Annotated in this window: 42 protein-coding genes (1 of these 42 running past the window's edge); 16 read left to right on the forward strand and 26 right to left on the reverse strand. The window is 62.0% G+C overall.

Annotated features, from left to right (window positions below; translation table 11 throughout):
• Positions 1-161: 161 nt before the first annotated feature.
• The 3 genes from ACJ8HA_RS22435 to ACJ8HA_RS22445 form a co-directional block, all read right to left on the reverse strand.
• On the reverse strand, positions 162-17,966 hold the full coding sequence (locus ACJ8HA_RS22435) for an amino acid adenylation domain-containing protein (protein WP_442515524.1): 17,805 nt from the start codon (positions 17,964-17,966) through the stop codon (positions 162-164).
• A 609-nt stretch (positions 17,967-18,575) separates the two neighbouring features.
• Positions 18,576-19,265, reverse strand: a complete 690-nt coding sequence (locus ACJ8HA_RS22440) for an LrgB family protein (protein WP_004936833.1) — start codon at positions 19,263-19,265, stop codon at positions 18,576-18,578.
• Positions 19,258-19,680, reverse strand: a complete 423-nt coding sequence (locus ACJ8HA_RS22445; protein WP_004936830.1) for a CidA/LrgA family protein — start codon at positions 19,678-19,680, stop codon at positions 19,258-19,260. The genes ACJ8HA_RS22440 and ACJ8HA_RS22445 overlap by 8 nt, the downstream gene beginning before the upstream one ends.
• A 140-nt stretch (positions 19,681-19,820) precedes the next feature.
• Here ACJ8HA_RS22445 and ACJ8HA_RS22450 point away from each other — a divergent pair, with 140 nt between their 5' ends.
• Complete coding sequence (locus tag ACJ8HA_RS22450) at positions 19,821-20,708, forward strand: LysR family transcriptional regulator (protein WP_197836083.1); 888 nt, start codon at positions 19,821-19,823, stop codon at positions 20,706-20,708.
• 76 nt (positions 20,709-20,784) lie between these two features.
• On the opposite strand, the gene ACJ8HA_RS22455 is transcribed toward ACJ8HA_RS22450, so the two are convergent.
• The 5 genes from ACJ8HA_RS22455 to ACJ8HA_RS22475 form a co-directional block, all read right to left on the reverse strand.
• Entirely contained in the window at positions 20,785-22,434 is a 1,650-nt protein-coding gene (locus tag ACJ8HA_RS22455) for a Na+/H+ antiporter (RefSeq protein WP_025304430.1), read from the reverse strand.
• 197 nt (positions 22,435-22,631) lie between these two features.
• Positions 22,632-23,993, reverse strand: a complete 1,362-nt coding sequence (locus ACJ8HA_RS22460; RefSeq protein WP_025304431.1) for an NCS2 family permease — start codon at positions 23,991-23,993, stop codon at positions 22,632-22,634.
• 317 nt (positions 23,994-24,310) lie between these two features.
• Positions 24,311-24,718 carry a VOC family protein gene (locus ACJ8HA_RS22465; RefSeq protein WP_025304432.1) on the reverse strand — a complete coding sequence of 136 codons (408 nt, stop codon included), beginning with the start codon at positions 24,716-24,718 and terminating at the stop codon, positions 24,311-24,313.
• A 47-nt stretch (positions 24,719-24,765) separates the two neighbouring features.
• Positions 24,766-25,434, reverse strand: coding sequence for a glutathione S-transferase family protein (locus ACJ8HA_RS22470; RefSeq protein ID WP_025304433.1), 669 nt, complete (start codon positions 25,432-25,434; stop codon positions 24,766-24,768).
• Positions 25,431-25,874: a lipocalin-like domain-containing protein gene (locus ACJ8HA_RS22475; protein WP_025304434.1), complete on the reverse strand. Its 444-nt coding sequence runs from the start codon at positions 25,872-25,874 to the stop codon at positions 25,431-25,433. The genes ACJ8HA_RS22470 and ACJ8HA_RS22475 overlap by 4 nt, the downstream gene beginning before the upstream one ends.
• Positions 25,875-26,069: 195 nt before the next feature.
• Between ACJ8HA_RS22475 and bhsA the strand changes: the two genes are divergently transcribed.
• The 4 genes from bhsA to ACJ8HA_RS22495 all read left to right on the forward strand — a co-directional run bounded on the left by bhsA (position 26,070) and on the right by ACJ8HA_RS22495 (position 28,890).
• Positions 26,070-26,330 carry a multiple stress resistance protein BhsA gene (gene bhsA / locus ACJ8HA_RS22480; protein WP_025304435.1) on the forward strand — a complete coding sequence of 87 codons (261 nt, stop codon included), beginning with the start codon at positions 26,070-26,072 and terminating at the stop codon, positions 26,328-26,330.
• Between the two features lie 149 nt (positions 26,331-26,479).
• Positions 26,480-27,229, forward strand: a complete 750-nt coding sequence (locus tag ACJ8HA_RS22485; RefSeq protein ID WP_273830760.1) for a 3-oxoacyl-ACP reductase family protein — start codon at positions 26,480-26,482, stop codon at positions 27,227-27,229.
• 270 nt (positions 27,230-27,499) lie between these two features.
• The gene (locus ACJ8HA_RS22490) at positions 27,500-27,712 is read left to right on the forward strand and encodes a DUF1471 domain-containing protein (RefSeq protein ID WP_004936800.1); all 213 of its coding nucleotides are present in this window, start codon (positions 27,500-27,502) and stop codon (positions 27,710-27,712) included.
• 113 nt (positions 27,713-27,825) lie between these two features.
• Positions 27,826-28,890, forward strand: a complete 1,065-nt coding sequence (locus ACJ8HA_RS22495; protein ID WP_237651423.1) for a cyclase family protein — start codon at positions 27,826-27,828, stop codon at positions 28,888-28,890.
• Positions 28,891-28,975: 85 nt separating this feature from the next.
• On the opposite strand, the gene ssb1 is transcribed toward ACJ8HA_RS22495, so the two are convergent.
• Positions 28,976-29,509, reverse strand: a complete 534-nt coding sequence (gene ssb1, locus ACJ8HA_RS22500) for a single-stranded DNA-binding protein SSB1 (RefSeq protein ID WP_063988542.1) — start codon at positions 29,507-29,509, stop codon at positions 28,976-28,978.
• 277 nt (positions 29,510-29,786) lie between these two features.
• Here ssb1 and uvrA point away from each other — a divergent pair, with 277 nt between their 5' ends.
• Together uvrA and ACJ8HA_RS22510 are read left to right on the forward strand one after the other, a co-directional pair.
• Positions 29,787-32,615, forward strand: a complete 2,829-nt coding sequence (uvrA, locus tag ACJ8HA_RS22505) for an excinuclease ABC subunit UvrA (RefSeq protein WP_240275320.1) — start codon at positions 29,787-29,789, stop codon at positions 32,613-32,615.
• Between the two features lie 228 nt (positions 32,616-32,843).
• Entirely contained in the window at positions 32,844-33,896 is a 1,053-nt protein-coding gene (locus ACJ8HA_RS22510) for an NAD(P)-dependent alcohol dehydrogenase (protein WP_043139692.1), read from the forward strand.
• A 31-nt stretch (positions 33,897-33,927) separates the two neighbouring features.
• On the opposite strand, the gene maa is transcribed toward ACJ8HA_RS22510, so the two are convergent.
• The 5 genes from maa to ACJ8HA_RS22535 form a co-directional block, all read right to left on the reverse strand.
• Complete coding sequence (maa, locus tag ACJ8HA_RS22515; RefSeq protein ID WP_049204328.1) at positions 33,928-34,485, reverse strand: maltose O-acetyltransferase; 558 nt, start codon at positions 34,483-34,485, stop codon at positions 33,928-33,930.
• A 152-nt stretch (positions 34,486-34,637) separates the two neighbouring features.
• Complete coding sequence (locus tag ACJ8HA_RS22520) at positions 34,638-34,991, reverse strand: MmcQ/YjbR family DNA-binding protein (protein WP_025304442.1); 354 nt, start codon at positions 34,989-34,991, stop codon at positions 34,638-34,640.
• Between the two features lie 4 nt (positions 34,992-34,995).
• On the reverse strand, positions 34,996-35,412 hold the full coding sequence (locus ACJ8HA_RS22525) for a secondary thiamine-phosphate synthase enzyme YjbQ (protein WP_004936779.1): 417 nt from the start codon (positions 35,410-35,412) through the stop codon (positions 34,996-34,998).
• 126 nt (positions 35,413-35,538) lie between these two features.
• Positions 35,539-36,732: an amino acid aminotransferase gene (locus ACJ8HA_RS22530; RefSeq protein WP_025304443.1), complete on the reverse strand. Its 1,194-nt coding sequence runs from the start codon at positions 36,730-36,732 to the stop codon at positions 35,539-35,541.
• A gap of 80 nt (positions 36,733-36,812) precedes the next feature.
• The gene (locus ACJ8HA_RS22535; RefSeq protein WP_025304444.1) at positions 36,813-37,286 is read right to left on the reverse strand and encodes an Lrp/AsnC family transcriptional regulator; all 474 of its coding nucleotides are present in this window, start codon (positions 37,284-37,286) and stop codon (positions 36,813-36,815) included.
• A 215-nt stretch (positions 37,287-37,501) separates the two neighbouring features.
• Between ACJ8HA_RS22535 and ACJ8HA_RS22540 the strand changes: the two genes are divergently transcribed.
• Positions 37,502-38,269, forward strand: coding sequence for a transporter substrate-binding domain-containing protein (locus ACJ8HA_RS22540; RefSeq protein ID WP_442515525.1), 768 nt, complete (start codon positions 37,502-37,504; stop codon positions 38,267-38,269).
• Between the two features lie 44 nt (positions 38,270-38,313).
• Here the strand turns inward: ACJ8HA_RS22540 and alr are convergent, their stop codons facing one another.
• Positions 38,314-39,393: an alanine racemase gene (gene alr, locus ACJ8HA_RS22545; RefSeq protein WP_049204323.1), complete on the reverse strand. Its 1,080-nt coding sequence runs from the start codon at positions 39,391-39,393 to the stop codon at positions 38,314-38,316.
• A 17-nt stretch (positions 39,394-39,410) separates the two neighbouring features.
• Complete coding sequence (gene dnaB / locus ACJ8HA_RS22550) at positions 39,411-40,835, reverse strand: replicative DNA helicase (protein ID WP_025160134.1); 1,425 nt, start codon at positions 40,833-40,835, stop codon at positions 39,411-39,413.
• A 173-nt stretch (positions 40,836-41,008) separates the two neighbouring features.
• Here dnaB and ACJ8HA_RS22555 point away from each other — a divergent pair, with 173 nt between their 5' ends.
• A complete protein-coding gene (locus ACJ8HA_RS22555) occupies positions 41,009-41,992 on the forward strand; it encodes a quinone oxidoreductase (protein ID WP_060448014.1) in 984 nt (327 codons plus the stop codon).
• A 300-nt stretch (positions 41,993-42,292) separates the two neighbouring features.
• On the opposite strand, the gene pspG is transcribed toward ACJ8HA_RS22555, so the two are convergent.
• Both pspG and dusA read right to left on the reverse strand, forming a co-directional pair.
• Entirely contained in the window at positions 42,293-42,511 is a 219-nt protein-coding gene (gene pspG / locus ACJ8HA_RS22560; RefSeq protein ID WP_025304448.1) for an envelope stress response protein PspG, read from the reverse strand.
• A gap of 157 nt (positions 42,512-42,668) precedes the next feature.
• Positions 42,669-43,679, reverse strand: a complete 1,011-nt coding sequence (dusA, locus tag ACJ8HA_RS22565) for a tRNA dihydrouridine(20/20a) synthase DusA (protein ID WP_042785464.1) — start codon at positions 43,677-43,679, stop codon at positions 42,669-42,671.
• Between the two features lie 202 nt (positions 43,680-43,881).
• On the opposite strand from dusA, the gene ACJ8HA_RS22570 reads away from it, so the two are divergent.
• Both ACJ8HA_RS22570 and ACJ8HA_RS22575 read left to right on the forward strand, forming a co-directional pair.
• Entirely contained in the window at positions 43,882-44,415 is a 534-nt protein-coding gene (locus ACJ8HA_RS22570) for a tetratricopeptide repeat protein (protein ID WP_197813174.1), read from the forward strand.
• Between the two features lie 18 nt (positions 44,416-44,433).
• Positions 44,434-44,979, forward strand: coding sequence for an RNA polymerase sigma factor (locus ACJ8HA_RS22575; protein ID WP_197813173.1), 546 nt, complete (start codon positions 44,434-44,436; stop codon positions 44,977-44,979).
• A 4-nt stretch (positions 44,980-44,983) separates the two neighbouring features.
• Here the strand turns inward: ACJ8HA_RS22575 and ACJ8HA_RS22580 are convergent, their stop codons facing one another.
• Positions 44,984-45,556 (reverse strand): sugar O-acetyltransferase, encoded by a 573-nt coding sequence (locus tag ACJ8HA_RS22580; protein WP_197813451.1) that lies wholly within the window; start codon positions 45,554-45,556, stop codon positions 44,984-44,986.
• Positions 45,557-45,801: 245 nt separating this feature from the next.
• On the opposite strand from ACJ8HA_RS22580, the gene zur reads away from it, so the two are divergent.
• Complete coding sequence (gene zur, locus ACJ8HA_RS22585) at positions 45,802-46,314, forward strand: zinc uptake transcriptional repressor Zur (RefSeq protein WP_015379223.1); 513 nt, start codon at positions 45,802-45,804, stop codon at positions 46,312-46,314.
• A gap of 102 nt (positions 46,315-46,416) precedes the next feature.
• On the opposite strand, the gene ACJ8HA_RS22590 is transcribed toward zur, so the two are convergent.
• The 4 genes from ACJ8HA_RS22590 to ACJ8HA_RS22605 form a co-directional block, all read right to left on the reverse strand.
• A complete protein-coding gene (locus ACJ8HA_RS22590) occupies positions 46,417-46,626 on the reverse strand; it encodes a CsbD family protein (protein WP_004936743.1) in 210 nt (69 codons plus the stop codon).
• A 315-nt stretch (positions 46,627-46,941) separates the two neighbouring features.
• On the reverse strand, positions 46,942-48,279 hold the full coding sequence (gene dinF / locus ACJ8HA_RS22595; RefSeq protein ID WP_049296289.1) for an MATE family efflux transporter DinF: 1,338 nt from the start codon (positions 48,277-48,279) through the stop codon (positions 46,942-46,944).
• A 103-nt stretch (positions 48,280-48,382) separates the two neighbouring features.
• Positions 48,383-48,991 (reverse strand): transcriptional repressor LexA, encoded by a 609-nt coding sequence (gene lexA / locus ACJ8HA_RS22600; RefSeq protein ID WP_025160136.1) that lies wholly within the window; start codon positions 48,989-48,991, stop codon positions 48,383-48,385.
• Between the two features lie 102 nt (positions 48,992-49,093).
• Positions 49,094-49,462: a diacylglycerol kinase gene (locus ACJ8HA_RS22605; RefSeq protein ID WP_197813171.1), complete on the reverse strand. Its 369-nt coding sequence runs from the start codon at positions 49,460-49,462 to the stop codon at positions 49,094-49,096.
• Between the two features lie 148 nt (positions 49,463-49,610).
• Here ACJ8HA_RS22605 and plsB point away from each other — a divergent pair, with 148 nt between their 5' ends.
• Positions 49,611-52,076, forward strand: coding sequence for a glycerol-3-phosphate 1-O-acyltransferase PlsB (plsB, locus tag ACJ8HA_RS22610; RefSeq protein ID WP_164099888.1), 2,466 nt, complete (start codon positions 49,611-49,613; stop codon positions 52,074-52,076).
• A 66-nt stretch (positions 52,077-52,142) separates the two neighbouring features.
• On the opposite strand, the gene ubiA is transcribed toward plsB, so the two are convergent.
• Entirely contained in the window at positions 52,143-53,015 is an 873-nt protein-coding gene (gene ubiA, locus ACJ8HA_RS22615; RefSeq protein ID WP_025304455.1) for a 4-hydroxybenzoate octaprenyltransferase, read from the reverse strand.
• A 17-nt stretch (positions 53,016-53,032) separates the two neighbouring features.
• On the reverse strand, positions 53,033-53,548 hold the full coding sequence (gene ubiC, locus ACJ8HA_RS22620) for a chorismate lyase (RefSeq protein WP_084827467.1): 516 nt from the start codon (positions 53,546-53,548) through the stop codon (positions 53,033-53,035).
• A 392-nt stretch (positions 53,549-53,940) separates the two neighbouring features.
• On the opposite strand from ubiC, the gene ACJ8HA_RS22625 reads away from it, so the two are divergent.
• From ACJ8HA_RS22625 to ACJ8HA_RS22635, 3 genes are read left to right on the forward strand one after another with little or no spacing between them, the layout of a single operon-like run.
• A complete protein-coding gene (locus ACJ8HA_RS22625; RefSeq protein ID WP_043139666.1) occupies positions 53,941-55,323 on the forward strand; it encodes an MFS transporter in 1,383 nt (460 codons plus the stop codon).
• Between the two features lie 24 nt (positions 55,324-55,347).
• Positions 55,348-56,349 carry a LacI family DNA-binding transcriptional regulator gene (locus ACJ8HA_RS22630; RefSeq protein ID WP_025304458.1) on the forward strand — a complete coding sequence of 334 codons (1,002 nt, stop codon included), beginning with the start codon at positions 55,348-55,350 and terminating at the stop codon, positions 56,347-56,349.
• Between the two features lie 21 nt (positions 56,350-56,370).
• Complete coding sequence (locus ACJ8HA_RS22635; RefSeq protein ID WP_442515526.1) at positions 56,371-57,354, forward strand: nucleoside hydrolase; 984 nt, start codon at positions 56,371-56,373, stop codon at positions 57,352-57,354.
• Between the two features lie 55 nt (positions 57,355-57,409).
• Here ACJ8HA_RS22635 and malM read toward each other — a convergent pair whose 3' ends face one another.
• On the reverse strand, positions 57,410-57,671 hold the 3' end of the coding sequence (malM, locus tag ACJ8HA_RS22640) for a maltose operon protein MalM (RefSeq protein ID WP_025304460.1). Its footprint extends 644 nt past the window's final position; the window shows 262 of its 906 coding nt (coding positions 645-906); its start codon lies beyond the right edge, outside the window; its stop codon occupies positions 57,410-57,412.

Consider the following 57,671-nt stretch of genomic DNA (forward strand, 5'->3'; position numbering starts at 1 on the left):
GAACGTTCGCAGTTGCCAGACCGCAAACTGTTTTAACAAATCAAAAGGGGTCTTTATAACTGGCTCAAAGCTGAAAGCTTTACGGAACCCCCAGCCTAGCTGGGGGTTTTTGCATACAAAAAAAAGCCCTCCTGCGAGGGCTTCATTGACAAGCAACGCGGTCAGCGTCGGACGAGCGAATTCAGCACGGCGCTGATGCGCTCCCCTAAGCCGCGCCGGTTCACGGCTTCCGACATCATGGTGACATGATCGCCATCAACCAGGTTGACCGTCACCGCCGACGCCGGCAAATGCCCCTCCCAGCCGAGTGCCGAGCCGTCGCGGCGGTTGTAACCCGCCGGCTTGATGCGCTGCCAGTAGGCTTCCAGATCGTCGTTCAGCAAGCCGGGCATCTCCTCCACCGCTTTAAACAGGTGCAGATTAAGGCCGAGCGGCCGGATGACGCTGGCGCCGACCAGGGTCGCATAGTGATAACGCTTGCGCCATAACGCGGCTTCCTTCAGCGGATCGTCGAGGAAAGTGCTGATGCCCTGGCCGTGCAGCACCGCCAACGCCTCCTCCACCGACAGCGGCTGCAGGCGGGAGAACAGCGGCGCCTCCAGCGTCGGATGTTCCACCTCCAGCCAACTGAGGAATAGCTGTGTCGCATCGCGCATCGCCTGCTGCGGCCGCAGGGTGTCGAGCAGGCCCACCAGCGCCACCTCTTCCCCCTCCGCCTGCAGCCGTTCCGCCACCATGTAGGTCAAGATCCCGCCCGAAGAATAACCGAACAGGTGATACGGCCCGCTGGCTTGCGCCTGCCGGATGACGCCGGCAACGATCTCCGCCATCGCCTCCATCGTTGCCGGCGGCGCGTCGGTCATCTCTGGCCACGGCACGGCATAAATCGGGAAGTCCGCATCGATCTCTTTGGCTATCTCATAAACATAGGAGTGATCGCCATAACCGGTCGGCATGAAGAAGACCGGCGGGCGCTGGCCGCTGCGGCGCGCCGGCAATGCCCTGAGCGGCTGTCCGCCCGTGCGCTGCTCGACATGCGCCGCCAGATCCGCCAGCACCGGGTGGTCAAAGATCGCCTGTACCTGCAGTGCGATCCCCCACTGCTGCGCCAGGCTGGCCTGACGGACCGCCAGCAGCGAATGGCCGCCCAGTTCGAAGAAGTTGTCGTGTCTGCCGATCTGCGGCAGCCCCAGCAACTCCGCCCACGCCTGCGCCAACAGCGTCTCGGTATCGCCGCGCGGCGCTTCGTAGGCTTCGCCTGCGGCGGCGGCCATCTCCGGCGCCGGCAGAGCCCGCCGATCAATCTTGCCGTTTGGCGTCAGCGGCATCGCCGCCAGCCAGACAAAGGCCGCAGGCAGCATATAGTCCGGCAGCTGCGCCGCCAGGTGCTGACGCAGCTCACCGGCCAACCCGTCGCTCGCCACGTTCTCACGCACGCTGATCCAGGCGATCAACCGCGTATCCGCACCGACGCAGCAGGCATCGACCACCGCTTCGTTCACCGCCGGGTGCGCCGCCAGGCGCGCCTCTATCTCTCCCATCTCGATACGGAAGCCGCGAATTTTCACCTGACGATCGTTGCGTCGCTGATACTCGAGGTTGCCGTCCGCCCGGTAACGCACCAGATCGCCGGTACGATACATGCGCCCGCCCGGGTTAAACGGATCGTTCAGGAAACGTTCCGCGGTCAGTTCCGGCCGGTTGAGGTACCCCAGCGCCACGCCGACGCCGCCGATATACAGCTCGCCAATCACGCCCAGCGGCGCCGGTCGGCCGCGCGCATCCAGCACATAGGCGCGGGTGTTGCCGATCGGTTTACCGATCGGCAAACGCATGGCGCCTTGCACCTCGGCAATCGCCGCCGTCGTGGCGAAGGTCGTCGCTTCCGTCGGCCCATAGGCATGGATCAGCTGTACCGGTCCCGCTTCCTGCAGCAGGTGTTCGAAGGCGCTCGGCTCCTCCTTTTCCCCACCGCAGATCAGATAGCGCAGCTGGGCGAGCGTCGCGCCCATGCTGTACACATACTGATTGAACAACGCGGTCGTCAGGAACAGCGTCGTCACGCGATGCTGCGTCAATGCGGCGCTCAAGCGCGCCGCATCCATCACGGTTTCCGCCGGGATCACCACCAGTTCGCCGCCGTTCAACAACGCCGCCCACACCTCCATCGTCGCGGCGTCGAAGGCCGGGTTAGCGGCATAAGCCACCCGTTCGGTCGCATCGAACGCCGCATAACGGTTGTTGATCACCAACCGAGTGATGCCCTGGTGCGGCGTCATCACGCCTTTAGGCAGCCCTGTGGAGCCGGACGTGTACATGATGTATGCCACCTCAGCGCTCGACAGCGACAGCGCCGGGTCGTTCTCGTCACCGCCGGAGATTGCCGGCCGCAGCAGCGGCAAGGTATCCCCGTCCGTCGCTTCACCGACGATAAGGCGCGCGCCGCTGTCCTCCAGGATCCACTGCTGACGCGCCGCTGGCAGCTGCGGGTCGATAGGTACATACACCGCGCCGGCCTTGAAGATCGCCAGCTGCGTCGCCACCAGATCGATGCTGCGCGTCAGACGCGTCGCCACGCGCTCGCCCGGTTGAATGCCGTGGGCGATCAGAGCATGCGCCAGCCGGTTAGCCTGGGCATTCAACGCCGCATAGCCGATCCGACGGTCGCCTTGCACGATCGCGACAGCCTGCGGCGCACGCTGCGCCTGGCGTTCAAACAGCTGATGCACGCAAAGCTCTGCCGGATAAGGCGCCGTCGTCTGATTCCATTCCTCCAGCAGCAGCCGACGCTCAGACGGCGGCAGGATCTCCAGCTCGCTCGCCGGCAGGGTCGGCTGGCTTTCCAACGCCTGCGCCAATGAGGCCAGCGCCTGTTGCATATAGCCGCAGATCCTCGCCGCCGGCACCGGTTCGCTGACCTGCGCCGTCAGCCCCAGAGAGTCGCCGCCGTCTTCCACCGACAGGACGAACGGATAGTTGGTGCGCTCCTGCGCGCTCAACAGCGTCATGCCTTCCGGCAACACCAGCTCGCTGCCGTTGTTGTGGCGATAGTTGAGCAACGCGCTGAACAGCGGCATCCCCGCCGCCACGCCGCTGCAGCGCTGCGCCAGCGCCAGCGGCGCGTGCTCATGCTGCAGCAACCCGCTCAGCCGCGCGTGGGCCTGGCGCGCCGCCGTCGCCACATCGTCATCGCCGATGTCGAGGCGCAGCGGCAAGGTATTGATAAACAGCCCCATCGCTCGCTCGGCGCCTTCCCCCGCCTGCATGCGTCCCAGCAGCACGGTACCGAACACCACGCGGTCGTGGCCGCTGGTGCGGGCCAAGACCTGCGCCCAGGCCAAATGGCACAGGCTGGCCAGGCTCACGCCCAACCGTTTGGCCTGATGCCGCAGACGTTCGTTCAGCGCCTTGTCGATAGGCTGGTGCGCCGTGGTGACGCCCTTGCCATCGCCGCGCACGTTGCCGAGCCCGAACGGCAGCACCGGCTCTTCGATGTCCGCCAGCATGGCGCGGAAGAAGGTTTCATGTTCTTGCGCGCTGACGCTCAAACGCGCCTGCGCCACCGCATTGCGGAACGGCGGCGCGGCGCCCAGCTCGGCGCCTTTGCCGGCGAGGATCGCGGCGATCTCTTCTTCGATCAATGCCGCCGTGGAATGATCCCCCACCAAATGATGCCATTGCTGCAGCATCCACCAGCCGCCATCGCTATCTTGCGCCACCACGACGTTCAGCAGCGGCGCACGGCTGAGATCCAGACGCGCATGCTGCGGATCGAAGCGCGCCAGCAGTTGATCGCCAATCGCCCCCTGCGCCGGATCGAGCGTCAGCTCAGTCCACGGCAGCGCGGCGGCGCGCCAAACGACCTGTACCGGCTCGCGGATCGCCTCACTGATGAACGCCGTGCGCAGAATATCGTGGCGATCGATCACCTGTTGCATCGCGGCCCGCCAACGATCCAGACGCTCGCGGTTCTCAAAGCGCAACAGCGTAGACAGCAGGTACGGATCGCCCCGTTCCGCCAACAGGTGGTGGAACAGAATCCCCTCCTGCAACGGTGACAACGCATAGATATCCTGCACGTTGGCCACCCCGCCCGGCACGCGCGCCACGATGCTGTCGATCTCAACCTGGTTCAGCGAGGCCAGCGGCAGCAACTCAGGCGTGATGCGCGCGCTATCCGGCCGCAGCAGGTTCTCGGGGATCTCGATTTCGCAGCGCGCCTCCAGCGCCTCCGCCAGCGAGGCCAGCGTCGGGGCGGTAAACAGCGTTTGCACGTTCGCCGTCAGGCCGCAGCGACGCAGCTCCGCGATCAGTTTCACCGCCAGCAGCGAATGCCCGCCCAACTCGAAGAAATTGTCATGTCGGGCGACATTCGGCAGACCGAGCAATTCGCCCCAGATCGCCGCCAACAGGGTTTCCGTGTCGCCCTGAGGCGCTTCATGGCCCACGCGCGCAAAATCGCCGGCCTGTGGCGTCGGCAACGCGCGGCGATCCACTTTACCATTCGGGGTCAACGGCAAGTCGGCAAGCATCAGACAGGCCGCCGGCACCATGTAGTCCGGCAGCTGCGCCGCCAAATGCCGCCGCAGCTCGTCGGTCAGATCGCGGCCCTCGGCCTCGGCTTGCGGCACGATCCAGGCGATCAACGCAGGATGCGCACCGCGCACGTCAACCACCGCTTCGCGCACCGCCGGGTGCGTTTCCAGCAGGACTTCAATCTCGCTGCACTCGATGCGGAAGCCGCGGATCTTCACCTGCTGATCGTTGCGTCCGCAGTAATCGAGGTTGCCGTCCGGCAGATAGCGCGCTAAATCGCCGGTGCGATACATGCGGCCTCCCTCGTTAAACGGATCCGCCAGGAAACGCTCGGCCGTGAGGTCTTCGCGATTCAGGTAACCCAGCGCCACGCCCACGCCGCCGATATACAGCTCGCCGATCGCGCCCAGCGGCACCGGCTGGCGATGTTCGTCCAGCAGATACACCCGCGTATTACCGATCGGCCGGCCAATCGGCAAACGGTGCCGCCCCGCCGCCACGGTGATGTGCGCCGAGGTAGCGGCAGTGGTGGCTTCCGTCGGGCCGTATCCGTTGATCAGCTGCACCCGGCCCCCCTCCTTCAGCACCCGGGTATAGGCATGAGGATCCGCCGCTTCGCCGCCGCTGATCAGGTATTTCAGCCCCGCTAACGTCGCGGGAATGCTATGCGCATGCTGATTGAACAGCGAGGTTGGCAGCACCAGCACCGTAATCGCCTGGCGCGTCAGCAAATCGGCGAACGCCGAGGCGTCCAGCAAGACCGCCGGCGGTACTACCACCAGCGCGGCGCCGTTCAGCAAGGCTCCCCAAACTTCCAGCGTCGCCGGATCGAACGCCGGGTTGATGGCGAAAGCGATACGATCCGAGTCGCTGAACTCCGCATAACCGTTATTGATCACCAGTCGGTTGATCCCCTGATGCGGCACCATCACGCCTTTCGGCTTACCGGTTGAGCCGGAGGTGTACATGATGTAGGCCAGATCCAGACTGTTGCTCGCCAATATCGGCGCATCGGACGGCAGGTCCGCGTCATCGCTTTGAGGCAGACGAGCGACGCCGACGCCGATCTGCGTGTCGTCCTCGCCGCCGTTCAGCAACAGTACTGCACCGCTGTCGGCGATGATCCAGTTCTGGCGGCCGGCCGGCAGCTGCGGATCAACCGGCACATAGGCAGCACCGGCCTTAAGGATCGCCAATTGGGCGATCACCAGGGCGGCGCTGCGCTCAAACCGGACCACCACGCGCTGGCCGGGCTCCACGCCCGCCTTAATCAGGCGCCAGGCCAGCCGATTGGCGTGCTCCGCCAACTGCGCGTAGCAGATAAGCTGCTCGCCATCGACCAACGCCGTCGCCTGTGGCGTGCGCCGCGCCTGCTCGTCGAACAGTTGATGCACGCACGCCTGCGCCGGATACGCCCGCTCGGTGCGGTTCCACTCGTGCAGCAGCAGCTGGCGTTCGGCCGCAGGCAGCAGATCGACGCACGCCGCCGGCTGGTCAAGATCCGCCGCCATCGCTCGCAGCGCCTGCTGCAGATACGCGCCGTAGCGCACCGCCGTGTCGCGATCGAACAAGGCGCTGGCGTAGTTCAACGAGCCGACAATGCCGCTGCCGCTTTCCGCCAACTCGAGCGTCATGTCGAATTTCGCGACGTCATAGCTCAGCCCGGCATCCGTCGTTTGCAGGCCCGGCAATGCGATATCGCGCACCGAGCCGTCCTGCCAGGCCAGCATCACCTGGAACAGCGGCGTCGCGTCCAGCTGGCGCGGCGGATTGACCACCTCCACCACCTGTTCAAACGGCAGATCGCCGTTTTCCCGCGCCGCCAATACCGTCTCGCGCACGCGTTCGAGCAAGATTTTCAGCGTCGGCTCACCGCGCAGATCGACATGCATCGCCAGCGTGCTAACGAAGAAGCCGGCCAGCGGTTCGATTTCCAGCCTGCTGCGGTTGGCCTCCGGGGTACCAATCACCACCTGCGGTTGGCCGGCCATGCGGGACAACACCAAACTCCAGGCGGCCAGCACCGTCATGAACAGCGTGCCGCCGTATTGGCGGCTCAACCACCGCAGCGCGTCGGTGAGCGCCGCGTCGATAACCAGAGGCACCTCGCCGCCGGCGAACGACTGCATCGCCGGACGCGGCCGATCGGTCGGCAGCGTCAGCAGCGCCGGCGCATCGCCCAGCGTCTGGCGCCAGAACGCCGCCTGCTCGGCCAACCGTTCCTGCGTCAGCCACTGGCGCTGCCAAACGGCATAATCGACATAGTGCACCGCCAGCGGCGGCAGCGGAGACGGTTCACCGCGTTGGAAGGCGCCATACAATGCGCTCAACTCCCGCATCAGGATCCCGGTAGACCAGCCGTCGGAAACGATATGGTGGCAGGTCAGCAGGAACAGATGCCGCCGCTCGCTCACTTGCAGCAAGCAAGCCCGCACCAGCGGCCCCCTTTCCAGATCGAACGGCGCTTTCATCGCCGTTTCGGCTAGCGCGTGCAAACGTTGCTCCGCATGACGCTCGCCGCGCAAGTCGTGATGCGCCAGCGGCATGGCCGCCTCCGGCAAGATCCGCACCTGAGGTTGCCCATCCTGGCAAACAAACACGCTGCGCAATGCTTCGTGGCGGGCATACAGCGCGTCGAGGCTGCGTTGGAACGCCGGCGCATCCAGGTCACCGTCAAGGCGCAACGCCAGCGGGATATGGTAAGTCTCGCCGATCCCGCCCATTTGGCTCAGGAACCACAGCCGCTGCTGGGCAAACGACAACGGCAATGCGTCGTGACGTGGGGTCGGCACGATGGCCGTCGGCTGCGCCGCCCCCTCCCGTTCCAGCCACTGCGCCAGCGCCTGCAACACCGGCGCAGCGAACAGCGCCGACAGCGGCAGCCGCCAGCCGGCCTGCTGTACCCGATTGGCCAACTGTACCGCCAGCAGCGAATGTCCGCCCAGAGCAAAGAAATCATCATGACGACCGACGCGTTCAACATTCAGCAACTGACGCCAGATGGACGCCAGCAGGCGTTCTCGTTCATTGGCCGGCGCTTCATAAACGGCGCGCGCGGCGGCCCCCAGCTCAGGCGCCGGCAGCGCGCGTTTGTCCAGTTTGCCGTTGGTGGTCAGCGGCAACGCGTCCAGCCACACAAAGGCCGTCGGCACCATATAGTCCGGCAGACGGCCGGCCAGATGCTGGCGCAGCCGCAGCGCCAGCGTTTCCCGATCTCCCCCTTCGCCCGGCACCGCCCAGGCCACCAAACGTTTGTCGCCGCCGTTGTCCTGCCAGGCGTCAACCGCCACGCTGCGGACCTCAGGATGGTCCAGCAGCGCCGCCTCCACCTCACCGCACTCAATGCGGAAACCACGAATTTTCACCTGCTGATCGTTGCGCCCCAGGTACTCCAGCTCACCGTTCGGCAGATAGCGCGCCAGATCGCCGGCGCGATACATCCGTTCTCCCGCCACGAAAGGATCGTCGAGGAAACGTTGCGCATTCAGCTCCGGCCGATTCAGGTAGCCGCGCGCCACGCCCAGCCCGCCGACATACAGCTCACCCACTGCGCCCTGCGCCACCGGCTGACCGTGTTCGTCAAGCAGATACAGGCGCAGATCCGGGATGCGCCGGCCGATCGGGCTGCCGCTGCCGGTGATGTCCGCCGGAGACATTTCCCGGTAGGTGACGTGCACCGTCGTTTCCGTTATGCCGTACATATTGATTAACCGCGGCGCGTCCGGCCGATTACGGGCATACCACGGCGCCAGATCGGCCGGATTCAGCATTTCGCCGCCGAAGACGATGTAGCGCAGCCGATGCGGCGTGTCGTCCTGAGCCTGAATGAACGCTTTAAAGGCGCTTGGCGTCTGATTCAGCACCGTCACGCCCTGGTGACAAACTAGCTGATAGAACGCGGGGGCGGAACGCGCCGTTTCCTGCGGCACGATCACCAACCGGCCGCCGTGGCGCCACGCGCCCCAGATTTCCCATACCGAGAAATCGAAGGCGAACGAGTGGAACAGACACCAGACATCCCCGGCGTCAAAGCCGAAACCGGCGTCGGTCGCGGTAAACAGGCGCTCAACCTGACGGTGTTCCACCATCACGCCTTTCGGCTTACCGGTCGATCCGGAGGTATAGATCACATAGGCCAGATTGGCCGCCGTCAGCCCCGCAACCTGCGGATTGGCGGCCTCGGTGCCCCAGTCTTCCTCCAGCGCCATCGTCGGCACATCAGCCCCGCTCAGCGCCGAACGCCCTGCGGCGTCGGCCAGCAGCAACACCGGCCGGGCATCGTGTAAAATGTACTCCAGACGTTCGCCGGTATAAGCCGGATCGAGCGGCACATAGGCGCCGCCCGCTTTCAGGATCGCCAGCAACCCGACCAGCATCGGCGTGCTGCGCTCCGCACACAGCGCCACCAGACGATCGGGCCCGACGCCGCGCGCGATCAACACCTGCGCCAACGCGTTGGCTCGTTCATTGAGCGCCCGATAGCTGAGGCGTTCTTCTCCGCACACCGCGGCGATCGCCTCTGGCGTGCGCAGCGCCAGCCGCTCCAGGTGATGGTGCGGGCAGAGATCCGCCTGCGGTTCGTCCGGCGTCCGGTTCCAGCCATGCAACAACCGCTGCCGTTCGTTCTGCGGCAACAGCGCAAGCTGCGAAACCGGCTGCGGCGCCGCCAACGCGATGCTCTGCAACACCTGGCGCAGATAGATCCCGTAGCGCTCGGCGGTTTCACGATCGAACAGCGCCGTGGCGTAATACAGCGAACCGGCGATCTCTTCGCCGATCTCGGTCAGATCCAGCGTCATGTCATATTTCGCCGCGGCATAGCCGGCATCGATCGCTTCCGCCTGCAGCCCCGGCAGGCCGATGTCGTGCACCGAACCGTCCTGCCAGCTCAGCATCACCTGGAACAACGGAGTATGGCCACGATGACGCGGCGGGTTCACCTGTTCAACCACCTGCTCGAAAGGCAGATCGCCATGATCGCGCGCCGCCAGCAGCGTATCGCGCACGCGCAGCGCCAACGTCGACAAATCCGGATCGTCGGACAGATCGATGCGCAGCGCCAAGGTGCTGACGAAGAAGCCGATCATCGGTTCCGTTTCCAGCCGGCGACGGTTGGCCTCCGGCGTGCCGATCACCAGATCGCGCTGCCCCGACAAACGGGACAGCACGACGCTCCACGCCGTCAACAGCGTGATGAACAGCGTGCATCCCTGACGCAGGCTGAATTGCCTCAGCGCTGCAGTCAGTTCGGCATCGAGCGAGACGGCCACCCGATCCCCGGCGAATGACTGCACCGCCGGGCGCGGACGGTCGGTCGGCAGCGTCAACAGCGCTGGCGCATCGCCCAACGCCTGGCGCCAATAATCGGCCTGCTTCGACAACCGCGCCGGCTGCAGCCATTGCCGCTGCCAGTGGGCGTAATCCGCGTATTGCAACGCCAGCGGCGGCAGCGGCGATGGTTCGCCGCGACACAACGCGCCATACAACGCACCCAGCTCCCGCAGCAATATGCCGTTCGACCAACCATCGGAAATGATGTGGTGGCAGGTCAACGCGAACAGCTGTTCCTCGTCGCTCAGCCGGATGAGGCTGGCGCGCAACAGCGGGCCCCCGGCCAGATCAAAGGGCGCCGCAGCCTCTTCTCGTATCAGCATGGCGGCACGCGCCTGCGCATCCGCGTCACCGCGCAGATCGTGGATCGTCAGCGGCAAACCGGCGATCGGCAAAATGAGCGCCTGCGGCTGGCCGTCGCGGCTGATAAAGACGGTACGCAACGCGTCGTGGCGCGCATAAAGCGCGTCGAGGCTGCTCTGCCAGGCGGCCAGATTCAGCGGCCCACTCAGCCGCAGCGCCAGCGGCATGTGGTAAATTTCGCTCATGCCGTCCAGTTGGGTCAGGAACCACAGGCGCTGCTGAGCGAACGACAGCGGTAAGGCCGCATCGCGCGGCGCAGGCAGAATCGGCGGCAGGCTTTCCGCCTGCGTGATCTGGCGCGCCAGCGCCTGCAGGACCGGGTTGGCGAACAGCGCCTGCAGCGACAGCGGCAACCCGCTTTGCTGCAGGCGGTTGGCCAAACGCACCGCCAACAACGAATGGCCGCCCAGGGCGAAGAAGCTGTCGTTGCGGCCAACCTGATCCACGCCCAGCAGTTCTTCCCACAGCGCAGCCAGACGCTGCTCGACGTCCCCCAGCGGCGCCTCGTAGGCTTCACGACGATAGGCCTCGCCCGACGGGTCGGGCAATGCGCGGCGATCGAGCTTGCCGTTTGGTGACAGCGGCAGCGCCTCCAGCAGCACGCAAGCGGCCGGCACCATGTAATCCGGCAGTTTGTCGGCCAAATGCCGGCGCAGCACCTCCGCCAGCGACGCCTCATCGGCACCTGGCTGCGGCACCACCCAGGCGATCAGGCGTTTCTCACCGCCGTCGCCGCCGCGCGCATCCACCACGGCTTCGCGCACCTGAGGATGCGCGGCCAGCGCCGCCTCTATCTCGCCGCATTCGATACGGAAACCGCGGATCTTCACCTGCTGATCGTTGCGGCCCAGATACTCGATATTGCCGTCCGGCAGGTAGCGAGCCACGTCGCCGGTGCGGTACATGCGGCCGCCGTGGCCGGCATCGAACGGATCGGCCAGGAAGCGCTCCGCCGTCAGTTCAGGCCGGTTGAAATAGCCGCGCGCTACCTGGATGCCGCCGATATACAGCTCGCCAACCGCCCCCAGCGGCACCGGCTGCCCTTGTTCATCAAGCAGATAGATCCGCGTATTGGCCACCGGCCGCCCAATGGGCACCGACACCAACCCGGGTTGGCGGGTGCAGTGCCAGGCGGTCACGTCCACCGCCGCTTCGGTCGGACCATAGAGGTTATGCAACTCGACATGCGGCATCTGGCGGTAGAACTCCGCCACCAGCGAGGCGGGCAGCGCCTCGCCGCTGCACATGACGCGCACCACCTGCCCACAGCGGCGGCTCGCGCCTTCATACAGCAGGAAGCTTTGCAGCATCGACGGCACAAAGTGCAGCGTTGTCACGCCATACTGTTCAATGGCGCGGCTCAGGTACTCCGGATCCTTGTGGCCTTCCGGGCGCGCCATCACCAGGCGCGCGCCATACATCAACGGCCAGAAGAATTCCCACACCGAGACGTCGAAGCCGAACGGCGTTTTCTGCAGCACCGTATCCGCCGGCGTCAACCCATAAGCCTGCTGCATCCAGATCAGGCGGTTAACGATGCCGCGATGCTCATTCATCGCGCCTTTCGGTTTTCCGGTCGAGCCGGAGGTATAAATCACGTAGGCCAAATGATTGGGCTGCGCGCGCGGCGCCGGGTTATCGGCGTTCAGATCGTCCGGCAACGGTTCATCCAGCGCCAGCAGCGGCACCGCGTGTTCGCCCAGCGCCGCGCGGCCGGCGGCGTCCGCCAGCAGCAGCACCGGATCGGCGTCCTGCAGGATATATTGCAGACGTTCGCCCGGATAAGCCGGATCCAGAGGAACATAGGCGCCGCCGGCCTTGAGGATGCCGAACAATGCCGTCACCATCGCCAGGCTGCGCTCGGCGCACACCGCCACCCGGCAATCCGGCCCGACGCCGCGCTGCATCAGCGCGTGCGCCAGGCGATTGGCCTGCGCGTTCAGTTGGGCGTAGCTCAGTTCGGCGTCGCCGCAAACCAGCGCCACGGCGTCCGGCGTGCGGCGCACCTGCGCTTCAAATAGCCCATGCAGGCAAACGTCCTGCGGATAAGGCTGTGCCGTTGCGTTCCAACCATTGATCAGCAAGGCGTACTCGTCGTCCGGCAGAATCGACAGTTCACGCACCGGCATTTCCGGCGTGTGTTCCAGCGCATTCACCAGAGCGGTCAACGCCTGTTGCATATAGCGGCACACCCGCGAGGCTTCAATGGGGTCGATGACCTGCGCCGTCAACGCCAGCGAATCCATGCCGTCGTCCACCGACAGCACGAACGGGTAGTTGGTGCGTTCGTCCGCGCCGATCAGGCTGACCCCTTCCGGCAGCGCCAAGGCTTCCCCGTCGTTGTGGCGGTAGTTCAGCAGCGCACTGAACAGCGGCGCACCGCTTTTCACGCCGCTGCAGCGCTGCGCCAACGCCAGCGAGGCGTGCTCATGCGCCAGCAAGCCGCTCAGGCGCGCATGCGCCTGCCGCACCGACGCCTCAACGCTGCGCCCGTCCATATCCAGCCGCAGCGGCAGCGTATTGATGAATAACCCCAGCGCCCGGTCGGCGCCTTCGCCCGATTCCATGCGGCCCAGCAGCACCGTGCCGAACACCACGGCATCACGCCCGCTGGTGCGCGCCAACACCTGCGCCCAGGCCAGATGGCACAGGCTGGCCAGGCTGACGCCCAGCCGCTTCGCCTGTCGACGCAGGTCGGCATTCAGCGCAGGCGCCAGCGCCAGACGGCCGGTATTGGCGCACTGTCCGTCGCCGTGTACGTTGCCGAGCCCGAACGGCAGTACCGGTTCGTCGATGTCCGCCAGCATGCCGCGGAAGAAACGCTCATGTTCCTGTTCGCTGAGCCCCAAACGCGCTTGCGCCACCGCATTGCGGAACGGCTGCGCGCAGCCCAGCGTATCGCCTCGCCCGGCCAGAATGGCGTTGACTTCTTCTCCCATCATCGCCAGCGTCGAGTGGTCGCCAATCAGGTGGTGCCACTGCTGCAAGACGTACCAGCTGCCGTCGCTCTCTTCGGCGATAACGTAATACAGCAGCGGTGCCCGCGTCAGATCCTGCCGGATCCGTCGGGGGTCGAAGCGCGCTTCCAGCTGACGGCCGACCGGCCCCTCGGCCGGATCCAGCGCCAGCTCGATCACCGCTAAACGCGCCCGACGCCAGACGACCTGTACCGGTTCGGACAGCCCCGCACCGACAAAGGCCGTGCGCAAAATGTCATGACGCTCCACCACCTGCTGCATCGCCGCCAGCCAGCGATCGAAACGCGCCCGGCTGTCGAAACGCAGCAGTGCCGACAGCAGGTAGGGGTCGCCCTCTTCCGCCAGCATGTGGTGGAACAAGATCCCTTCCTGCAACGGGGAAAGGGCGTAGATATCCTGTACGTTGTCGATGCCCCCCTCCACACCGTCGACGATCTGATCGATCTCCGCCTGAGTCAGATCGGCCAGCGGCAGCATCTGCGGCGTGATTGCACGGCAGCCCGGCGCAATCACGTTTTCCGGCACATGAATCCGCTGCTGCGACACCAGCGTTTGCGCCAGAGCCGACAGCGTTGGCGTGGAGAACAGCGCCTGAACGCTCGCCGACAGCCCGGCCTGGCGCAGCTGCGCCATCAGCTTCACCGCCAGCAGCGAATGGCCGCCCAACTCGAAGAAGTTGTCGTGACGCCCCACGCGTTCAACGCTCAGCAACCCCTGCCAAATCTGAGCCAGCAGCGTTTCGGTTTCCCCCTGTGGCTCGACATAGGCTTCGCGCATGGCGGCATCCGGCGCCGGTACCGGCAACGCGCGCCGATCCAGTTTGCCGTTCGGCGACAGCGGCAGCGCCTCCAGCCACACAAAGGCCGTCGGCACCATATAATCCGGCAACGTTGTAGCGAGTGCCCGGCGCAACGTCTGCGCCAGCGCCTCACGCTCCGCCTCCGGCTGCGGCACGACCCAGGCCACCAGACGTTTGTCGCCTTCGCCATCCGTGAGCGCATCCACCACCGCGTCGCGCACGGCGGCATGCATAGCCAGCTGCGACTCGATTTCACCGCATTCAATGCGGAAGCCGCGAATTTTTACCTGCAGATCGTTGCGGCCCAGATACTCCAGGCTGCCATCCGGCATATAGCGCGCCAGATCGCCGGTGCGGTACATGCGGTCGCCCGGCGCGAAAGGATCGGCCAGGAAACGCTCCGCCGTCAGCGCCGGCTGGTTCAGGTAACCGCGCGCCACCTGCGCGCCGCCGATATACAGTTCACCCACGGCGCCCAGCGGTACCGGCTGGCCATCGTCATCCAGCAAGTACGCCCGGCCGTTGGCGATAGGCCGGCCGATAGACGGCATCGCCGTACCGACCGCCGGCTCGCCCGAAGTCGCTACCACGGTCGTCTCCGTCGGCCCATAGTTATTCACAATGGTTACACCAGGCGGCGCCGGCAGCGGCCAGCGGCGAATGCTGTCGCCGCCGATCAGCAGCATCCGCAGATCGGCAGGCATCTCGCCCATCAGTGCGATCTCAGCCAGCGGCGTCACCATAAACCCGACCTGCACACCGCTGCCACGCCACCATTGCAGCAGCGCTTCGCCATTGCCCGCCGCCTCTGCCGGTGGCAGCAGCAGCGTCGCCCCCTGCGTCAACGTCGGCCAGATTTCCCAAACGCTGGCGTCAAAACCCAACCCCGCCATGCTGGTCGTTCGCTCACCAGCCTGCAAACCGGTCGCTTCGCAGTGCCACATGATCAGGTTGATCAGGTGCGCCTGCTCCACCATTACCCCTTTCGGTTTGCCGGTCGAGCCCGAGGTGTAAACCACATACGCCAGGCTGCCTGGCTGCGCGCGCGGCGGCAGGTCGTGATCCTGCTCTGGCAGCGCGTCTTCCAGCGCCAACAACGGCGCTGCTACCGCCCCCAGCGCGGCGCGGCCGGTACTATCCGCCAACAGCAGCGCCGGCGCGCAGTCCTGCACGATATAGTGCAGACGCTCAGCGGGATAAGCCGGATCCAGCGGCACATAGGCGCCGCCGGCTTTCAGGATCGCCAGCAGTGCGACGATCATCTCCGGGCTGCGCGCGGCGCAGACCGCTACGCGGCTTTCCGGCCCTACGCCGCGTGCCGTCAGGTAATGCGCCAGCCGGTTGGCGCGCGCGTTCAATTCCGCATAGCTCAGCGACATCGCCCCCTGAGACAGCGCCGGCACCGTCGGCGTACGCCGCGCCTGCGCTTCAAACAGGGCCGACACGCTCGACGCCTGCGGGAAAGCCCGGTGCGTGCGGTTGCGCACGTTGAGCAATAGCTCTCGCTCCGCCTGGCTCAGTAAACGATCGCCTCGCACCGGCGCATTCGGCGCCGCAGCGGCCTGCCGGAGCAGCAATAGCAGATGCTGCGCGGCACGCAGCATCTGCTCGTCCCCCACCGCGGCGCTGTCGTACACCCAACGGAAAGCGGCGTTGCTTTCACAGATTTGCAGCACTGCCCGAGCGCCGGAGCGTTTCACCGCCGCTGCGCCCTCCTGACTGTCGTCGAATCCCGGCGAGGTGTCGCGGCGCAATAGCGTCACGACGGTTGACCAGGCGCGCGAACGCGTGTCCAGGCCGAGCAATGCCGGATGGTAGGCGCGACGCGCGCGCGCCTGCTGCCATTCGCGTCGCATCTGCACCTGCGCCTCGGCGAAACCCAGCGTCGGATTCAGCGAGATCTGCAGCGGCAGTGTCCAAACCTGGCCCGGTTCGCCGATGACGTCGTCCGTCGCGTTCAGCCAGCCAAGTTGGAAATCACTTTCGCCGCCCATCAATCCCAGATACAGCGCCAGCCCGGTCAACACCGCTTCAACCTCGATCTTGCCCGCGTGTTGCCAGGCCGTAGCCTGCCATGCCGGCCGGGCTTCGCGCTGCCATGCCGGCCGGGCTTCGCGCTGCCAGGCCACCGGGAACGCCGCCGGGGCAAACTGCGCCAATCGCGGTTGCCAGAAGGCCGCATGATGCCCACCGGCCGCCTGTCGCTCCTCCAATCGTTTCGCCTGCGAAGGATCAAGCAACGGTAACGGCTCGCCCACCGTCAAACCGTGCAGCTGCGCCAGCGCTTCCCCCGCCGTCAGCTCGCCTTCGGCGGTGAACCAACCCCCGATCCGCACCGCCCCTTCCGCCGTGGCGATATTCCAACCCGCATCGTCGACGCAGAGCAGCGTACCGGGTGGCGCATTGTCGGCGTCAGGCAGCATTTCCAGGCGCCCAACGCCCAGCGCCCGGTCGGCCAACAGGATTTTCAGCGGGCAATTCCCCGCAGGATGGCCGAGTGACGTCGCGAGGCGCACCAGCTCAGCAGCAGGGCGATCCCAGCGGATGAAGCCGGCGGCCGGCGGCAGTCGACGGAGATCATAGAAACTGCCGCTGACGTCCGCTTCAGGCTGCGCAGAGATCTGTTGCATCACCTGGGCAATGCTGCCTTCAGGTTGTTCAGAGAGGAGCCGCAGAATAAATTGGAAACGCCGTTGTAAACTCTCAAGCTGGCTTAATGAATGGGCATGCGGCGCATCGGCAAACATGACGTCCAACTCTTGCGCCTGCTGATCTTCGTAAAATAGAATTTGCATATCGCTGACGGCGATGTTGCCACCGTAGTACCAACGTGTCTTACATCCCCAAAACGGATCGCCATGATCGAAGGAAACGATATTGATGGCGGGACCAAACCAGGATGAACTCATGGTGCTGCGATCGCGACGAATATCCTCACCGCGATATAATTGCCGACGAACCACTTTGGCTATTTCCGCAGCGACCTGTTGTGCAAAATCAGCCAGACGACTTTCAGGGTTAATAGCTAAAATCAGTGGCACCACATTCGCAGTCATACCAATACTGTTTCGCTCTCGCGTACCGGTCACCGGCAGGCTGAAATTCAATAAGGTCTGACCAGTAATACTATGGAAACATAATGCGACGGCCGCCGCCAATATATGAGCGCGATGTACGCCGGCTTTTTCCGCCCCCCGATCAATCGCCGCTATCTCATTTATTTTTAATGTGTGATTGCTGATTTGCATGGACGAATAAGGGACGAGTTTCTCCTGACGCGTCAGGCTATGAGGCGCGGCGAGCGTATAGCCTTGCCAGAACTGTTTATCGGTGGCGAAGCGGGAAGAATCGCGGTACTGCAGGTCGTGTTCATAGAGCCGGGTAAAACTGCAATTGCTGAATTCAGGAATGTTTTTTTTCTCAGCTAATGCGTTGTAATACAGCGCGATACGACGCATAAACTCTTCGGCGCTGCGGCCATCTACCAGCATGTGGTGAAAACGTCGGTAGAGGATATAGTTGCCCGGCGCCAACGTCAGTAAGGCAAAACCGAACAGGTCCTGATCCAGCGCGGAGATCACGCGATCGGCATCTTGCCGCATCCAGCGCTGCGCCGCCAGCTCAGGGTATTCCTGGCTGCTGAAGTCATGCACGGAAAGCGGGTCATGACTGCGCGCCGCACGGTATTGATAAAGCTCGCCGTCTTGTTCGGTGAAATGGGCCTGCATCGCCGGCGTTTCTTCAATGATCGCGTCTATCGCCTGGCGCAGCAGGGCTATCTGCAACGGCCCTTGTATCGTGCCGTATCCCCACATATTGAATGGCAAGCCTTCAGACATGCTGGCGCTCAGCCAAAGCTCGCGCTGAGCGATGGTAATTTCATGCAGTTCGACTTTTTCCAACGAAATATGAGCACCCGTACGGAATTCCCCACTCTTCACATCAGTTTGTTTGTTCATAATATTCTCTAGCACGTTTTCATTACGTTAATGAAAGGGTCCGTCCGGATTTAGGCAAAGCCTGGCCGTCCGACAGTTCAAGTCAGAATAAAAAACCGTAGAAAAGCTGGGTCTCCCCCAACTAAGAAAGAATGAAATGGTTAATCCAGAGGTTCCCCCTGTGCCTCAATTTGCTGAGGTGTGAAGTATAGGAGAGGATATTTTTTTTGGCGAAATGTGCGAAAGGGGATAAATGATCATTTTATTTCCCCGATATTACTCAGGGATGACGAGCGTATTCCGCTTTTATTAACTCGATATAATTATGGAGAGATTAATATTATTTTGTATTATTCACCACAGTTAATGTGCAACAATACTTACGGTAAGAGCCCCTCCATATCAATAAGTTATACTTTATTGTTTTAATGATAATAATTTATTTTTTAATTAATTTACTTCCAATTAAAATGGACGGCGATTTTGCCTGCGGCGCATCTATCGTTTTTTGTTATAACGATGAGAAAAATTATGCTGAAAAATTTCTTCGTTTTTTCTGGCGTCCACCAACGGCACCGTTCCCAACGACAGATAACGTAAAAGGGGCGGCAGAGCCCGCCCCGAGAGGTCTTACCACATCAGCCGGCCGATCAATGGCGCGGCCACGACCGTAATGATGCCGGCCAGCATCATCACCAAACTCGACACTACGCCCTCCTGCGGCCCCAGCTCATAAGCGCGAGCGGTGCCGGCACCGTGCGACGAGGCGCCAAATCCGGCGCCCTTCGCCAGACGGCTGCGCACCGCCAGCCGCAAAAACAAAATATCCCCCACCGCCATGCCGAACACCCCGGTGATCACCACGAACAGCGCCACCAGATCCGGCTGCCCGCCCATCTGTTTGGCGGCCTCCAGCGCGAACGGCGTGGTGATCGACCGCACCGCCAGGCTGCGCTGCACCTCTTCCGGCAACGTCAGCAGGCGCGCCAGCCACACCGAGCTGTACACCGCCACCAGCACCGCGGTCGTTACGCCGGCGGTCAGCGACAGCCAGTGGCGGCGGATGATATGCAGGTTCTCATACACCGGCACCGCGAAAGCGATGGTTGCCGGCCCCAGTAGCCACAGCAGCCAGTGAGTTTCACCAATATAGTCCTGATAGGAGATGTGGGTGACCACCAGCAGCAGCACCAGGATCATTGGCGTCAGCACCAGCGGCATCAGCAACAGCGTGCGCCGGCGGCGATACAGCTTCTTGTTGGCGAAGTACAGCGCCAGCGTCGCCAGAAAACAGGCCAAGCTAAGGATAAAATCATTCATGACGCTGCTTCCGACGCTGCAGCCAAATCTCCAGCCGATACACCCTGTCCACCACCAGCCCGGTGGCGCCCAACGTCAGCATGGTGCTGACCGCGATCACCAAAAAGATCTTCCAGCCCTCGACCATCAACAGCTGGGCATAGTTGACCACCGCCACCACCGCCGGCACGAAAAACAGCAGCATTTCCGCCAGCAGCCAGCGGGAGCCGGCCTTAACCCAGCTCAGCGGCAGAATGCGCAGCAGGATTAGCGCCAGCAGCATCAACATGCCGACGATATTGGCGGGGAGCGGCAGGTGGAATTGTTGCACCAGACGATCGGCGATCAGGAACAGCGCCGCATACAACGCCACCTGAATCGGCACCTGCAAGCGGGTCAGCAGGGAGGGGGCAACGCGGCGTAACGCCAGAGACATGAAAGATGACCTCAAACAATAAATTAACGGCCTACAGTATACGCAGCCGGGAAACCACGCCTGAAATGAATTAAAATTATCGACATCATGCCGTCCGGGAATAGTTTCCCGCCGGTAGCGTCCCCAAGGAGAACCCTAACGTGGATGTCCGCACCCTGCGCTACTTCGTTGAAGTGGTGCGCCAGCAAAGCTTCACCCGCGCCGCGGAAAAACTGTTCGTCACCCAGCCCACCATCAGCAAGATGCTGCGGCATCTGGAGGAGGAGCTGGAGTGCACGCTGCTGATCCGCGAAGGCCGCAAGCTGCGCCTGACCGACAGCGGCCAGGCGGTGTATCAGCGCGGCCTGACGATCCTCGACGAATTCCGGCAACTGGAGGCGGAGCTGGAAGACATCAGCTCGGTGAAAAAGGGCGTGCTGCGGCTGGGCATTCCGCCAATGGTGGGCAGGCAGATCGCCGATCTGATCCGCCGCTTTCGCCAAACCTACCCCGGTATCGAATTGAAGATTTCCGAGCTGGGCGGGCTGTCGGTCGAACAGGCGGTGATGTCCGGCGAACTGGATCTTGCGATGACGGTGTTACCCTTCGATTCGGAACAGCCGCTGACCTTTCTGCCGCTGCTGGGCCATCCGATGTGCGTAGTGGCGCCGCGCACGCCGCAGTGGCTCAACCGCACCCGCATCAATATCGCCGAATTGGCCGACAGCCCGATCCTGATTTATAACGAAGACTTTGCGCTTTACAAGATGCTGATGAAGGCGTTTCGCCAGGCCGGTTTTGAACCGCAAATCGCGGTGCGCAGCGGCCAATGGGACTTCCTCGCCTCGATGGTGCAGGCCGGCGTGGGCATCGCCATGCTGCCGGAGCCGGTTTGCCGCTGGCTGGACAAGGAAAACCTGGTCTGGCTGCCGCTGGAGCCGCTCATGGAGTGGAAAATCGGCCTGATCTGGCGTCAGGGCAGCTACCTGTCGCACAGCGCGCAGGCCTGGATCGCCTGCTGCCGCGACTATTGGCCGCCGCTCAAGTAGCCAAAAAACAAGGGCCGCACAGGCGGCCCTTCAGGACAGAAATAAAGAGGAAAAACGTTTATTCCTCTTCTGGGGTTTACCCTTCGCGTTCGATCAACAGCGCTTCGAGCAGGTCGAGATCGTGCAGCAGTTTTTGCAGCGTCTCGTTGCTGATTTTCTGCGTGGCGCGCAGGTGGTACAGCTCGCCGCGCTCGGCGCGCAGCGCCGTCAGGCGGAAACGCCGCTCGAGGTTTTCCATCGCCAGCGCATTCTCGATATCGTCTTTCGACGCGATGCGCCGCCGCAGCATGCCCGTTACCCGCGAGCTGACCTCTTTCAACACCTGCGGATCGAGGTTCTCTTCGGTATCGGCAACCAGGCGCTCTTCCATTTTATTCACGCTCTCGATCGCCACCTCGGCCGCCATGGCGATCGCCATGCGCTCTTCGTGCTTGCTGGCGCTCTTGTCGGCCACCTGCACGCCGCGCAGCAGCAGCGGCAATGCCAGCACGCCGACGATCAACGACAGCAGGATCACCCCGGCGGCGATAAACACCAGCTGATAGCGCGCCGGGAAGGCGGTGCCGTCACTCAGCAACAGCGGTATCGACAGCACACCGGCCAGGGTAATCGCCCCGCGCACCCCGGCGAACGACGCCACCCACAGCTCACGCGTGCTGTAATCGCCGAACTGCAGCGGACGCTTTTTCATAAAGCGGTTACTGGCCTTCTTCATCACCCACAGCCAGGTGAAACGCAGCACCAGCAGTGCGGCGTAGATGGTAGCCACGTCGGCGAACAGATACCAGGTCTGGATGGTCGGATCCAGCTCCGCCTGCAGGATGGAGGTTTCAAGAATGCCCGGCAGCTGCAGGCCCAGCATGATGAACACCATGCCGTTGAACACGAACTCCAGCATCGCCCATACGCTGTTGGCGCGCAGACGCATCGCCAGCGGCGCGTTGCGGATCACGCCGGATTGGCTGATGGTCATCCCCGCCGCCACCGCCGCCAGGATGCCGGAGACGCCGATGTGTTCGGCAATCAGGTAAGAAGCGAACGGCAGCAGCAGCAGGAACACGATCTGGGTCGCCGGATCGTCGCCGCTCCAGCGGCTCATCACCCGCAGCGATTTACTGTAGGTCCAGGTGACCGCCACGCCGGCCAACAGGCCGCCGATCGCCACTTTGAGGAATTCAAGGGTCGCGCCGCCCACGGTGAACACCATGGTGCCCATCGCCACCGCGATGGCGAACTTGAGCGACACCAGGCCGGACGCGTCATTCATCAGCGCCTCGCCCTCGAGCACGCCCATAATCGGCTTGGGAATCCGCCCTTTGCCGACGATGCCGGACAGCGCCACGGCATCGGTCGGCGACAGCACCGCCGCCAGCGCGAAGGCCGCCACCAGCGGAATGCCCGGCACCATGGCGTAGATCAGATAACCGACGCCGACCACGGTGATCAGCACCAGCACCAGCGCCAGGCCGAGAATTTCACGCCCGTGATGCAAGAACTCGCGCGTCGGCGTTTTCCAGCCGTCGGCGAACAGCAGCGGCGGGATGAACAGCACCAGGAACAGTTCGGGATCAAAGTCGACGTGCAGCCCGAAATGCGGCCAGGCCAACAGGGCCCCGATGGCGATTTGCATCAGCGGCAGCGGCACCTGGAACGGCAACATGCGCGTCACCACCCCGGACAGGGAGACCACCAGGATCAAAATGAGGATTGTAAAAAAGATTTCCATGCTTTCCTTAGACTCTACGATTCAGACGACATCGGCTCAGGGCCTGCGTTGGTCCCGATAGTAGATCACTTTTTTTACAGCCGTTAAAGCTTGTTGTGCCTTTCAAAACGCGGTGCAGAGCAGAAGAAGACTTATCTTAAGAAGGGAATTGCCGTCACAGGCTCCCCCGCCCGATGGGCGAGGGAAACCCAAGAGGCTTAAATCGCCCAGCCGCCGGCGTAGAACGCCACCAGCGCCACGGCGATCAGCACGGTGCCGATGTTCAACTTGCGCCATTCGCCGGAGAAGATGCGGCCGATGACCAGCGAGCTGAAGCCCAGCATGATGCCGGTGACGATGTTGCAGGTCAGCACGATGAACACCGCGCACAGCAGGCCGGCCATTGCGTCGACGAAGTCGTTGAAGTCCAGCTTGGTGACGTTGCTCAGCATCAGCAGGCCGACGTACATCAGCGCCGGCGCGGTGGCGTAGACCGGCACCAGATAGGCCAGCGGCGACAGGAACAGGATCAGCAGGAACAGGATGCCGACCACGGTGGCGGTCAGGCCGGTTTTGCCGCCCGCGGCGGTGCCGGCAGCGGACTCGATGTAGACCGCGGCGGGCGCGGCGCCCACCAGGCCGGAGAAGATGCTGCTCAGGGAATCCGAGGTCAGCGCCTTGCCGCCGTTGATGATCTGCCCGTCTTTATCCAGCAGGTTGGCCTGCCCGGCCACCGCGCGGATGGTGCCGGTGGCGTCGAACACCGCAGTCATCACCAGCGCCAGCACGCTCGGCAACACCACCGGCTGCAACGCGCCCATGATATCCAGGCTGAAGATCAACGATTTGCCGTCAGCGTCCGCCAGGCTCGGCATGGCGAACAGCCCCTGGTATTTCACCGCCGGATCGACGATCAGGCCGATGATGGAAATGGCGATGATCACCAGCAGAATGCCGCCGGGCACGCGCAGCTTCTCCAGGCCGAAGATCACCGCCAGGCCGACCAGCGTCATCACCACCGGGAAGGAGGTGAAGGCGCCGAGCGCCACCGGCAGGCCATCCAGCGGGTTCTTCACCACCAGGCCGACGCCGTTGGCGGCGATCAGCAGCAGGAACAGACCGATGCCGATGCCGGTGCCGTGCGCCACGCCCATCGGCAGGTTACGCAGGATCCAGGCGCGGATGCCGGTGACCGAGATGACGGTAAACAGCACGCCCATCACGAACACCGCGCCCAGCGCCACCGGAATGCTGATGTGCTGGCCCAGCACCAGGCTGAAGGCGGTGAAAGCGGTCAATGAGATCGCACAGCCGATGGCCATCGGCAGGTTAGCCCACAGCCCCATCAGCAGCGAGCCCAGCCCGGCCACCAGGCAGGTAGAGACAAACACCGCCGCCGGCGGGAAGCCCGCTTTGCCCAGCATGCTCGGCACCACGATCACCGAGTACACCATCGCCAGGAAGGTGGTCAGCCCCGCCACCACTTCCTGTCGCACGCTGCTGCCGCGCGCGGAAATTTTAAAATAGCCATCAAGCCCGCCGGTTGGTTTTGCGGCGTGGTTCGCTTGAGAGTTCGACATAGGTTACTTCCCCTGTGTTTCATTAATCGGCCCGTCACAGCAGGCCTGTCATCTCGCCCGCGCCCGATCGCCACGTAATCGTTTACGTCACGTTCCGCTTCCTTGCCCTTCCGTCGCATCGCCAACGGCAATGCGCACCAAGGCAAACGTTTAACTCGCAGCGCGCGGTACGGGTAATTTATGGTGGTTTATTCAAGGCAAACGATTATCCTGCCTTCCATGGCGTCTAATCAACTAAAGATCGCGGCAATTTATGCAGAAAGTGGCGGGAATGGCGTCTGCACGATAAAACCGGGGCGACGGACGCCCCGGCGAGATTATTGCGCCTGTACCGCAGCGGGATCCATATACATCAATTCCCAGATATGGCCGTCCAGGTCCTGAAAGCCATGGCCGTACATCATGCCGTAGTCGCGTGGCTGATGATAAGTGTTGCCGCCGCCGGCGATCGCCTTGCGCACCAGTTCGTCCACCGCCGCCCGGCTGGGTTGCGACAGGCACACCAGCACCTCGGTGGCCTGTTTGGCGTCGCCGATCGGGTTCGGGGTAAACATCCTGAATTTGTCATGGGTCAGCAGCATCACGTAAATCGTGTCGCTGACCACCATGCACGCGGCGGTATCGTCGGTAAATTGCGGGTTGAAAGCGAACCCCAGGTGGGTGAAAAACGCCATCGAGGCGGGCAGATCGCGTACGGGTAGGTTAACGAAGATTTGCGTAGCCATGGGCTACCTCCGATGAAGAATGACCCCATCGAGTATAGCCCATCCGCTTAACTCAGCAGGTCGTAAGGGCCGCCCTGCTCCAATGCCCGCTGGTAGGCGGGCCGGGCATGAATGCGCTGCAGGAAGCCGCGCAGTTTCGGGCAATTGTCCAACGCGCCGCGCGCCGCCATCGCCTCCAGCGGAAAGCTCATCTGAATATCCGCCGCGCTGAAATCGTTGCCGACAAACCAGCTGCCCTTGTTCAGGTGCTGTTCGAGGTATTCGCAGTGCGGCGCGATCTGTTTGTCGAGGTATTCGCGCTGCACGCCCTTGCCGATCGCGCCGGCCACCGGCCGCAGCAGCCAGGGGATCGGCGGCTGGCCAAGGCGGCTGAACACCAGCTTCATCACCAACAGCGGCATCAGCGATCCTTCGGCGTAGTGCAGCCAATAGCGATACTGCTGGCGCGCGTGGAAGTCGGTCGGCATGAACATGCCCTGCGCGTCATAGGCTTCCTGCAAGTATTCGATGATGGCACCGGATTCCGCCAGCGTCAGATCGCCGTCGACGATCACCGGCGATTTGCCCAGCGGATGGATCTTTTTCAGCGCCGCCGGCGCCAGCAGGGTCTGCGGATCGCGCTCGTAGCGTTGCACCTGATAGGGCACACCCAGCTCTTCCAAAAACCACAGAATGCGCTGCGATCGCGAGTGGTTGAGATGATGAACAATGATCATGACGAAGCCTCTGTCCGCTGCCACACCAGTTCGCCAACCTGCACGCCGTTGCCGAGCTGCAAGGGCACCGTGCGCAACGTCAGCCGATCGCCGCTGAAAGCGTAAAAACGCACCTGACGGCTGCCTACCCAATTGGGGAACGAACAGCCTTCGACCTGATGCACCACCCGCTGTTCGCTTTCCTCCACCTGATAGTGGCCGAAGTAGCAAATCATATTGATGAAGGCGGCGCGGATCTCCCGCTCAGACCCCTGCGCCAAATCGTCGGCGGCGAAACGCGGCCGCACGGCGCTATACAGCTGCGCCGCCATCGTGCCGTTGGCCTCATAGTGGATGCGCCCCAACACCTGCTCGCCCAGCGGGTAATTCAGCTCGCCGTTCTGGTTTTTGAACACCGACGACACCAGCGCCCAGCTGCCGATAAACGCGTTTACCGTCATTACGCTTCTCCGGTTAAAGATCCTCTGTAAAGGGTAGTGGCGATTTTTACCGCGCGCCAGCGGGTGAAAAACAATCAGTTTATTTGACAGAGATACTCAAAACTCTCCGATTTTTTATTCACACCCGGTGCACTATTATTTAACACATCGAGAGGCAACGGGCTCTCACCTAACAAATACTCTGAGGAACACATCATGAAAAACGTCAAAATTTTTGCTACCGCTGCGCTGCTGGCTACCGCTTCTTTCGCTACCTTCGCCGCTGACCTGCCTTCCAGCCAACCCGCTGCAGACGCCCAAAAAATCGGCGTAGTCTCCGTTAGCGGCGCCACCAACCTGAGCGCGCTGGAAAGCGAACTGGCCAGCAAAGCCGCCGCGTCGGGCGCCAGTTCCTACCGCATCGTCGCCGCCGGTGGCCAGAACAAACTGTACGGCACCGCAGAAATCTTCAACTGATCGTCGAACAGCCAACCGACGGAAGAAAGAAGCCCCGCAAGGGGCTTTTCTCGTTGTGGGCAGGCAAAGCTCTTTGTGAACAGTGGCCGCCGGACATTTCACCGATACTGGGAATAACGCCTTACCCTCACCCACTTTGGAGAAATAACATGACCACAGCACATCCTCTGCAAGGCAAAGTCGCATTCGTCCAGGGCGGCTCACGCGGCATCGGCGCCGCCATCGTGAAACGGTTGGCGAGTGAAGGGGCCGCGGTCACCTTTACCTACGCCGCCTCGGCCGATCGCGCCGAAGCGGTGGCAAGCGCCGTTACCGCCGCCGGCGGCAAAGCCCTCGCCATCAGGGCCGACAGCGCCGATGCGGCGGCGCTGCAGCAGGCGGTGCGTCAGGCCGTCAGCCACTTCGGCAACCTGGATATTCTGGTGAACAACGCCGGGGTGTTTACACTGGGCGGCACCGAAGCGCTGGCGCTGGACGATCTGGATCGCATGCTAGCGGTCAACGTGCGCAGCGTGTTCGTCGCCAGCCAGGAAGCGGCGCGCCACATGAATGACGGCGGGCGCATCATCCACATCGGCAGCACCAACGCCGAGCGCGTGCCGTTCGGCGGCGCGGCGGTGTATGCGATGAGCAAATCGGCGCTGATCGGCCTGACCAAAGGCATGGCGCGCGATCTCGGCCCGCGCGGCATCACCGTCAATAACGTGCAGCCCGGCCCGGTAGACACCGAGATGAACCCGGACGCCGGCGAATTCGCCGATCAACTCAAGCAGCTGATGGCGATCGGCCGCTACGGCAAAGATGAAGAGATCGCCAGCTTCGTCGCCTACCTCGCCGGCCCGCAGGCGGGTTACATCACCGGCGCCAGCCTGAGCATAGACGGCGGTTTCTCGGCGTAACGTCCAAGCCCCGTAAGGGGCTTTTTATTTATTCGCCTGTCGCGGAGTGTAAGCCTGAAGGTCGATACATACCCGTTCGCCCCCCCCCCCCCCCGCTATACCCCACCAATACCGCTTGAAAGACAACAATCGAATCAGTTTATGTACAAAAACGGAATAGTTTATTGACGATTCTGTTATTTATTCACCTCACCGTCCCCTTTATCCTTCGCTCCATCGTGTCGTACCGGACACCCTTATTTTTCGAATTGTCGAACACAGGATAAAGATATGAAAACCATGACCACCGTTATTTCACTCGCTCTGTTTTCCATGTTGTCGTTTAACGCCGCAGCAGAAAGCGTTACCGCAACCGGTAGAACGCTGGACTCCACCGAAGCTCTCATCGCTAAAAAAGCGCAAGAGGCCGGTGCAAGCGGCTACAAAATCACCAGCGCCTACATGGGCAATTTCGTCACCATGAGTGCAGAGCTGAAAAAATAATATCAATGACGCCGCTCGCACGGCGTTATTTATTTCCGCATAAGGAAGTCATCGTCGGGTGGTTATTCGCCACGCTTTATAAAGCATTACGCTAAAACACCCGCGTACTAAAAATGAGCCTCTTTCTCCACCGGTTATTATTCGGCGGCCTGACGTCGCCTATGTCCGGACGGTTCATTTTCATTCACTCTGCACTACGTCGTTATAAGGATGAGTCACTGATGAAATCATTGTATCGCCTCTCCCTCTTGCTGCCTTTGCTTGCCACAGTGCCTGCACAGGCCGCAGAGTCCGCCGCTCAGCCGTCAGACTGGTACCCTTCTGTTTACGGTGCAAAAGACGAAATCGGCGCCGCCAACCTGCTCACGCCGGAAGGGGTACTACAGTCCGTGCAACTGGTAAAACAGGGCAAGACATTGTCATTGGCGGTTCCCGTCGATAAAGATTTCCCGGCGTTCCGCCACCGTAGCTTCCGTTTATATAATATTCAGCCTGGTCAGCAGGACGGCAAAACGCTTGGCCCAAATAAATTCACCTTTAATGATGAATTGGTGAATGCCTGGACCGGCGTCGGCACCCAGTTGAACGGTATAGGCCATATCGGCATCGACAACGTTTATTATAACGGCAATAAGGCGGCGGACTTCGTCACCGTAGATGGCGTGAAAAAATTGGGCGTGGAAAAAGTGCCGCCCATGGTCACCCGCGGCGTGGTGCTCGATATGACGGCTTATTATCATAAAGACATCGTTCCGGGCGGCACCGAATTTTCCGTTGCGGATATTCAAGCGGTGCTTAAGAAGCAGGGCATTAGCTTAAGAAAAGGCGACGTTGTTTTATTTAATACCGGTTGGCTGGAGCTGATTGGTAAGGACAATAAAAAATTCCTGGAGGTCGAACCGGGTATCGGCATGGAAGCGGCGAAGTGGCTGGCTGACCAAGGCATCGTGGCCTTTGGCGGTGATACCTGGGCTTCCGAAGTGTACCCTAACCCGAAAAATGACGAAGAGTTCCCGGTCAACCAATACCTGCTGGCCAAGCGCGGCGTCTATAACCTGGAACTGATCGACAGCCGCCCACTGGTGCGCACGAAAACCTGGGAATTCCTGTTCGTGCTGGGGCAACCGCTGTATGTCGGTTCAACGCAGGTCAACATCAACCCGGTAGCAATTTACTGATTGGCGACACCGCCGCAGAAAATCGGCAGCGAGCGCCCACAAAAAACCCCGCCTGAGCGGGGTTTTTTTAGCACTGTCGCCAGGCTTAGAACGGGATATCGTCGTCAAAATCCATTGGCGGTTCGTTGCTGCTGGCCGCCGGAGCGCTGTTCTGCGCCGGACGAGACTGCTGCTGGCCGCCGCTGAACTGGTTGCCGCCCTGTGGCTGCTGAGGCTGGCCCCAACCGCCCTGGCCGCCGGCAGATTGACCTGCCGGTGCGCCGCCGCCCTGACGGCCGCCCAGCATCTGCATGGTACCGCCAACGTTAACCACCACTTCGGTGGTGTATTTTTCCACGCCGGACTGATCGGTCCATTTACGCGTCTGCAGGGAGCCTTCGATGTAGACCTGAGAGCCTTTGCGCAGGTATTCGCCCGCCACTTCGGCCAGTTTGCCGAACAGCACGACGCGGTGCCACTCGGTCTTCTCTTTCTGTTCGCCGGTCGCCTTGTCACGCCAGCTTTCGGAGGTCGCCAGGGTAATGTTGGCCACTGCGCCGCCGTTCGGCATGTAACGGACTTCTGGATCCTGACCCAGATTCCCGACCAGAATTACTTTGTTTACGCCTCTGCTGGCCATGAGCACTTCTCCCGATGATTGATTTCTACACAGTATAAACGCGTCAGTTTACCACGCTGAGTACGAAACCACACCCGTGTTGATAAGTGCGAATTGCATTCCAGAATTGTCTTTTCGATCGACCTTGTTGCATTCTCATACTGGATATTCATTCAGGTTTTTTTGTGTCATAATTATGCGTTTCGACCAGGCTGTGCCGGTTTTTTGCGAGATCCATCACAAAATCCCCCGCAAAAATCGCGACAGGCGCGGTGTATCATCAAGACGGGAAGTGTAAATGGACAATATCGAAGTTCGTGGTGCTCGAACCCATAATCTGAAAAACATCAACCTGATCATCCCGCGTGACAAACTGATCGTCGTCACCGGCCTGTCCGGTTCCGGCAAGTCTTCGCTGGCTTTCGATACGCTGTACGCCGAAGGGCAGCGGCGCTATGTCGAATCACTCTCCGCCTATGCGCGCCAGTTCCTGTCGCTGATGGAAAAGCCGGACGTCGACCATATTGAAGGTCTGTCGCCGGCGATCTCCATCGAGCAGAAATCCACCTCGCACAACCCGCGGTCCACGGTCGGCACCATCACCGAGATCCACGACTACCTGCGCCTGCTGTTCGCCCGCGTAGGCGAGCCACGCTGCCCGGATCACCATGTGCCGCTGGCGGCGCAAACCGTCAGCCAAATGGTCGATAACGTGCTGAGCCAGCCGGAAGGCAAGCGCCTGATGCTGCTGGCGCCGGTAGTGAAAGATCGCAAGGGCGAGCACACCAAAACGCTGGAAAACCTGGCCGCCCAAGGCTATATCCGCGCGCGCATCGACGGTGAAGTGTGCGATCTGTCCGATCCGCCGAAGCTGGAGCTGCAGAAAAAACACACCATCGAAGTGGTGGTCGATCGCTTCAAGGTGCGTGACGACATGGCGCAACGCCTGGCCGAATCGTTCGAAACTGCGCTGGAGCTGTCCGGCGGCACCGCGGTGGTGGCGGACATGGACGACGAAAAAGCGGACGAGCTGCTGTTCTCCGCCAACTTCGCCTGCCCGATCTGCGGCTACAGCATGCGCGAGCTGGAACCGCGCCTGTTTTCCTTCAACAACCCGGCCGGCGCCTGCCCGACCTGCGATGGCCTGGGCGTGCAGCAGTTCTTCGATCCGGATCGCGTGGTGCAAAACCCCGAGCTGTCGCTGGCCGGCGGCGCGATCCGCGGCTGGGATCGCCGCAACTTCTACTATTTCCAGATGCTGCGTTCACTGGCGGAGCACTATGAGTTCGACGTCGAAGCGCCGTTCAACACCCTGAACGCCGACGTACAGAAGGCGGTGCTGAGCGGCTCCGGCAAAGAGTCGATCGAATTCAAATACATCAACGATCGCGGTGACACCACCGTGCGCCGTCATCCGTTCGAAGGCGTGCTGCACAATATGGAGCGCCGCTATAAAGAGACCGAATCCAGCGCGGTGCGCGAAGAGCTGGCGAAGTTCATCAGCAACCGCCCTTGCGCCTCGTGTCACGGCACCCGTCTGCGCGAAGAAGCGCGCAACGTGTTCGTCGAAGACACCACGCTGCCGGAAATCTCCGATCTGAGCATCGGCCATGCGATGACGTTCTTCCAGAACATGAAGCTCAGCGGCCAGCGCGCCAAGATCGCCGAGAAAGTGCTGAAAGAGATCGGCGACCGCCTGAAGTTCCTGGTGAACGTCGGCCTGAACTATCTGTCGCTGTCCCGGTCGGCGGAAACGCTCTCCGGCGGCGAAGCGCAGCGTATCCGCTTGGCCAGCCAGATCGGCGCCGGCCTGGTGGGCGTGATGTACGTGCTGGATGAGCCGTCGATCGGCCTGCACCAGCGCGATAACGAGCGCCTGCTGGAAACGCTGATCCACCTGCGCAACCTCGGCAACACGGTGATCGTGGTGGAGCATGACGAAGACGCCATCCGCGCCGCCGACCACGTGATCGACATCGGCCCCGGCGCCGGCGTGCACGGCGGCCAGGTGGTGGCAGAAGGCACCGTCGACGACATCATGGCGCAGCCGGAATCGCTGACCGGCCAGTTCCTCAGCGGCAAGCGCGAGATCGCCATTCCCGCGCAGCGTGTGCCGGCCGATCCGACCAAAGTGTTGAAGCTGAGCGGCGCGCGCGGCAACAACCTGAAGGACGTGACGCTGACGCTGCCGGTCGGTCTGTTTACCTGCATCACCGGCGTGTCCGGCTCCGGCAAATCGACGCTGATCAACGATACGCTGTTCCCGATCGCCCAGCGCCAGCTTAACGGCGCCACCATCGCCGAGCCGGCGCCGTTCCGCGAAGTGACCGGCCTGGAACATTTCGACAAGGTGATCGACATCGATCAGAGCCCGATCGGCCGTACGCCACGCTCCAACCCGGCCACCTACACCGGTATCTTCACCCCGGTGCGCGAGCTGTTCGCCGGCGTGCCGGAATCGCGCAGCCGCGGTTATACGCCGGGCCGCTTCAGCTTCAACGTCAAGGGTGGGCGCTGTGAAGCCTGCCAGGGCGACGGGGTGATCAAGGTCGAAATGCACTTCCTGCCGGACATCTACGTGCCGTGCGACCAGTGCAAGGGCAAACGCTATAACCGCGAAACGCTCGAAGTGAAGTACAAAGGCAAGAGCATCCACGAAGTGCTGGAGATGACCATCGAAGAAGCGCGTGACTTCTTCGACGCAGTGCCGGCGCTGGCGCGCAAGCTGCAGACCCTGATGGATGTCGGCCTGTCCTACATCCGCCTCGGCCAGTCGGCCACCACGCTCTCCGGCGGGGAGGCGCAGCGCGTCAAGCTGGCGCGCGAGCTGTCGAAACGCGGCACCGGCCAGACGCTGTATATCCTCGACGAACCGACTACCGGCCTGCACTTCGCCGATATCCAACAGCTGTTGGCGGTGCTGCATCAGCTGCGCGATCAGGGCAATACCATCGTGGTCATCGAGCATAACCTGGACGTGATCAAGACCGCCGACTGGATCGTCGATCTGGGGCCGGAAGGCGGCAGCGGCGGCGGCGAGATCCTGGTCGCCGGCACGCCAGAAACCGTGGCCGAGTGTGAAAAATCGCACACCGCGCGCTTCCTGAAACCGCTGTTGAACAAGTAATATCGCCAACGTGCGGGCCGTCGTTCAGGCGACCCGCACGCTGACCCGTTTCATTGCAATCAAACAGAAACGGGCAAGATTTCGACATTTTCAGGCATTTCCCTCCGCACTCACCGCTTTTATCATCAATGTTCCCTCGGCGGCCGCCCTGTCTGATTCAGGCCGCATCTTACCGGCACTCCGCTGCCGGCCAAGCGTTGTCCCCCTACATTGATAACTGGAGCGACCATGAACATTACCCATGCCTATGCCGCGCATGATGCGAAATCTGCGCTGGTGCCTTTCGATTACCCACCGCGCGCCCTGCGCGACCACGATGTGCAAATTCAGGTGTTGTTCTGCGGTGTCTGCCATTCGGACCTGCATCAGGCTCGCAACGAATGGAGCAATACGATTTACCCGGTGGTACCAGGCCATGAAATCGTCGGGCGCGTCAGCGCCGTCGGCGGCCATGTCTCGCGTTACCGGGTCGGCGATCTGGTCGGCGTCGGTTGCATGGTGGATTCCTGCCGCAGCTGTCCGAGCTGCGATGAGGGGTTGGAACAGTATTGCGAGAACGGCTTTACCGGCACCTATAACGGCCAGGATCGTCAGACCGGTGCCGTAACCTACGGCGGCTACTCCACCAATCTGGTGGTAGATCAGGACTTCGTGCTGCGCGTGCCGGAAAATCTCGATCCGGCCGGGGTCGCGCCGCTGCTGTGCGCCGGCATCACCACCTATTCGCCGCTGCGCCAGTGGGGCGCGGGGCCAGGCAAAAAGGTCGGCATCGTCGGCCTCGGCGGGCTGGGGCACATGGGCGTCAAACTGGCGCGGGCGATGGGCGCGCATGTGGTGCTGTTCACCACCTCGCCGTCGAAAATAGAAGACGCCAAGCGCCTCGGCGCCCATGAAGTGGTGATTTCGCGCAACCCGGATGAAATGGCGCAGCACGTTAATAGCTTCGACTTCATCCTCAACACGGTAGCGGCTCAGCACGATCTGAACCCGTTCCTCAACTTACTGCGCCGCGACGGCACCCTAACGCTGGTCGGCGCGCCGGAGCACGATCATCCGTCGCCGCAGGTGTTCAACCTGATCATGAAGCGCCGCCGCATCGCCGGTTCGCTGATCGGCGGCATCGCGGAAACGCAAGAGATGCTGGACTTCTGCGGCCAACACGGCATCACGTCCGATATCGAGCTGATCCCGATGCAGCAAATTAATGAGGCCTATGAGCGCATGCTGAAAAGCGACGTGAAGTACCGCTTCGTGGTGGATATCGACTCGCTGCGAGCCTGATGACAGCGGGCGCCCGGCGGCGCCCGTTTTTTTATAGCTGCTTGATGACCCTGGCCGGGTTGCCGCCCACCACGCAGTTGGCCGGCACGTCTTTGGTCACTACCGCGCCGGAGGCCACGACCGCATTATCGCCGATGGTCACGCCCGGATTGATCACCGCGCGCCCGCCGATCCACACGTTGTCGCCAATCTTGACCGGCTTGCCGAACTCCGCGCCGCCGACGCGGGTCTCGGCGTCCAGCGGATGGGTGGCGGTGTAGATATGCACGCCCGGCGCCAGCAGGCAGTTATCGCCAATATGCACCTCGCACACGTCGAGGATCACGCAGTCGAAATTGGCGTAGAAGCTCTTGCCGAGATAGATGTTATAGCCGTAGTCGCAGCGGAACGTCGGCTCAATGGTGCCGCCCTGATAGCCGCCCAGCAGCTCGTCCAGCCATTGTTTGCGCAGCTCGCCCTCTTCCGGCGAGGAGTGGTTATAGCGATGCGTCAACTGGCGCGCGCGCCGACGTTCGCTGCGCAGCAGGTCATCACCGGCGTCGTACAGCTCCCCGGCGATCATCTTGCGCTTTTCTTCGCTGATGGCCATGTCGGCCTCCTTAATCTTATCCGCGTTTCTTGAATGCCCAAGCGTAGCCGTTTTTTCCTGACGACAAAAAGGGAACGTTCCCAATTTAAAGCCGCGATCACGATTTAACACGAAAAAGCAGGAGAAAAACGGGCGGTGCCGCCGCCCGGCAATCAGGCGCGCAGTTCCTGGCGCACGTGTTCGGGCAGGCCTTCCACCACCAGCTGATAGGAGCTGTCGATCAGCGTATAAAACTGCGAGTTCGGCAGGTTGCCGTCGAGAAACACCGTATTCCAGTGCGCCTTGTTCAGGCCGTCGCAGGCGACGATCTCCGGGTGGTGCTCGCGCAGGCTTTCCGCCAGCTCCGGGCTGGACTTGATTGCCAGCGCCGGCCGCCCTTCGACCTCGCACACCATCGCGAACATCACGTCGCCCACCTTGATCTGGCTGGCCTGCCACTGGTTCTGGTCGCTCTGCTCCGCGCCCGGCTTCGCCATGCAGTACTCCAGCAATGCGCTGTTATTCATTGGGTTATTCCCCCTGTAATGTGGCCACAATACGGCGTGCTCCGCCGTGGATGCGGTGCTCCCCCAGCCAGATGCCCTGCCATGTGCCCAACATCAGCCGCCCGTGCCTGACGGGCAGCGTCAAGGAAGCGCCCAGCAGCGAGGATTTGATGTGCGCCGGCATGTCGTCCGGCCCTTCGTAGTCATGTTGATAGGGTGCGTTTTCCGGCACCTGGCGCAGGAAATGCTGCTCCATATCGGCTCGCACCGTGGGATCGCAGTTCTCGTTGAGCGTCAGCGAGGCCGAGGTATGCTGCAGCAACAGATGCAGCAGGCCGGTTTGCAGGCGGTGTAAGTGGGTTAACTGGTTGACGATCTCGTCGGTAACCAGATGAAAGCCACGCGCTTTTGCGCTGAGGATTAGCGTTTGCTGATGCCACATGAGTGAGCGCCCCTCAATCAGTATATTCTCTCTCCGGTTTGCGGCAACTTCGGCGGCGCACCGGCAATAAAAAAGGAGCGATATCGCTATCGCTCCCCGATGAACGTCCGTTCAGACTAACAGGCGTTACTGCACCGCGGCAAACGCCTCGGCCACCTGACGCACATTGTTGTGGTTCAGGCCGGCCACGCACATGCGGCCGCTGTGGATCAGGTAGACGCCAAACTCTTCACGCAGGCGATCGACCTGCGCCGCGCTGAAGCCGGTGTAGCTGAACATGCCGCGCTGAGCCAGCAGGTAATCGAAATTGCGCTGCGGCAGCGCGCTCTTCAGGGTGTCCACCAGCGCGTGACGCATCTCGAGAATGCGGGTGCGCATGCTCTCCACTTCGTCCAGCCACTGGGTTTTCAGCTGGGCGTCGTTCAGCACCTTAGCCACCAGCTGCGCGCCGAAGTTCGGCGGGCTCGAGTAGTTGCGGCGCACGGTGGCCTTCAGCTGGCCCAGCACGCGCCCGGCCGCCTCTTCGCTTTCGCACACCACCGACAGGCCGCCGACGCGCTCGCCGTACAGCGAGAAGATCTTCGAGAACGAGTTGCTCACCAGGCACGGCAGGCCGGCCGCCGCGATGGCGCGAATGGCGTAGGCGTCTTGCTCCATGCCGCCGCCGAAGCCCTGATAGGCGATATCAAGGAACGGAATGATTTCACGATCGGCGATCACCTTGACCACCTCATCCCACTGGGCGGGGGTCAGGTCGGAACCGGTCGGGTTGTGGCAGCACGGATGCAGCAGCGCGATGCTGTGCTTCGGCAGCTGTTTCAGCGCAGCCAGCATGGCGTCGAACTTCACGCCCAGGCTTTCGCTGTCGAAATACGGATAGGTATTCACTTTGAAACCGGCGCCGCTGAAGATGGCGACGTGGTTTTCCCAGGTCGGATCGCTGACCCACACCTGCGAATCCGGGAAGTAGCTTTTCAGGAAGTCGGCGCCCACTTTCAACGCGCCGGAACCACCAACGGTCTGAATGGTGGCGATGCGCCCCTGCTGCAGCATCGGATGCTGCGCGCCGAACAGCAGCTGCTGGATGGCGGAGCGATAGGGTTGCAGCCCTTCCATCGGCAGGTATACCGAGGCGCCGTGCTCGACGCTGTTCAACTGCGCTTCCGCCGCGGCGACCGCCCGCATCTGGGGGATGATGCCCTGCGCATCGTAGTACAGGCCGATACTCAGGTTCACCTTGTGCGCGCGCGGGTCTTGTTTGAATTTTTCCATCAGCGACAGAATGGGATCGCCGGCATAGGCGTCAACGTTCTGGAACACGGGGTTTTTCTCCTGGTTTATTTATTGTGGTTTAGGCACAGCGTTACGTTCCTAATATAGACGGAAAAGCGCATTCGGTTTCAGCTTTCTCGCGTCACCGGCAACAAACCGTTTTCCTTGATGCGATTGAGCACCACCGCCGTTTTGATATGCGCCACGCTTTTGTGCGGCGACAGCGTCTGGCTGATGAATTCGCTCAGCGCCGGCAGGTCAGCCACCGCCACTTTCAGCAGGTAATCGGCGTCGCCGGTGGTCTTGTAAGCGTCAAGGATCGCGTCCACGTCCTCCAGCATCTGATGAAAGCTGTCGATTTGCTCCTGCGCGTGCGTGATCAGGCTGACTTCAATCAGCCCCACCAGCCCCAGGCCGACCGCCTCCGGCGCCAGCCGCGCGTGGTAGCCGCGGATCAGCTGCGCCTGCTCCAGGCTGATGCGCCGCCGCGAACATTGGGAGGCCGAGAGCCCGACCAGCTCGCTCAGCTCCTGATTGGTCAGACGGCCGTTGGCCTGTAACAGCGTCAGGATTTTCATATCAAAATCGTCAATGTTGTACATAGCCACCTGTAAACTGTGTTAATAAATGTTGACGTTACAGCCTACCAGTTTTTTTACCGTTGCCGACGTCACACCCTGGCGCTTGAATCGCGTACAGCAGCAACGCCCGGCGTTTTCGCCGGTAAGCGGCATAAAAAACGGCTAACTCATGCAGACAAACGACAATTAACGGCGAAGTAACGCATAAAACCACGAATGTATAAAAAGGACGCCAGATGAAAAAGCTACTCCCCCTCGCGCTGCTGCTCGCCGCCGGCAGCGCCAGCGCGCAATCCCACCTGGACAAAGTGCTGCAGCAAAAGACCCTGGAGGTCTGCACCACCGGCGACTACAAGCCCTATACCTTCCTCAAGGAAGACGGCAGCTATGAAGGCATCGACATCGACATGGCGCAATCGCTGGCCAAGAGCCTGGGCGCCAACGTGAAGTGGGTGAAAACCAGCTGGAAAACCCTGACGCCGGACTTCGCCTCCGGCAAGTGCGACATCGCGATGGGCGGCATCTCCGTCACGCTGGAGCGGCAAAAACAGGTGTTCTTCGCTGACAAGCTGGATACCGACGGCAAAATCCCGCTGGTGCGCTGCACCGACGTGAAGAAATACCGCACTATCGAACAGATCAACAAGCCGTCGGTGCGTCTGTTGGAACCGGCGGGCGGCACCAACGAAGCCTTCGTGCACGCCTATCTGCCGAAGGCCAAACTGACGCTGACGCAAGACAACATGAGCATTTTCCAGCAGTTGGTGGATCGCAAGGCGGACGTGATGATCACCGACGCTTCCGAGGCGCTGTACCAGCAGAAGCGCTATCCGAAGCTGTGCGCGGTGAATCCGACCAAACCGATGCAGTACGGCGAGAAGGCTTACATGCTGCCGCGCGACGATCTGAGCTGGAAACTGTATGTGGATCAGTGGCTGCACCTGGCCAAGGCGACCGGCGAGTATCAGAAGGTTATCGACAAGTGGTTGGCGGTAAAGAAGTAACCCGCTGAGAAACGGGGCCGACGCGCGTCGGCCCCTGCGGCGCATCAGTCGCCGATGTATTCCATCGCCACACGCTGCGTGAGCTTGGTGATCAGTTCGTAAGCGCTGATGCCGGTGCAGGCGGCGATGCGTTCGACCGGCAGCGCCTGGCCCCACAGCACCGCTTCATCCCCCACCTTATCGGCGGCATCCGGCCCGAGATCGACCGAAATCATGTCCATCGACACCCGGCCTACAATCGGCACTTCGCGGCCGTTGATCAGGATCGGCGTGCCGGTCGGCGCGCTGCGCGGATAACCGTCGCCGTATCCCATCGCCACCACGCCCAGCCGGGTATCGCGCGGGCTGACCCAGGTGCCGCCGTAGCCGACCGCTTCGCCGGCCTTGTGCTCGCGCACCGCGATCAGGCTGGATTTCAGGGTCATCGCCGGCTGCAGACCATGCTCGGCGCCGCTGCCGTTATCCAGCGGCGACACGCCGTACAGAATGATGCCGGGGCGCACCCACTCATTGTGGGCATCCGGCCACAGCAGCGTGCCACCGGAGGCGGCGACCGAGCGCTGGCCCGGTTTACCGCGCGCGAACTGCTCAAAGCAGGCGATCTGTTTCAACGTGGTGTCGGACTCCGGTTCATCGGCGCGGCTGAAGTGGCTCATGATATTGACCGGCTGCGCCACGTTGCGGCAGGCGCACAGGCGCTGATAAAACGCCTCCGCGTGTTCGGGGCGCACCCCCAGCCGATGCATGCCGGTATCGAGCTTCATCCACACCGGCACCGGGCGCGCCAGCTCGGCCTGCTCCAGCGCTTCGAGCTGTTCGATGCAGTGCACCGCGGTTTCGATGTTGTTCGCCACCAGCACCGGCAGATCTTCGGCACTGAAGAAGCCTTCCAGCAGCAGGATCGGTTTGACGATGCCGCCGGAACGCAGCATCAGCGCCTCGTCGATGCGCGCCACGCCGTAGCAGTCGGCGTCTTGCAGGGTGTGTGCTGTTTCCAGCAGGCCATGTCCATAAGCGTTTGCTTTCACAACGGCAATCAGGCGGCTTTGTGGCGCCTGGCGGCGCACCTGTTGCAGATTATGTCGCAGAGCGCGGCGGTCGATTACAGCGGTTGCCGCTTTCATTTCAGTTCCTTAGCTGATTATTCGTCATCGTATTGTGGCCCCGCGTAGTTGTCGAAACGCGACCACTGGCCGTTAAAGGTAAGGCGCACGGTACCGATCGGGCCGTTACGCTGCTTACCGATAATAATTTCCGCGATCCCTTTCAGATCGCTGTTCTCGTGATACACCTCATCACGATAGATGAACATAATCAGGTCGGCGTCCTGCTCGATAGAGCCGGATTCACGCAGGTCGGAGTTAACCGGGCGTTTGTCGGCGCGCTGCTCCAGGCTACGGTTCAGCTGCGACAGCGCCACCACCGGCACCTGCAGCTCTTTCGCCAGCGCCTTCAGCGAGCGCGAAATCTCGGCGATCTCCAGCGTACGGTTGTCGGACAGGGCCGGCACGCGCATCAGCTGCAGGTAGTCAATCATGATGAGGCTAAGCCCGTCGTGCTCGCGGAAAATGCGCCGCGCGCGCGAGCGCACTTCGGTCGGCGTCAGGCCGGAGGAATCGTCGATGTACATGTTGCGCTTCTCCAGCAGGATACCCATGGTGCTGGAAATGCGCGCCCAGTCCTCGTCGTCGAGCTGGCCGGTACGGATGCGCGTCTGATCCACGCGCGACAGCGACGCCAGCATACGCATCATGATCTGCTCGCCGGGCATCTCCAGGCTGAAGATCAGCACCGGTTTTTCCTGGGTCATCGCGGCGTTTTCGCACAGGTTCATGGCGAAGGTGGTTTTCCCCATCGATGGACGGGCGGCGACGATGATCAGATCGGACTTTTGCATGCCCGCGGTTTTCTTGTTGAGGTCCTGATAGCCGGTATCGACCCCGGTCACGCCGTCGTGCGGCTGCTGATACAGCTGTTCGATGCGCGACACGGTGTCTTCCAGGATGCGTTCGATGCCCTTCGGGCCTTCGTCTTTGCTGGCGCGGTTCTCGGCGATTTGGAATACGCGGGATTCCGCCAGATCGAGCAGGTCTTCGCTGCTGCGCCCCTGCGGATCGTAGCCGGCGTCGGCGATTTCGTTAGCCACCGAGATCATTTCGCGCACCACCGCGCGCTCGCGCACGATGTCGGCGTAGGCGCCGATGTTGGCGGCGCTCGGGGTGTTTTTCGACAGCTCGGCCAGGTAGGCGAAGCCGCCGACCGAGTCCAGTTCACCCTTCTGCTCGAGCGATTCGGACAGGGTGATGAGGTCGATAGGCTTGCTCATCTCCAGCAGACGCTGCATCTCGGTAAAGATCAGGCGATGTGGGCGGCTGAAGAAGTCGTTGGCGACCACGCGCTCCGCCACGTTGTCCCAGCGCTCGTTATCCAGCATCAAACCGCCCAACACCGACTGCTCGGCCTCCAGCGAGTGCGGCGGCATCTTCAGCCCTTCCATCTGACGATCTCTGGAACGCTCTCTGGTTTCGTCCGCGTTTGTTTTGTTGGTTGGTTTTTTTCCTGCCATGAAACGTAGTCTTTATCCGGTTGCGAATGAGGGTGAGGCTGCTGACGCAAGAGTATACGTGATTTTTCCGCACGATTCCGCCGCATAATTGCCACAGGCCGGCGCACGGGCAGGCTAGATCTCCGCAGCCAAAAGGCATAGGGTGAATTCAGATAACCAAATGAGGGTAGAACATGGCCAAGCGCATTCAATTCTCCGCCACCGGCGGGCCGGAAGTCTTGCAATACGTTGATTTTACACCGCTCGATCCGGCTGCCGGCGAAGTGCAGATCGAGAACAAGGCGATCGGCATCAACTACATCGACACCTATGTGCGCAGCGGACTGTACGCGCCGGCCAGCCTGCCGAGCGGCCTCGGCACCGAAGCGGCCGGCGTGGTGACCAAGGTCGGCGCCGGGGTCAGCGCGATCAAACCGGGCGACCGGGTGGTGTATGCGCAATCGGCGCTCGGCGCCTACAGCGAGATCCACAACGTCTCGGCAGAACGCGTGGCGCTGCTGCCGGGCAACCTTAGCTTTGAACAGGGTGCAGCCTCTTTCCTCAAAGGGCTGACGGTATACTACCTGCTGCGCCAGACCTATGACGTGCAACCGGGTGAAGTGTTCCTGTTCCATGCCGCGTCCGGCGGCGTCGGGCTGATCGCCTGCCAGTGGGCGAAAGCGCTGGGTGCGCGCCTGATCGGCAGCGTCGGTTCCGACGAGAAGGCCGCGCTGGCGAAACAGGCCGGCGCCTGGGCCACCATCAACTACCACAAAGAGGATATCGCCCAGCGGGTGGCCGAGCTGACGCAGGGCGAGAAGGTCGGCGTGGTGTACGATTCGGTGGGTAAAAGCACCTGGCTGGCCTCGCTCGACAGCCTGAAGCGTCGCGGCCTGATGGTCAGCTTCGGCAACGCCTCAGGCCCGGTGACCGGCGTCGATCTGGCGCTGCTGAATCAGAAGGGCTCGCTGTACGTCACCCGCCCTTCCCTCAACGGCTATATCACCAACCGCGCCGAGCTGCAGTACGCCAGCAACGAGCTGTTCTCCCTGATCGGCAGCGGCGCCATTCGGGTAGAAGTGAAAGACGAGCAGAAATTCGCGCTGGCCGACGCCCAGCGGGCACACCAAGTATTGGAAAGCCGCAGCACCAGTGGCTCCAGCCTGCTGATCCCCTGATCGCGGCCAAAGAAAAGGGCTCCTTACGGAGCCCTTTCTGTTACTGCGTTTTGTAGGGGTAGAGCAGAGTCCGCCAGAGACAGGGGGTTGCTTCAGCAACACGAATTTTGGTTGTCTCTCACGGTGATGAAATCAGTCGCATCACTGCATCGACCAACATCCTAACAGCCCCGTCCGGCAAAAAACACGCTTTATGTGCCACACCGCCGGGGAAAACTGCCAAGCTGTGATCGCTGCCGCATTAGCGTGGCGGGCAGTTATGCAAGTTTCATCGCGACTGACTGATTATTCAGCAAAAAATCAGTAACGCCTGGCCTGCGGTTTCTGCATCGAACGGTAAATCCATACCCCGACCACCGCCAAAATCAGCCACGGCAGCAGCTTAATCACCACCGCGAACAACCCGCCCAACAGCATGAACGCCGCCGCCACCAACAACGCGGCGAAGATCCCCAGCAGCGAGATGCCGGTCACCATCAGCATCACCACAAAGCCAATGAGAAAGAAGATTTCCAACATGATTGCTCCTTTGCAATACAACGTATCTGCAGAGTGGATTACAAGAAGCGTGCCAGAATGGCGGAAGGGCTAACCTATTGAAAAAATAGGACAGGCATCCGGTAACGCACCGAATGCCTGGCGAAAAACACTAACTGTTGGTCAAATTTTTTGCGGGTTACGCCATTTCGACGCGCGGCTGACGCACCAGCGCCAGCGCCTGCTCCACCACCCGCGCATCGGCGCCCGGCTTGTGGGCGTTCTCGCTCAGGTGGCGACGCCACTGGCGCGCGCCCGGCACGCCCTGGAACAAACCGAGGATGTGACGGGTGATGTGGCCGAGATAGGTGCCGTTGGACAGCTCGCGCTCGATATACGGATACAGCGCTTCGACGATCGCCACGCTGTCCGGCACCGCGGTCTGCGCGCCGAACAGTTCGCTGTCGACCCGCGCCAGGATACCCGGATTCTGATACGCCTCGCGCCCCATCATCACACCGTCCAGATGCTGCAGATGCTGCCGCGCCTCTTCCAGCGTTTTCACCCCGCCGTTAATGGCGATGGTCAGCGCCGGGAAATCCCGCTTCAGCTGATAAACGCGCGGGTAGTCCAGCGGCGGCACTTCGCGGTTCTCTTTCGGGCTGAGGCCGGAGAGCCAGGCTTTGCGAGCGTGGATAGTGAACATGTCGCACTCGCCGCGCCCGGCGACGGTCTGGATAAAGTCGCACAGGAAGGCGTAGCTGTCCTGATCGTCGATGCCGATGCGGGTCTTCACCGTCACCGGTATCGATACGACGTCGCGCATTGCCTTGATGCAGTCGGCGACCAGCGCCGCCTGGCCCATCAGACAGGCGCCGAACATGCCGTTTTGCACGCGATCGGACGGGCAGCCGACGTTGAGGTTAATCTCATCGTAACCGCGCTGCTCCGCCAGCTTGGCGCAATGCGCCAGCGCGGCCGGATCGCTGCCGCCCAGCTGCAGCGCCACCGGATGCTCTTCTTCGCTGTAGGCCAGATAGTCGCCCTTGCCGTGGATGATCGCGCCGGTGGTCACCATTTCGGTGTACAGCAGCGTTTCCTTGGTCAGCAGGCGGTGGAAGTAACGGCAATGACGATCGGTCCAGTCGAGCATCGGCGCGATGGAGAAACGATTGGCGGCGTAGGTTGGGGCGTGGTTGTCTTTCGTCATGCTGAGTTACTGGCTACCTGAGTCTGTCTGGGTTCAACGAACGGCGCGCGGCCGCAAACGGCTATTATAACGACAATCGGCGCCGTTGGGAAAACCCGCTTGCCGCCGGCAAAAATAAGCGGAGACAAGGCGAATAAACCCACTCGTTCAGGTGTTATCTCATTACGGGCGCGCACGGCGCCTCTGCCTTGAGGACACAACCATGAACAGCTTCATTAAACGCCTGCTGGCATCGGCCATTGCCGGCTGCCTGCTGTTTTCCGGCACGGCGCTGGCGATGGGCGGCGACGGCAGCAGCCAAACCCCGCCGACCTGCCCGAAAGGCCAGGTCTACGACAGCAAAACTCAGACCTGCATGGTGGATAAAAGCGGCAAGGTCGACGACGTCGACCGCACTAACTACGCCTATGCGCTGGCGAAAAGCGGCCGCTATCAGGAAGCGCTCGATATGCTCAACACGCTGAAAGATCCCAACACCGCCGTTGCGCTGAACTATCGCGGCTACGCCACGCGCAAACTTGGCCGCACCGATGAGGGTATCGGCTATTATTTAAAATCAGTAGCTCTCGATCCGAAATACCCTAAAGTGCGCGAGTACCTGGGGGAAGCCTACATGCTGAAAGGCCGACCCGATCTGGCGCGCCAGCAGCTGCAGGTGATCCAGTCGCTGTGCGGCACCAAATGCGAGGAGTACCGCGATTTGACGGCGGCCATCGACCGCCACCCGGAATCTTGATCCGACGCGCCTGCGGAGGTGACTATCAGCGGCGATGCGATACGCGATGAACTCGGCCACTATATCTCCCGCCTGTGGCGCTATGCGCTGGTGCTTTCGCACCGGCGGGATATCGCCGACGATCTGGTGCAGGCGACCTGCCTGCGTGCGCTGGAGCGCGCTGCGCAATTCACTCCCGGTTCGCACCTGGATCGCTGGTTGTTTTCCATCCTGCACTCCATCTGGCTCAATGAAGTTCGCGCCCAACATCTTCGCCAGGGGCAAGGCTGCATGGCGGCGGAAGAGCTGGGCGATGCGGACAACGGTGAACAGCCGGTCTGGCTCCATGAAGTGATGCGACGCGTCAGCCGGCTGCCGGCGGCTCAGCGCAACGCGCTGTTTCTGGTGTATATCGAAGGGCTATCCTATCGGGAGGCCGCGAAAGTGCTGGCGGTGCCAATCGGCACCGTCATGAGCCGCCTGGCGGCCGCACGCTTGGCGTTGGCCGATGACCGCCCGTTGGCAAACGACGGCCCGCACCGCAAAGAGAGCCATCCCGCCCCCTTGCCTCCTGCTCGTCGATAACGCCCTATTCCAACGAGCGGATAACCCGGCATGGCTGCCCCAGCGCCAGCACGTTGGCCGGGATGTCGCCGGTGACGATGCTGCCCGCGCCGATGGTCGTGCCGTCGCCGATGGTCACTCCCGGCAGGATCACTACGTTGCCGCCGATCCAGACGTTGTTGCCAATGGACACCGGCTGCGCCGAGGTGCGGAAAGGGAAATCCGGATCGCCGGTGAAGCGCTCTGCGGCCTCCAGCGGGTGGCTCGGCGTATAGATTTGCACGTTGGGGCCGATCAGCGTGTTGTCGCCGATGGTGATGGTATTACAATCGAGGAACACCGCATTGACGTTGATAAAACAGTTTTTACCGATGCGGACATGCTGCCCGTAGTCGCACCAGAATGGCGTTTCAATCCAACTCGCCTTCCCCCAGGCGCCAAACAGCTCGCCGAGCAGGCGGTTTTTCTCGTCCGCCTGATGCGAGTCCAGCGCCCCCAAGCTTTTGGTCAACGCCCTCGCCCGATGGTACAGGGCGATCAGTTCTTCATCGCGGCTGTTGTACTCCAGGCCGCTTAACAGCTTCTCTCTTTCCGTCATCACACAGGGCTCCTGCTCATCACGCGGGTGAAAGGCGTTATACCGCTCTCGTCCCCCGCTCTCCAGCGCTAAAACCGGCAACGTTGATTTGCCGCCCGACGGCGGGGAAAAGTTGTGATGCAACTCTCTTTTCGCGCGATCGACGCGCCTTTCCCTGCGCTATCCTCAGGGGAAAAGGGGGCAACTCTCGGCGATTCGCCGTAATCATGGTAAAATCGGCTTTTTTACGTACCGGGATATTTGCGATGAACTCAACCACCCAGGAAAAGCTGCTGGCGCAGGCTGAACGCCTCTGCCAGCAACGCAATGTGCGATTGACGCCGCAACGGCTGGAAGTGCTGCGTCTGATGACTCAGCAACCCGGTGCAATCAGCGCATATGACCTGCTCGATCTGCTGCGCGTCGCCGAACCGCAGGCCAAGCCGCCGACGGTCTACCGCGCGCTGGATTTTCTGCTGGAGCAAGGGTTTATCCATAGAGTGGAATCGGCCAACAGCTACGTGCTGTGCCACCATTTCGAACAGCCGATGCATACGTCCGCGCTGTTTATTTGCGACCGCTGCGGCCAGGTGACCGAACGCACCACCGAAGGCGTGGAGGAAACGCTGCAGAAGCTGGCGCAGGAAGCCGGATTTGCACTGCGGCACAGCGTGGTGGAAGCGCACGGTCTGTGCGCCGGTTGCGTTGAAGTTGAGGCTTGTGACAGCAAGCATGATTGCGCCGAACACGATCACAGCATCGCCATCAAGAAGAAGTAAGACGAAGTCAGGTACTTCCCTGTACCTGCAGCCGGGGCGCCAGAGGATGGAGCGACGCCGGCCTGCGCTGTTGCCGGCCGCCGTCAGTGGCGGCCCTGCGTGTTACCAGCGGTGTTTGGTGTGATCTTCCCAGGCTTTCACCTCTTTCTCGGCCGCCTCTTTCTGGTAACCGTAGCGCTCCTGGATTTTACCGACTAGCTGTTCGCGTTTCCCTTCGATGACCGTCAGATCGTCATCGGTCAGCTTGCCCCATTTTTCCTTCACTTTGCCTTTCAGCTGCTTCCAGTTACCGTCGGCTTGATCTTTATTCATAGTCTCTCCGTTAACCTGTGGTGAATCAGTGATCCCTGTCGCTGGCCGGGGTTAAACAGAAGTTTTTCTGGTTGATACTCCCTTCACCTTAAGAAGCACCGCTCCCCTTCATTCACCAGCCACATGATTCATTCTAGTTAAACATGGAAATAAAAAAGCCAAACATCAGAATAAAAAACCATTAAAAAGAAAAATAAACACAAAAAACGCTAACAAACAACGAACTAAACCGGAAGTATTCAGGCTGGAAACATGTAAGCAAACATGAATAAAAACATAAGATAAATTAATAATTAACCCAACAAAGCGTCCGGTCTAACGTGCAGCAAACCAGCTGCCGCGCACCTGATGACGGTGCCAAATCCAACCCAGCGCCACGCCACGCAACGTCAGAAACACCGCCAGCGCCAGCCAGAGCCCGTGGTTGCCTAGCAGCGGCACGCTGAACAGCGCCAAACCATATCCTGCCGCGGCCACCGCCATACTGTTACGCATCTCGGCGCCGCGCGTGGCACCGATAAACATGCCGTCCAGCAAATAGCACCACACCCCGACCAGCGGCAGAATAACCTGCCACGGTAAATAGTGGGCGGCCAACGCACGCAGCTCCGGCAAGGAGGTCAACGCCGCCACGATCTGCTGGCCGGTAACGGCATACGCCAGGCCGAAAGCCAACGCGACCAGCCCAGCCTGCCTGCAGGCCGCGTGCCACACCTTACGCAGTTGGCTGCCGTCCCGGGCACCGTAGGCGTGGCCGGAATGGGCCTCCACCGCATAAGCGAAGCCGTCGAGCGCATAGGCGGTAAACGTCAGCAGGTTCATCAACACCGCGTTAACCGCCACCACATCGCTCCCCAGGCGAGCGCCGAAAATGGTCAGCGACGCAAAACACAGCTGCAGCAGCAATGAGCGCAACATGATGTCGCGATTGAGCGCCAGCAGGCGGCGCAGATCGCCACGCCAGGCCTGACGCAGCATCGCCAGGGTAATACCGCGCAGACGCATCACTCGCCACGCCAGCCACAGGCCGAGCAATAGCGTGGCATATTCGGCGATGGCGGTGGCCGCCGCCGCCCCTCGTACGTTCCAGCCCAGGCCCATCACCAGCCAGATATCCAGCACGATGTTCAGCAGGTTGCCGACGATCAGCAGGATCACCGGCGCACGCACGTACTGCACGCCGAGCAGCCAGCCCAGCAGCACCAGGTTGGCCAGCGCCGCCGGTGCGCTCAACCAGCGGATCTCAAGAAAACGCCGCGCCTGCTCCAGCACCTCGCCATCGCCGCCGACGATCCGCAGCGCCAGTTCAATCAGCGGGTAGCGCAACAGGACGATCGCCCCCCCGGCCAACAACGCCAGCAGCAGCGGTTGCATAAAGGCGCGTGCCAGCGCCTGCGGGTTCTTCGCTCCCAGCGCCTGCGCCGCGAGGCCGGTGGTGCTCATGCGCAGGAACAGCAGCAGCATGAACAGGAAGCTGGTCGCCACCGCGCCGATCGCCACGCCTCCCAAATAGATCGGGCTGTCGAGGTGGCCGATCACCGCGGTGTCCACCAGCCCGAGCAGCGGCACGGTGATATTGGAGAAAATCATCGGCAGGGCGAGGCGCCACAGGGCTTTATCGGTGTCGCTGGTGAAGGCGGAAATCAGGCGCATGATGGGATGTTCCTGTGACAGAGTGACAAAGGGCGAAGTCAGAAACAAAAACGCCCCAAAACAGGGGCGATTGATACAGGGAGCGGCGGTGATGGCGCGGCGATTAAATCCAGTCGCCGTTGCGGATCACGCCGACCGCCAGCCCTTCGATCGTGAAATTCTGCTGGCGCAGATCGACCACGATCGGTTGGAATTCATTGTTCTCCGGCAGCAGCTCAACCACGTTACCGTGCTTTTTCAAGCGCTTGACCGTCACTTCGTCTTCGATGCGCGCGACCACGACCTGGCCGTTGCGCACGTCTTGCGTTTTGTGCACCGCCAGCAGATCGCCGTCCAGAATGCCGATGTCGCGCATCGACATGCCGTTCACCCGCAACAGGAAATCGGCGCTCGGTTTAAACAGGGAAGGATCCACCTGGTAGTGCCCTTCGATGTGCTGCTGCGCCAGCAGCGGTTCGCCGGCGGCGACGCGACCGATCAGCGGCAGCCCTTCTTCTTCTTCCATCAACAGGCGGATACCGCGCGACGCACCGGAGACGATTTCGATCACGCCTTTGCGTGCCAGCGCCTTCAGGTGCTCTTCGGCGGCGTTAGGCGAACGGAACCCCAGACGCATCGCGATCTCGGCACGCGTTGGCGGCATGCCCGTTTGCGAAATATGATCGCGAATCAGATCGTAGACCTCTTGCTGTCTGGTAGTTAGTGCTTTCATTCCGCCCCCTGTTTGTTTATACAGTCTTGCTGTGAGTATATACAGGTAAGCGCGGATTGGGAACCGAAGAATAAATAAAAATCAGTCAGTAGGCGACTTTCGTCAGCCAAAATGCTGCCACAAGACCGTGCCCCATACGAACAGCGCCAGCACGATCGCCAGCGACACCGCCGCCGATCCCATGTCCTTGGCCCGCCCGGACAGCTCATGGTGTTCGCTGCCGATGCGATCCACCACCGCCTCGATCGCGCTGTTCAGGATCTCGACGATCATCACCAGCGCCACCGATCCGATCAATAAAATGCGCGCTATCGCACCCACGTCCAGCCAGACAGCCAGTATGATAGCCAGGAGGGCCACCACCAGTTCCTGGCGGAACGCCGCCTCGTGTTGCCAGGCGGCGGAAAGCCCTTTATAAGAATAGCCGGCGGCCTTGATGATGCGGGTCAATCCGGTTGCTTGGTTTGCCATGTTTTCGTGCCTTTCTCAGAGGTCGGTCATAATAAAAAGAGTCTAGAACAGTCCGCGCTGACGGCTCTCGGTTTTCGAACACCACAGATCTGCTACCCGGTTTCTGGTATGCTTGCGGCGCATTGCTAACAAGAGGCTTCACGTTGTTATGTCAGGTTGGCGTAAAATTTATTATAAAATATTGAATTTACCACTTAAATTGTTGGTAAGAAGTAAGGTCATCCCTTCAGATCCGGTTACCGAGCTAGGGTTGGATCCCTCACGGCCGATTTTGTATGTTTTACCTTACAATTCCAAGGCGGATTTGCTGACGCTGCGCACCCAGTGCCTGGCGCAGGATCTGCCCGATCCGCTCAACGCGCTGGAGATCGACGGCACCGTGCTGCCGAGCTACGTGTTCATTCACGACGGCCCGCGCGTGTTCCGCTACTACACCCCGAAAGAAGAGTCGGTAAAGCTGTTCCACGACTATCTGGATCTGCATCGCAGCAATCCGGATCTCGACATTCAGATGCTGCCGGTTTCGGTCATGTTCGGCCGTTCGCCGGGCCGCGAAGGCCACGGCACGCCACACCTGCGTCTGTTGAACGGCGTGCAGAAATTCTTCGCCGTACTGTGGCTCGGCCGCGACAGCTTCGTGCGTTTCTCCAACACCGTTTCGCTGCGCCGCATGGCCACCGAGCACGGCACGGATAAAACCATCGCGCAGAAACTGGCGCGCGTGGCGCGCATGCACTTCTCGCGTCAGCGCCTGGCCGCGGTAGGCCCGAGCCTGCCGGCCCGTCAGGACCTGTTCAACAAGCTGTTGGCGTCCAAAGCGATCGAAAAAGCGGTCGAGGACGAAGCGCGCAGCAAGAAGATCTCGCACGAGAAGGCCCAGCAGAACGCCATCGCGCTGATGGAAGAGATCGCCGCCGATTTCTCCTACGAAACCGTGCGTCTGTCCGACCGCGTGCTGAGCTGGACCTGGAACCGGCTGTATCAGGGCATCAACGTCACCAACGCTGAGCGTGTGCGCCAGCTGGCGCAGGACGGCCACGAGATCGTCTACGTGCCCTGCCACCGCAGTCACATGGACTATCTGCTGCTGTCCTACGTGCTGTATCACCAGGGCCTGGTGCCGCCGCACATCGCTGCGGGCATCAACCTCAACTTCTGGCCGGCCGGCCCGATCTTCCGTCGCCTGGGCGCGTTCTTCATCCGCCGCACCTTCAAGGGCAACAAGCTTTACTCGACGGTGTTCCGCGAATACCTCGGCGAGCTGTTCACCCGCGGTTACTCGGTGGAATACTTCGTGGAAGGCGGCCGCTCCCGCACCGGGCGCTTGCTGGAGCCGAAGACCGGCACCCTGTCGATGACCATCCAGGCGATGCTGCGCGGCGGCACCCGTCCGATCACGCTGGTGCCGATCTACATCGGCTACGAGCACGTGATGGAAGTGGGTACCTACGCCAAAGAGCTGCGCGGCGCCACCAAGGAAAAAGAGAGCCTGCTGCAGATGCTGCGCGGCCTGCGCAAGCTGCGTAACCTGGGCCAGGGTTACGTCAACTTCGGCGAACCGCTGCCGTTGACCGCTTACCTCAACCAGCACGTGCCGCAGTGGCGCGAGTCGATCGATCCGATCGAAGCTCAGCGCCCAAGCTGGTTGACGCCGACGGTCAACGATCTCGCCGGCCAGATCATGGTGCGCATCAACAACGCCGCCGCGGCCAACGCCATGAACCTGTGTTCCACCGCGCTGCTGGCCTCGCGCCAGCGTTCGCTGACCCGCGAACAATTGCTCGAGCAGCTCGAGTGCTACCTGCAGCTGATGCGCAACGCGCCTTACGCCCATGACGTCACCGTACCATCGCAGACGCCGGACGAGCTGCTGGATCACGCGCTGAACATGAACAAGTTCGAGGTGGAAAAGGACAACATCGGCGACATCATCATCCTGCCGCGCGAGCAGGCGGTGCTGATGACCTATTACCGCAACAACATCCACCACCTGCTGGTGTTGCCGTCGCTGATCGCCAGCATCGTCATGCATCATCGCCGGGTATCGCGCGCCGAACTGCTGCGCCAGATTGGCATGATTTACCCGATGCTGAAAGCCGAGCTGTTCCTGCATAACGACAAGGAACAGCTGCCGGACGTGCTGCGGCCGATGATCGACGAGCTGATCCGCCAACAGCTTATCTGCGACAAAGGCGACGAGCTGGTGCTGAACCCGGCGCGCATTCGCCCGCTGCAGCTGCTGGCCGCCGGGGTGCGCGAAACCCTGCAACGCTACGCCATCACTATGTCGATCCTCAGCGCTAACCCGAGCATCAACCGCGGCGCGCTGGAGAAAGAAAGCCGCATCATGGCGCAGCGTCTATCGGTGCTGCACGGCATCAACGCGCCGGAGTTCTTCGACAAGGCGGTATTCTCCACCCTGGTGGCGACGCTGCGCGAAGAAGGCTATATCAACGACAGCGGCGATGCGATCCGCGAGCACACCCTCGAGGTGTACAACATGCTGAGCGATCTGATCACACCGGAAATCAAGCTGACCATCGAAAGCGTCAACATGCCGGAAGAGACCAACGCTCTGCCGCAAACCGATGCGGAAGAAGAGCAAGACGAGTGATTTCGTCCGGCGCGGAAACACAAAAGGCACCCCGAGAGGTGCCTTTTTTCTTGCTGCAGGAAACCGTTACGCAGGCAGATAACTCAGCGCGATGCCGATAAACACCACCAGCCCGACATAGTTGTTCTGCAGGAAGGCCTTGAAGCAGGCTTCGCGCTCACGCCCGGCGATCTGCTTTTGCTGGTGAATGAACAGCGCGCCCGCCAGCAACAGCGACCAGTAAAACGCGCCGCCGAGCTGCGCCAGATAACCGACCCACACCAGCAGCAGCAGCGTCGCGAACTGCAGCAACCCGACGATCAGCTTGTCATAGCGCCCGAACAGGATAGCGGTAGATTTGATACCGATCTTCAGGTCATCGTCGCGGTCGACCATCGCATACAGCGTGTCGTAGGCCACCGTCCAGCAGATGTTGGCCAGCAGCAGCAGCCAGCAGCTGAGCGGCAGCGATTCGCTGACCGCCGCATAGCCCATCGGAATGCCCCAGCCGAACGCGGCACCCAGCACGAACTGCGGCAGGTTGGTCACCCGCTTCATAAACGGATACACCCAGGCTAGCGCCAGTGCCGCCAGCGACAGCCAGATGGTCATAGCGTTCAGCGTCAATACCAGGCAGAAGGAGATCAGCACCAGCACCACGAACAGCACCTTGGCCTCTTTCGCGCTCACCCGACCGCTCGGCATCGGCCGCCCGGCGGTGCGCTTTACGTAGCCGTCCACCGCGCGATCGGCGTAGTCATTCACCACGCAGCCGGCGGCGCGCATCAGGAACACGCCGAGCACGAACACCACCAGAATCGACAGCGGCGGCACGCCTTTCCCGGCCAGCCACAGCGCCCACAGCGTCGGCCACAACAGCAACAGCGTGCCGATCGGTTTATCAATGCGCATCAAATGGCTGTAAGCCCGCCATTTACTTTGAGTCACGCTTCCCTCCAACGTCTTGCTCTCCTCTCTTATGCGGGGACCGCTGAATACAGCGGTGAAGCCGGTAAAAACAGTTCGGTCAGCAACAGCGGCTTGCCCGCCAGCCGCAGCCGTGAACGACGCGCCCACAGCGCGTCCTGTCGGCCGATATGGATATAGTCGCGGGTCAGATCGCCGCTGCTGAACAGGTAGCGCCCCAGCGGCAGCGTGCCCAGATCCACCAGCGCCTGGTCAGGGCCGGTCAGCGTATTTTCCGGGATCACCGTGCGCCCCAGCAGCCAGGGCTGGTCGTCACCCAGCAGCACCACTTCGCGCAGCCAGTAGCGCGGGCTGTTTGGCAGGTGCTTCGCCTCGTCGCCCAGCGCCTCGCGCGTGACGAAGCATTCGCGCTGCGGTTCGACGCGCACCTGGGCGCAATGGCGTTCAAATCGGCGGGTCATGGAGCCTAACTCCATCAGCCAATCGCTGACGGCGGCGGGCGCCGGAGGATCCTGTTCGGACAACCACTCCAGCGGCGGCAGGATGGAATCCCTGATGCCAGACATTGCTTTACTCCTCGCCTGAACCGCAGCCGGTACGGCGCGCCAGACGATACAAACTGTTAACAGGCCCCCATTGTAGCGCAGAAATACGAAAGCGGCAGGCTGATTCGTGGCGAAAACGGCAGGCCTATCGGCCGGAAAAACCGGGGTTCTGTCATCTTTTTGCCATCCGCCTTCTCTATCTTCATTTCCCGGCGCGCTGACGATTCTGTGATCGCCCGCAAAGTTTCAGCTTCCTCGCGTTGTGTTATCTACGCGCGTAGATACCCTGATACAGCAGCGTTGAATCGCCATGCGTCCGACATGATTTGTCGGCACACCTTTGTTGCCGGCACCAGGGAAACCATCTTTAACCGCGCCCCTCCAGGCGCAGAACAAAAGAGGATAGCACTGCCATGAGCGAAACAACGCTTGCCCCTTCACAGACCGCCGACGCCGCGCTGGCGGCCGATGAACGCCTGGCAACCAAAGAGGGGCGCAGCCAATTTTGGCGCGCCACCTTCTCCTGCTGGCTCGGCACCGCCATGGAATACGTCGACTTCGCGCTGTACGGCCTGGCAGCCGGCATGGTGTTCGGCGACGTGTTCTTCCCGGAAGCCACGCCGCTGGTGGCGCTGCTGGCCAGTTTCGCCACCTACTCCGTCGGCTTCGTCGCGCGGCCGATCGGTGCGCTGGTGTTCGGCTGGATCGGCGATCGCAAAGGCCGCCGCGTGGTGCTGATCACCACCGTGGCGCTGATGGGCCTCTCCACCACGCTGATCGGCCTGATCCCCTCCTATGCGCAAATCGGCGTCTGGGCGCCCGCCTGCCTAGTGATCCTGCGCTTCGCGCAGGGGTTCGGCGCCGGTGCGGAACTGTCCGGCGGCGCGGTGATGCTGGCGGAATACGCGCCGGCCAAACGGCGCGGGCTGGTGGCGTCGATCATCGCCATTGGCTCGAACAGCGGCACTCTGCTGGCGTCGCTGGTATGGCTGCTGGTACTGCAGCTGGACAAGGAAGATCTGATGAGCTGGGGCTGGCGCATTCCGTTCCTCGCCAGCATTCTGATCGCCGGTGCGGCGCTGTACCTGCGTCGCCACGTGCGGGAAACGCCGGTCTTCGAACGCGAGCTGCAACAAAACCACCAGCGCATGCTGGACGCCGCCCAGGCCGCGCCGGATACGCGCAGCTACCTGCAGCGCACCAAGGCGTTCTGGGTGATGCTCGGCCTGCGCATCGGCGAAAACGGCCCTTCCTACCTGTGCCAGGGCTTTATCGTCGGCTATGTCGCCAAGGTGCTGATGGTCGATAAATCGGTGCCGGCGCTGGCGGTGTTGATCGCCTCGCTGTGCGGTTTTCTGGTGATCCCGCTGGCCGGCTGGCTGTCCGATCGCTTCGGCCGCCGCATCACCTACCGCTGGTTCTGCCTGCTGCTGGTGCTGTACGCCTTCCCGGCGTTCTGGCTGCTCGACAGCCGTGAACCAGCGATCGTCATCTCGGTGATCGTGGTCGGCATGTGCATCGCATCGCTGGGGATCTTCGGCGTGCAGGCGGCCTACGGCGTCGAACTGTTCGGCGTGAAGAATCGCTACTCCAAGATGGCGTTCGCCAAAGAGCTCGGTTCGATCCTCTCCGGCGGCACCGCGCCGCTGATCGCCACCGCGCTGCTGTCCGGTTTCGGTCACTGGTGGCCTGTCGCCTGCTATTTTGTTGTAATGGCGGCCATCGGCTTAATCACCACCTTCTTTGCTCCCGAAACCCGCGGCCGCGATCTCAACCTGCCGCAGGATGCCGCGTAGCGAGAAGGCGAACAGGAACCCAATTTGGATAATCACTCCGCGCGACGCGTTACCCGCGCCGACGTGGCCCGCGTAGCGGGCACCTCCGTCGCCGTGGTCAGCTATGTGATCAACAACGGCCCGCGCCCGGTGGCGGAAGCCACCCGGCTGCGCGTGCTGGCGGCGATCGAGCAGACCGGCTACCGGCCTAACGACATCGCGCGGGCATTGGCCTCCGGCAGCACGCAAACCTACGGGCTGGTGGTGCCGGATATTTCCAACCCTTTCTTCGCCACGCTGGCGCGGGCGCTGCAGCAAGAGGCCTTCAGCCGCGGCCGCGTGCTGCTGCTGGGTGACGCCGGCGATGACCGGCAGCGTGAGTATGAGCTGATCAACAACCTGCTGCGCCGCCAGGTCGACGGCCTGCTGTACACCAGCGTCGATCGCCATCCGTGGTTCGAGCTGATCCGCGCCTCCGGCACGCCCTGCGTGATGATAGACACCATCGACAGCCAGGCCGGCGTCTGCGCCATCCGCGTCGACGAGCGCGACGCCGCCTGCCAGGCGACCCGCCATCTGCTGCAGCACGGCTATCGCGACATCGGCATTTTTATCGGCCCGCTGACCATGCTCAACGCGCAGGATCGCCTGAACGGCTGGCGCGATGCGCTGCTGGAGGCGGGCATTGCGCCGCGCGACGAGTGGATTTTCGAGGTGCCCTACACCCGCCAGGGCGGCTACCAGGCCACCCAGTGCCTGGTGCAAGGCCCACGCCCACGCGCCGTTTTCACCTCTAACGAACAGCAGGCGCTCGGCTGCCTGTCGGCGCTGGCAGAGCATGGGTTGCGCGCACCGGACGATCTGGCGCTGATTTGTTTTAACGGCACGCAGCAATCCGAATTCAGCGTGCCGCCGCTCAGCGCGGTCGAGCAGCCGATCGACGCCATGGCCAAGCGGGCCATCGCCATGCTGGCCGCCGGTGCCGCGCCCGCCGAGCTGCATGAATTCGCTTTTCAACTGCGCATCCGCCATTCATGCGGCTGTTAGCGGGTTTTCAGGACACCTTATATGCGTTTAATCATTGATTGCGATCCCGGCAATGGCGTCCCCGGCGCCAACGTCGACGACGGGCTGGCGCTGGCCCTGGCGCTGGCGGCCAAACCGCAGCTGCAGCTGGAGCTGATCAGCATCGTGGCCGGCAACACCCCGCGCGAAGTGGGCTTCGCCGTCACCACCGATCTGCTGGCGCAGAGCGGCTATCAGGTTCCTGTCGCCCTCGGCGCGGCGCGCGCCCTGAGTGAGCCGCCGGAGCCGTGGCGCGCGCATCTGGACCGCCCGATCGCCGATCCCAAGCTGGCAGCGCTGTGGCGCGACTTGCCCGCGCCCTCACTCACCAACGCGCCCGCACCGGACGCCGCCATCGCCATCGGCGAGCTGATCTGCCGCCATCCCGGCGAGATCACGCTGGCGGCGATCGGCCCGCTGACCAACGTTGCGCACGCCATGCAGCTTTACCCGCAGATGGCGCAGGCGGTGAAAGAGATCGTGATCATGGGCGGCGTGTTCAACGTCGAGGGATACATCAAGGACACCAATTTCGGCCTGGATCCGGAAGCGGCGCGGCTGGTGCTGAACAGCGGCGCCGCTATCACGCTGGCGCCGCTGGATGTCACCACCCAGACCATGCTGACCCAGGCGGATCTGGCCGCACTGACGCAGCCGGATACGCCGCTGTGCCGCTATTTGCGCGCCACCACGCAGCCGTGGATCGACTATTCGCGCCATACGCGGCGCCTGCCGGGCTGCTGGATCCATGATGCACTGGTGATCGCCTGGCTGCTGGAACCGCAGCTGGTCACGACCGAAATGTTCCATGTGGATGTGGCGCTGGAAGGGGCGTTGACGCGCGGCAGCTCACGCCGTTGGCGGCCGGACAGCCTACGCCTGACGGTCGGCATGCCGCCGCCGCAGGGCAAGCCGGTGCGCATCATGCAGCAGGTGGACAACGCCCGTCTACTGGCGTTGATCGGCGCAACGCTGGCGCGCGGATGAAAAAAGGTGCGCCAAGGCGCACCAATCATCGAGCCAGCATCGGCAGCGCTGGGTGTTACCCCTTGCCTTTAACGCTGCTGATAAACGTTTTACGCGCAGTGGTCGAGCCCAACTTCTCGGCCTCATTCATCAGTTTCAGCGCCTTGTCGATATCGCCCGCCTTCACCGCCTGCTTGATGCCATTATTGAAGTAGCTTTCGGTATCGTTGAGCATCGGCTCCGCCGGTTTCTCTGGGGTCGGTGCCGGCGCCGCCACGGCGGCCGGTGCGGTTGATCCTACCACCACCGGCGCCACGGTCGGCGCAGGCTGCAGCATA

Source organism: Serratia sp. CY33802, from assembly GCF_052169095.1.
In the GTDB taxonomy this organism is placed as follows: Bacteria; Pseudomonadota; Gammaproteobacteria; order Enterobacterales; family Enterobacteriaceae; genus Serratia; species Serratia bockelmannii.

What these genes read in the sequence shown, in the direction of transcription:
- plsB (WP_164099888.1), top strand. Translation starts at nt 49,611, where the DNA reads ATGTCAGGTTGGCGTAAAATTTATTATAAAATATTGAATTTACCACTT.
- ACJ8HA_RS22510 (WP_043139692.1), top strand. Translation starts at nt 32,844, where the DNA reads ATGAACATTACCCATGCCTATGCCGCGCATGATGCGAAATCTGCGCTG.
- ACJ8HA_RS22470 (WP_025304433.1), bottom strand. Translation starts at nt 25,434, where the DNA reads ATGATCATTGTTCATCATCTCAACCACTCGCGATCGCAGCGCATTCTG.
- ACJ8HA_RS22455 (WP_025304430.1), bottom strand. Translation starts at nt 22,434, where the DNA reads ATGGAAATCTTTTTTACAATCCTCATTTTGATCCTGGTGGTCTCCCTG.
- dnaB (WP_025160134.1), bottom strand. Translation starts at nt 40,835, where the DNA reads ATGGCAGGAAAAAAACCAACCAACAAAACAAACGCGGACGAAACCAGA.
- ACJ8HA_RS22445 (WP_004936830.1), bottom strand. Translation starts at nt 19,680, where the DNA reads ATGTCTCTGGCGTTACGCCGCGTTGCCCCCTCCCTGCTGACCCGCTTG.
- lexA (WP_025160136.1), bottom strand. Translation starts at nt 48,991, where the DNA reads ATGAAAGCACTAACTACCAGACAGCAAGAGGTCTACGATCTGATTCGC.
- ACJ8HA_RS22535 (WP_025304444.1), bottom strand. Translation starts at nt 37,286, where the DNA reads ATGTACAACATTGACGATTTTGATATGAAAATCCTGACGCTGTTACAG.
- bhsA (WP_025304435.1), top strand. Translation starts at nt 26,070, where the DNA reads ATGAAAAACGTCAAAATTTTTGCTACCGCTGCGCTGCTGGCTACCGCT.
- ACJ8HA_RS22435 (WP_442515524.1), bottom strand. Translation starts at nt 17,966, where the DNA reads ATGAACAAACAAACTGATGTGAAGAGTGGGGAATTCCGTACGGGTGCT.
- ACJ8HA_RS22635 (WP_442515526.1), top strand. Translation starts at nt 56,371, where the DNA reads ATGCGTTTAATCATTGATTGCGATCCCGGCAATGGCGTCCCCGGCGCC.
- ACJ8HA_RS22555 (WP_060448014.1), top strand. Translation starts at nt 41,009, where the DNA reads ATGGCCAAGCGCATTCAATTCTCCGCCACCGGCGGGCCGGAAGTCTTG.
- ACJ8HA_RS22525 (WP_004936779.1), bottom strand. Translation starts at nt 35,412, where the DNA reads ATGTGGCATCAGCAAACGCTAATCCTCAGCGCAAAAGCGCGTGGCTTT.
- ssb1 (WP_063988542.1), bottom strand. Translation starts at nt 29,509, where the DNA reads ATGGCCAGCAGAGGCGTAAACAAAGTAATTCTGGTCGGGAATCTGGGT.
- maa (WP_049204328.1), bottom strand. Translation starts at nt 34,485, where the DNA reads ATGGCCATCAGCGAAGAAAAGCGCAAGATGATCGCCGGGGAGCTGTAC.
- zur (WP_015379223.1), top strand. Translation starts at nt 45,802, where the DNA reads ATGAACTCAACCACCCAGGAAAAGCTGCTGGCGCAGGCTGAACGCCTC.
- ACJ8HA_RS22605 (WP_197813171.1), bottom strand. Translation starts at nt 49,462, where the DNA reads ATGGCAAACCAAGCAACCGGATTGACCCGCATCATCAAGGCCGCCGGC.
- ACJ8HA_RS22540 (WP_442515525.1), top strand. Translation starts at nt 37,502, where the DNA reads ATGAAAAAGCTACTCCCCCTCGCGCTGCTGCTCGCCGCCGGCAGCGCC.
- ACJ8HA_RS22460 (WP_025304431.1), bottom strand. Translation starts at nt 23,993, where the DNA reads ATGTCGAACTCTCAAGCGAACCACGCCGCAAAACCAACCGGCGGGCTT.
- ACJ8HA_RS22465 (WP_025304432.1), bottom strand. Translation starts at nt 24,718, where the DNA reads ATGGCTACGCAAATCTTCGTTAACCTACCCGTACGCGATCTGCCCGCC.
- ACJ8HA_RS22490 (WP_004936800.1), top strand. Translation starts at nt 27,500, where the DNA reads ATGAAAACCATGACCACCGTTATTTCACTCGCTCTGTTTTCCATGTTG.
- ACJ8HA_RS22625 (WP_043139666.1), top strand. Translation starts at nt 53,941, where the DNA reads ATGAGCGAAACAACGCTTGCCCCTTCACAGACCGCCGACGCCGCGCTG.
- ACJ8HA_RS22475 (WP_025304434.1), bottom strand. Translation starts at nt 25,874, where the DNA reads ATGACGGTAAACGCGTTTATCGGCAGCTGGGCGCTGGTGTCGTCGGTG.
- dusA (WP_042785464.1), bottom strand. Translation starts at nt 43,679, where the DNA reads ATGACGAAAGACAACCACGCCCCAACCTACGCCGCCAATCGTTTCTCC.
- dinF (WP_049296289.1), bottom strand. Translation starts at nt 48,279, where the DNA reads ATGCGCCTGATTTCCGCCTTCACCAGCGACACCGATAAAGCCCTGTGG.
- alr (WP_049204323.1), bottom strand. Translation starts at nt 39,393, where the DNA reads ATGAAAGCGGCAACCGCTGTAATCGACCGCCGCGCTCTGCGACATAAT.
- ubiC (WP_084827467.1), bottom strand. Translation starts at nt 53,548, where the DNA reads ATGTCTGGCATCAGGGATTCCATCCTGCCGCCGCTGGAGTGGTTGTCC.
- ACJ8HA_RS22440 (WP_004936833.1), bottom strand. Translation starts at nt 19,265, where the DNA reads ATGAATGATTTTATCCTTAGCTTGGCCTGTTTTCTGGCGACGCTGGCG.
- uvrA (WP_240275320.1), top strand. Translation starts at nt 29,787, where the DNA reads ATGGACAATATCGAAGTTCGTGGTGCTCGAACCCATAATCTGAAAAAC.
- ACJ8HA_RS22520 (WP_025304442.1), bottom strand. Translation starts at nt 34,991, where the DNA reads ATGAATAACAGCGCATTGCTGGAGTACTGCATGGCGAAGCCGGGCGCG.
- ACJ8HA_RS22580 (WP_197813451.1), bottom strand. Translation starts at nt 45,556, where the DNA reads ATGACGGAAAGAGAGAAGCTGTTAAGCGGCCTGGAGTACAACAGCCGC.
- ACJ8HA_RS22495 (WP_237651423.1), top strand. Translation starts at nt 27,826, where the DNA reads ATGAGCCTCTTTCTCCACCGGTTATTATTCGGCGGCCTGACGTCGCCT.
- ACJ8HA_RS22570 (WP_197813174.1), top strand. Translation starts at nt 43,882, where the DNA reads ATGAACAGCTTCATTAAACGCCTGCTGGCATCGGCCATTGCCGGCTGC.
- ACJ8HA_RS22590 (WP_004936743.1), bottom strand. Translation starts at nt 46,626, where the DNA reads ATGAATAAAGATCAAGCCGACGGTAACTGGAAGCAGCTGAAAGGCAAA.
- pspG (WP_025304448.1), bottom strand. Translation starts at nt 42,511, where the DNA reads ATGTTGGAAATCTTCTTTCTCATTGGCTTTGTGGTGATGCTGATGGTG.
- ACJ8HA_RS22485 (WP_273830760.1), top strand. Translation starts at nt 26,480, where the DNA reads ATGACCACAGCACATCCTCTGCAAGGCAAAGTCGCATTCGTCCAGGGC.